A 55,141-nucleotide genomic window follows, 5' to 3' on the forward strand; every position below is an offset into this window, starting at 1 on the left:
CGATCCACGACCGCCAGTTGGCGAGGTTCAGCGTGTAGCCGATGCCGAACGGCTTCTCGACGAGCATCCCCTTGCCGGGCTGCCAGTACGACGAGAGGAGCCGCCCGAGGCTCGGCCGCTCGAAGTTGTACGGAATGCCGAGAATCTCTCCCGACGACTGTTTGTCTGCCATACGACGCACTCTGTCGGCCGGCACCATAAATCGTGGCGCAACCGGTCTCTGGTCGCGCCGCGCGGCCGCCCGACGCCTCTCCGCACCGCTGCCCGGCCGCACCGCCGCCGTCAGCGGTACCGCCCGCGGTCGGCGACGTCTCGGAGCCGGTCGATGACCTCGGGGTCGCCGACGGAGTCGTACCCGGCCTCGAACGCCGCGATCAGCGGGTCGGGGTCGGTCGCGGTCGCCCGGATCGACCCCTCGAACACGTGGAGGTCCATCGCGTGGTCCTCGACGTGGCCCGTGTGGTAGCCGAGCCCGAAGTCGATGAGGTACGTCTCCGGCGTCTCCCCCGCGCCCCCGTTCGATCTCCCGTCGCCCCGACCGCCCGGCGACACCCGGACGTTCCGGGTGGTCGGGTCGCCGTGGACCATCCCCGCGCGGTGGAGCCGCGCGAGGCGGCGGCCGACGCGCTCCGTCCAGCGCTCGTCGAGGGCGGCCGCGAGGTCCCGCTCGCCGACGTACTGGAGGGTCAGCGTCGCGGTCGCGAGGTCGACGTCGTACACGAGCGGCGTCGGGACCCCCGCGCGCCGCGCCTCGCTTGTCAGCCGGGCCTCCGCGACGGTCCGCTCGCGCCTGAGCGTCCGGTCCAGTTCCGGGTGTCGGTACGACTTCGCCACCCGCCGCTTGGTCACGCGGCGGTCGTCGCCCGCCCCGCTGACCGCGACGGTCGCCTCCGCGCCGCGGCGGTCGGCCGCCTCCGCGCTTGTCTTCCCTGCGCCCGTTGCCTCTCCGCCGCCGGGGACCCGCGCGACGGACTCGCCCGCCCGCCACGTCACCGGCACCTGATCGGGCCGGAAGTTCGGGTCGACCGCGGACTCGGCGACTGGGAGGGTGTCGCCCGCGGCGGCCATCTTCGCGCCCAGCACGGCGATCATCCCCGCGTTATCCCGGAGGAAGCGCGGCTCCGGGGCGAAGAAGTCCGCGCCGCGGGCCTCGCACATCACGGCCAGCATCTCCCGCAGGCGGTCGTTCTGCGCGACCCCGCCGCCCAACACCAGCTCGTCCGCGCCAGTCAGCGACAGCGCGCGCTCGGACACCTCCGCGAGCATCGCGAACACGTGCTCTTGGAGCGAAAAGCAGATCCGCTCCACGTCGACGCCCTCGTCCGCGGCGTCGTTGGTAGCCGAGCTGATCCCGGAAAACGAGAAGTCCATCCCCTTGACGACGTAGGGCAGATCGAGCAGTTCGGCCGCCGCTTCGGACCCTCCGCCCCCGGCCTCGCTCGCGTCCGCGGCGAACTCCTTCGCGGCCGCCTCGACCTTCGGCCCGCCGGGGTGGCTCCAGCCGACGTGGCGGGTGAACTTGTCTATCGCGTTGCCCACGCCGGCGTCCATCGTCTCGCCGAGCACGCGGTAGCGCCCGTCGTGGTAGCCGAGCAGGTGGGCGTTCGCGCCCGAGGCGTTCAGGCAGACCGGGTTCTCGAACCCCGACCGGTGGCGACCGATCTCCAGGTGCGCCACCATGTGGTTGACGCCGACGAGCGGCACGTCGAGCGTGCCGGCCAGCGACCGCGCCGCGGTCCCGACGATCCGGAGGCAGGGACCGAGCCCCGGTCCGCGCGAGAACGCGACCGCGTCGACCGCGTTCGGACCGTACTCCGCCTCGGCCGCGGTCAACACCCGGTCGACGACCTCGGGGATCGCCTCTGACATGTGTTCGGCGGCCTCCCGCGGGTGAATGCCGCCGCTGTCCGGCTCGTAGGGGTCGGATTCGATGAGAACTGAGTCGGCCTCGGCGTCGTACAGCGCGGCGCTCGCGCACCACGCGGTACCCTCGATGCCGAGAACGCGCATCCGGCGGGCGTTAGGCTTCCTCGGCGTCCGCCTCTTCGTCGCCGATCTTGTTGCGTTCGAGCATGTGCTCCTGTTCGACGTCTAAGGCGTCCGCGGCCGAGTCGTACACCTTCGCGTAGCCGATCGTCTTGCGCATGCCGAACTTCGTGTCGAGCTCGTGGACGACGACCTCCTCGGAGTCTTTGTCCAGCTTGGCCGCGAGCGAGTCGCGGACCGACAGCCGCGAGGGGGTCGCCTCCTCGTGCGTCGTCTCGAAACGGATGTCCGTGCGGTGCAGCATCGGGTTCTCCTCCTCGGAGATGATATCGACGTCCATGGTTCAGTTAAGCGTATATCCCCTCGAAAGCTGTAAAAGGATTTCGAAGCGGGGGTGTCCCCGCCGAACTGCTCGCCGGTCGTCGACCGACCGTCCCGTTCGGCGTCAGGGTTTCACCCTTCCGGACCGTGCCTTCTCCTGTCACACGGATGCCCGACGACGACACGCGGTTCGACCCGGCCGACCGATCGCGATACGAACTCAAGCGGGCGGCGAACATCGTCGTCCCGTTCTCGCCGATCCGGAAGGCCCGGGCCTGCGGCGTCATCGCCCTGCTCGGCGCGCTCGCCGCGCCGCTCGTCGCGACGCTCCCGGCGTCCGTCCGCGAATCGGCCTTCACCGGCCCGCCGGCCTCGGCCCCGCTCGGCGTCGCGGCCGTCGCCCTGGCGGGCACGGTCGCGGCCGGCGGCGCGGGCCTCGGCCTCGTCGCGCTCCAGCGCCGCCTGGCCCGCGGTCCGGAACCGACCGACGACGAGGTCTGGACGCTCCTCGCCGTCGAAGACGCGCTCACGGGGATCGGCTTCGTCACCGGCGGCCTCGGCGTCGTCGTCGGTCTCTCGCTGCTGGCGAGCGGTCACTGGGGGCTCGAAGCGCTCGACGGCCTCCGGCGCAACGGGATCGAGCCGTACCTCTCGCTCCCGGGGATCCCCCTGACGCCGTGGCTGGTGAGCGCTGTCGGCCTCGTCGCCGGTCTCGCCGTCCTCGCGGCGACCGTCGTCGCCGTCGACCCCGAGTGACGCCGCCCGGCCGCCCCGAACTCAGTCCGCGTCGGTCCCGCCGACCTCGTCCGGGTCGACGCCGAGGATCTCGTAGGCGACCGCTGCGTCCCCGTCCAGCCCCTCGAACAGCTCCCTCGCCCGCCGTCGGGCCTCGGGCGTGACCGCGACGCGGACCATCCCCTCGCTCGGCTGTCCGTAGACGACGGTCGACCCGAGCGGTGCCGCGAGCATCGCCGGTAGCGCCGCGAGGTCCTCCTCGCCGGCCACCTCGATCGTCACCGGGTCGGCGGCCGCGAGCGCCTCGGCGAGCGCGTCGAGCAGCGCGGTCGACAGCGCCGCCGCCGGGTTCTCGACGGTCGTCCGTCGCCCCTCTGTCTCGGCGAGCGCGGACGCTATCTCCTCGCGGACCGCCTCGCGCTCCGTCTTCCCGTCGACGAACGCCACGTCCGGCGCGCGACCGGCCTCCCGGAGGTGGTAGGTGACCACGTCGCCGACCGCGATCAGTTGCGGGCGACCCGTCGCCGCGGAGCCGTGCCGCTCGCGGGTCTCGTCGGCGGCCTTCAGGAGGGCGCTGGCGTCGGTCGTCACCGGTCCCAGCGGCTCTTTGAACGCGTCGCGAAGCGATTCGGGCAGCGTGAGAAGGGGGTCGGGCGAGTCGGTCATCGGATTCCGTCGGCGGCCGCGGGAACGGTTATCGGACCTTGAGCGCGTACGCGCCCGCCTCGGAGACGTTCATCTCCTCGGCGATCTGGCTGTCCGTGGGCTTGGTGATGATGACGTAGCCCGCCCAGTCCTCCGTCAGCGACGACGACCCGCACAGCGCGCAGGTCTGGGCGTCGGGGTCGTTGACGTGGTGACACTCCCGACACGCCAGGCGGTCCTCGACCATCAGTCGGCCTCCTCACCGGTCTGTTCGCGGTGTTTCCGCTGGCCTTCGAGCCAGTCGTGTTTCCCGAGGCCGGGCTGTTTCGCCGTGAGTCCGATCTTCGAGTCGCGGGGGTTGCGCTCGTCGATGCTCTTCGTGACGACGCGGACGCGCACGGCGTCGTCGACCCCGAGCGTCTTGTCGGAGTCCGACGAGGCGAGCTGCTGGTTCGCGCCGTCGAACGTGAGGTACTCGTCGGTGATCTGCGAGACGTGGAGCAGCCCGTCCACCGGACCGATCCCGACGAAGGCACCGAACTCCACCGTCTCGACGACGGTGCCGTCGGCGACCTCCTGCATGTCGGGGTCGTAGGTGAGCGCGTCGAACTCCGCCTCGTAGTAGACGCCGGGCCGGTTGTGTAACACCGCCCCTTCGCCGATGTCGTGAACCTCGATGACGCTCACGACGCTGCCGACGTCCTCGTCCATCCGTCCTTCCAGCTTGTCTTGGAGCAGAGCTTTCACCCGCTCGTCGGTGACGTCCGCCAGGTGCTTCGGCGGGACCTCGACCGTGTCCTTGAGTCGAACTCGTTTGTACATGTTGTTGGTTGTCCGCGGCCGCTATGGTTCCGTTATCGCCAGTGTGTTCCGACCCCTTAAACCGATTACTGGTGCGCCCGCGTCCAGCACCCGGGTCGCGAGGGGCCCGTCGACCGTGACGACGGCGTCGACCCGGCCGGCCGCGGCCAGGGCGACGAGCGCGTCGTCGGCGTACGATTCGTCCGTCTCGACCGGATCCGCCCGCCCAGCGAGGTCCGCCCCGACGCTCGCGGCGGTCGCCTCCGCGCCGTTTCCGCGCTGGAGGCCGTCGAGCTCCGCGGTCACCGTCTCCGGCACCACGGCCTCGTAGCCGCCGAGGACCCGGTCCAACTCCTCGAACAGCCGGAGGTCGGCTTCGACCGGGGCCATCAGGGCGCTCGCGTCGAGCGCGACGACGGGCACGCCGCCGTCCCCGTCCCCAGCGAGCCCCTCGGCGTGGGCGTCGCCCGCGACGGTCGGCGTCCGACCGTCCGAACGGGCGTCGTCGGTCACGCTACGCGAGGGTCCCGACGCCGATGAGCCGCCAGCGCGCGCCGACGCGCCGGTTGATCGCGATCTGTGCGCCCTCCTCGGCGCAGACGGGGCGCTTGAGGCTCACCTCGCACTCGCCGTCGCGCGCGCTCGTCACGGCACCGACCGTCGTCGCCGTGCCGACCGTGAGCATCAGCGGCTCGCCGGTGCTGATCTCCTCGATGTCGCTCTCGCCGCTCTCGTCGTCCTCCTTGCCGACGACGCGGTCGAGGAGGTCGACCTTCATCTCGAACTCCTCGCGGGTCGGCGGGAGCGTCCCCGGTTCGCCCGCGACCTGTCCGGCGAGGGCGTCGCCCTTCGTCAGGCTCGGGTCGAGCCCGGTGCCGACGCCGAGGAGGCCGCCGGGGTGGGCGGTCTCGACGTCGTGGTCGCCCGCCTGAAGCGACCGGACGGTCGTTTCGAGGGGTCGCCACTCCGTCTGGCCCTCCTCGTCGACCTCGCGGCCCGGGCGGATCTCCAGCCCGTCGCCGACCGACAGCTCGCCGCTGACCAGCGAGCCGCCGACGACGCCGCCCTTGAGGTCCTCCGCGGTCGCGCCCGGTCGGTTGATGTCGAACGAGCGGGCCGCGTACATCCGGGCGTGCTCGCTCGGGTCGCGGTCCGGCGTCGGGATCTCGGACTCGATGGCGTCGATGAGGAGGTCGAGGTTGACCTCCTGTTGGGCCGAGACGGGGACGATCGGCGCGTCCTCGGCGACGGTCCCCTCGACGAACTCCTGAATCTGCTCGTAGTTGTCGACGGCGCGGTCGCGGTCGACCAGGTCCACCTTGTTCTGCGCGATGACGATGTTCTCGATCCCGATGAGATCGAGCGCCATCAGGTGCTCTTCCGTCTGGGCCTGCGGGACGTCCTCGGTCGCGCTCACGACGAGGACCGCCCCGTCCATGATCGAGGCACCCGACAGCATCGTCGCCATCAGCGTCTCGTGGCCCGGGGCGTCGACGAACGACACCGTTCGGACCGGCTCGCTCGCGGAGCCGTCCTCGCACTCCTCGTCGACGGTGTAACACTCCGGCTCGTCGACGCCGGGACAGCGGCGGAACGTCGCGTCCGCGTACCCCAGCCGGATCGAGATACCGCGTTTCATCTCCTCGCTGTGCTGGTCGGTCCACGAGCCGGACAACGCCTGTACCAGCGTCGTCTTCCCGTGGTCGACGTGACCGACGAGACCGATGTTCACCTCCGGTTGTGTGTTGGCTTCAGTCACTGTTGGACCTCCTAACGGAGTAGTCTTACCGGAAATTCGCCCCGTGCGAGTGATAAAGTTGCTGTTATCGATACAGGACGGCGACGATTCGATTTATAAACCGAAACGCGGTGGCGCGTGCCGGAGAGCGCCGCCCCGCGGCGCGAACCGCACGCGCGAGGGAGTCGCGAGCGGACGGGCGACCAAAGGGAGCTCGGAGCGAGCGACGAGGCTGGGGAGGCGTGAGGTGCTGTGCGGAGCGGGGCGGGACTTGAAGGGGCAGCCGCGAGGGCGAAGCACGCCGTAGCAAGCACCGCAGCGAGCGGCGCGAGCGAGGAGCGCAGCAAGGCGCGCGAGCCCTCGCGGCTGGGGCTTCGGCGGCCGTGTCGCCGGTAACGACTGTCTCGTATCGAGCGGCTGCGGCTTCGGTGGTCCAGTCTGTAGTTGTTCTAGACCCGACAACACCGTTCCGATCGTTCGACGCGTTTCCCACGTCTGAGGCCGACGCGGCTTTACGGCTCACCGACGAACCCACGCCCGACATGGGATACGCGTGCCCCGTCTGTGACACCCCGCAGCGCGACGGCGAACACCTCGCGCACCACCTCGCGTTCACCGCGATGCTCCACGGCGGCGACCACGAGGACTGGCTCGACGAGCGCGTCCCCGACTGGGGCGACCGGGAGCCGGCGGGGCTCGCGGCCGAGGTGACGCTTCACGCCGACGACGCCGAGTACGAGGAGGTGTTCGAGGACACCGTCGCCCGCGGCCGCCCGGACGTGGGGATGGGGTCGGGCGCGACCGACGCCGGCCACGACCACAGTCACGACCACGCCGGCCACGACCACGCCGACCAGAGCGGGTCCCGCGGGGTCAGCGTTCCCGACCCCGACGCGCTCGACGACCCCGCCGTCGCGGAGGCGATCCGCGAGGCGCGCGAACTGACCCGAGAAGGAACCGAGGACGCGGACGCCGCGGACGACACCGACCCCCAGGAAGGCGACGCCGACCCCGACGACTCCGCCGACCCCGACGACCCCGACGACTCCGACGCGTAGCGGAACGCCCTTGCCCGCGCCCGGTCAACACCGCGTATGGAGACCAGAGGCACGTTCGCTCCCGAGACGCGAGCCGAGGCGCTCGAACGCTACGAGGAGGTCGGTCCCGTCGCGCAGGTCGTCGTGCGCGAGGCGACCAAGGCGATGTCGTTCGACGCCGACGAGTACGACGAGCGCGTCACGCCCGAGGTGATCCGCACCGCGCGCGACGCGACGTTCGCCGAACTGCTCGCGGTCCACGTCGGCGAGGGCGACGAGTTCGACGCGTGGCTCGCCGACAGCGAGTTCGACGACGAGGACGTGGTCCGGATCGGCTCCGACAACGTCGACAACGTCGTCTGGCACCCGATCCCCTTCGCCGACGCGGTGATCGCCGCGACGTATCAGGACGAGCCGGACGCGGCGGCCAGCACCCTCCGACGCAACGCCTTCGGGCGCGTGTACCGCGAGGAGTTCTACGAGTCCGGCCGGTAGGTCGGCCTCCCGCGGTCCGCGGCGCTGCCGCTCTCCGAAACGAACGAATCCGCAGAACGGACCGCGAGCGTCGCGTCCGCGACGCGTCAGCCGGGTCGCCGCCTCAGAGGCGACCGACGTTCTCGACGTTGACCGACTCGACGCCGTCGACCTCGGAGAACGCCTCCTCGACGGCCTCCGTGCCGCCCGCGCCGTCGGGAACGATGACGGTCGGGAGGAGCGCGACCAGCCCGAACGCGACGTCGTCGCGCTCGAAGCCGCGGATCTTCGCGCCCTCGGGCAGGACCTCCTCTAAGCGGTCCTGGAGGTCGTCGAGGTCGACATCGGGGCTGTTCGGCATGACCTTGATCTTCGCGGCGACGTCCCCCATCTTACGGCCCCCGGAAGCCGCAGTCGTGGCACTCGTAGAGGTTGCTCTGCTTCCGGCACTTCGCGCACCGGTAGATGGTCGCGCCGCAGTCCGGACAGGAGAACTGGGCGGCGTTCATGCCGGACACCTGGATCCCACAGGAGACGCACTGCGGGGTACCCTTCGAGTCGCTCTGGCTCATACACGTACTCACCGGCGCGCGACTTTTAACCGTTGTTCTTTGCCCCGGAACGCCCGTGCGGCCCGATACCGCACCGCTCGACCGCCCGAACCGCGCCCGCCGACGGCTCTCCGGAGCGCTTCCTAACGCCCCCGTGGCGGTCTCAGCCGACGATCAGCGGCCCGATCAGCACGCCCATCAGGTGGACGCGCCGGGCCCCAAGCCGGGGCGGGACGAGTCCCAGCGCGCCGGCGACGAGGAGGACGCCGACGCCGAACGCCCCGGCGAACGCGTACGAGAGGAGCGCGAGCAGTCCGAGCACGCCGAGCGACAGCCGGGTGTAGTCGGCGTCGCCGACGATCCGGAGGTACGGGTCGCCGAGCAGCACGACGAGGGCGAACCCGAAGCACGCGGCGGTCGCGGCGGCGACGAGCAGTATCGGCAGCGCGAACGGGACGCCGGCCCGGTCGATCGCGACGGTCACGCCCGTCCGCGGCGTTCCGAGCGCGACCAGCGCGAACAGCGCGAACACCGTGTTCGCCGTGCTCGCGCCGCTCGTCGCCACGACGAACCCGCGGTCGGCCGACTCGCGCGGCACCGCGGGCATCGCGGCCGCGGCGGCGATCGCGGCCGACACCCCCGGCACGTAGCCGACCACCGCGCCCGCGAGCGAGCCGGCCCCGGCGCTCGTCCCGAGGGCGCGCGCGTCCATCGCGATCCGCGGGTCCGCCTGCGGCGGGACGCCCTCGCCGCCCACGGCGTCGACGAGGACGGGGACGCCGAACAGCCCGGCGAAGAGCGGCGCGAGGACGCCGCCGGTCGACAAGGGAGCCGCGGGGTCGGCGTCGAGCGTCGCCAGCCCGAGTGCGGCGCTCGCGAGGAACGCGACCGCTCCCCCCACCGCGGCCCGCCGCGACGACTCCGTGAGCACGAGCAGCGCGACGACGGCCCCGAGCAGGAGCGGCAGGTGCGCCCGCAGCGTCGGGTACGCCCGCACCATGACCCACGTGACCGGAACCGCCAGCGGGACCGCGAGCGCGACCGCCAGCCCGGAGCCGACCGCGGAGAGCCGGACCGCCTCCCGTCCCCGTCCCGCGATCACCAGCCGGTGACCGGGGAGCGCGGCGACCGCGGTCGCGGCGTCGGGAACGCCGAGCGCGAGCGCGGGGACGATGTCGAGGAAGGAGTGGACGACTCCCGCGCCGAGCATCGCGACGCCGACGAACAGCGGGTCGGCCGGCACCGACGGGGCGAAGCCGGCCAGAACCAGCGCGAAGTTGTTGGCGTGGAGCCCCGGAACCAGCCCGCTCGCCGTCCCGAGGGCGACGCCGCCGAGCAGGAACGCCAGCGCGCCCGCTGCGAACGTCGGGTCGACCACCGGTCGCACGAGCGCGTCCATCGGCGGCGGTGGCCGCGGCTTCCGGGATAAACGTCGGGTGAGGGAAACTACGCGCGGAAGAAGCGCCGGGTGGGAGAAGCACCGGGCGGAAGAAACACCGGACGGAAAAAACCGGACGCCCGTCGCCGGCGACGACTGCGGCGGTCGCTGGACGTTGTCGAAACGAACCGGTAGAGAACCCGCTTACGCGTGCTGTGCCGCCTGCGACTTCTTCTGCGTGACGTAGCCCGCGATGCGGTTGCGGACGCCCTTGGACTCGACGGTGGTCAGCGCCGTGACGCTCTCCTTGTTCGTCTCGAAGTCCGTGTTGAACGAGTCGGGATACCGCTCCAGCAGGGCGTTCCCTAGCTGCTTGATGTACTTGGGCTTGATGGCCATACCGAGCGATACCGGTGGCCCGAACTAAAAGGGTTCGTTCCGCCGCGAGCGGCCGCGAGGCGCGGTCCCCACCTCGAATCCGACCCGGCGCGTCGATCCCGCGTCCTCACGAGCGGTCGCGGCCCTGCCCTCACGACCGGTCGCGTTCCTCCCCTCGTGACCGGTCGCGCTCCCGCCACCCGGTCGCCTCGTCGATCCGGTCGAACGCCTCGCGCTCCGCCGGCCCGCCGCACCGCTCGACCACGTCCGCGAAGTACCGGAGACGGTCGAGCAGCTCGTCGGTGTCGAACGACGGCACGTCCAGCCGCGAGGCGGCCACCGTGGCGTCGACGACCGCCCCGAACCCGCGGTTCACGGTCGGGACGCGCTCGGCGACGACCCGCGACTCCACCGGCTCCAGCTCCCACGTCCGGATCGTCGTGTCGCCCTCCGTCTCGGTCCCGACGCGCTCGACGCGGACCTCGACCCACGCGTCGGCGCTCGGCAGGACCGGCTCGTCGACCTCGCGGACCGTGAGCGCCGCGTCGACGAACGTCCGCGGGTCGACGGTGAACTGGACCACGCCGCCGCCGCGTTCGGCGAAGTTCCGCCACGTGCGGGTGCGCCCGTAGGTGCGCGCGGTGACCGGATCCCCGGGGTCGTCCGGCGCGTGAAGCCCGAGCGCCGCGGCGTTCCACCGGTCGTTCGGGCCGCGCGTCGTCACGACCGACTCGGTGACGCCCCGGAGCGACACCGGCCAGCCCTCGGGCGCGACGCCCGTCGGATCGGTCCGTTCTGTCGCTCCGCCGGTCGGATCCCCCGTCCCGTCGTCCGCCGGATCCGGCGTCACGGCGTCACCTCCGCGCCGCGTCGGAGCGCGACGAACAGCGCAGCGCAGGTGAGGTCGGCGGTCGTGCCCGGGTTGATCCCCTCGGCGACGAACGCCTCGGCCAGCGACTCGGCGGCGTCGCGGTCGGCGCGGTGAACGGTCTCGGCGTCGACCGCGTCGACGCCCCCGATCGGCCCCGGCTCCGCCGCATCCCGCTCGTTCGGCTCGCCCTCGTCCGTCTCACCCTCGGGCTCCAAGATCGCTCGCGCTCGCGCGCTCGCCTCGCGGGCCGCCTCGACGCCGCGGGCCGACGCGACGAGCGTGTCCGGCTCCGCGGCGAGCAGTCCGAGGAACGCCCGCGCGGCCCGGTCGGCCAGCGGCCCCTCGTCGGTCAGGATCCACTCGGCCGCGCGGAACGTCCGCGGGAACCCCTCGACCCACTCCGCGGCGTTCCGGTCGGGGACGCGGTCCGGATCGTCGGGATCCGCCGACAGCGCCAGCACGTCCCGCAGCGTCGCCTCGCGCTCCCGGAGCGCGGGTTCGGCGTCGCCCCCCCGGCGCACGTCGAGGTCGTCAGCGCCCGGCGGCGGGTCGTCGACCGCGACGTCGACGGCCTCGAACGCCCGGTAGAAGGCGAGCGCGTCGTCGACCGTCGTCGCGCGGCAGACCGCGTCGACGCCGGCGGGCGAGAGCTCCCGGTCGGGGTCCGCCGCCGCCCGGACCAGCGGCGTGAGGAGCAGCAGGCAGCCGAACTGGGTGTTCGTGCCGGCGCGCAATGCCATCCCCTCGACGGCGCGCTCGAAGGCGTCGCCGACCGCGGGAACCCCGTCCGCAGAGCCTCCGTCCGCCGTCTCCGACGCCAGTTCGAGCCCCGCGCGGGCACCGACCGCGCCGCCGAGGAACGACTCGAACCGCAGGTCGTCGAGGTCGCGGTGACGGTCGACGTTCCCCGGCTTCGGCGTCCCGGCGACCTCCACGAGGAGCGCGAGCGTCGCGTCGTCGACCGGATCGGTCGGGTCCGCCGCGCGGCCTTCCCGGCGCTCGCGTCGGGTCACGGTCGCGCCCCCGGTTCCGGCTCTTGCTCCGGCTCAGAGCCCGCGTCGCCGACGTCTTCGCGCTCGCGCAGCGCTCCCGTCCGCCAGTCGGCGACCGCGTCGGCGACTCGCGCGAGGACGGGCGGCTCCTCAGTCGGGCGACCGACGCTCACGGCGTCAGCGCCGTAGGCCGCGTACTCGGCGACCGTCTCCCGGCCGCGGACCCCGTTGTTGGCGACGAGCGTCGCGTCCGTGGGTGCGTCGCCGAGCGCGCTCGCGACCTCGCCGACCGCGGCCTCGGAGTCCATCGCGTCGACGTGAATCCAGTCCGCCCCGGCCTCCGCGGCGACCGCCGCGGTCGCTGCGAGGTCGACGCCGGTGAGTCCCGCGCGGACCTTCACGCTCGTCGTCGCGCCCGCGTCGGTCGCGGCGGCGACGTACCGCGCGAGGCGGTCGGGGTCGCGCAGCAGCGACTCGCCGCAGCCGACCGCGCGCAGTTCCGGCTGCCGGCAGTGGGCGTTGACCTCGCAGACCGCGTCGCGGTCGGCGCAGATCGCGGCGGCCTCGCGGACCGGGCCGAGGGTCGCGCTCCGGACGTTGATACCGGGGCGGACCGGCGCGTCGGCGTCCGCGACCGCGTCGAGCTGGTCGGCGACGAACGCGAGCGGGTCGGCCGGGAGGAACTCGTCGCGCCCGCGGGCGACGAGGTCCCGGGCGGCGGCGCGGCCGGCCGCGTCGAGCGCGACGCCGCCGAGCAGCGCGACGTCGACGTGGTCGGCCGCTCGCCGGGCCCACTCGGCGTCCGCGGCACCGCTGAGGCTCGCGGCGACGAGGAAGGGATCTCCGGTCACTCCGCGCCCTCCCGCGGCGCTGCGTCCGCCGCGTCGCCGCCGACCGACGCCAGCGCGCGCTCGCAGGCGCGAGCGACCCGCTCGGCGTCGTCCGCGTCGTCGATCCGCGTGTCGGTGCGCTCGACGTGCCGGTCGAGGTCGGTCGGGTCCGCCTCGTCGAGGACGAACGCGTCCGCGAAGGGGTACGCGGCCGCGACGCCCGCGGTAGAGGGTTCTCGGCCGACGCCCGCCATCAGGTCCGCGGCCGGCCCGGAGAACACCTCGTCGCCGACGAACGGGGAGACGGCGACCACGGGCGTCTCGCGGAGCGCGCGCTCGAAGCCGGGCAGCGCCAGCATCGGCCCGAGGCTCGTCACGGGGTTCGACGGCCCGATCACCACCGAGCCGGTGAGCGCCGAACGCACCGCGTCGGTCGGCTCGGCGTCCTCGGCCCCCCGGAACTCCACGTCGGCGACCGGCGGCTCGCCGCGGCGCGCGACCCAGTACTCCTGGAAGTGGAACGTCTCGCCGCCCTCGGTGTGGATCAGCGTCGCCACCGGGTCGTCGGACATCGGGAGGAGGTCCACGTCAAGGTCGAACGCGTCCGCGAGGACGCGGATCGCCTCGGTCAATGTGCGCCCCTCGTCGAGCAGGCTCGTGCGCGTGAGGTGGACCGCGCGGTCGCGGTCGCCGATCTCAATGAACTCGCCGACCGCCGAGAAGCGCCGCCAGCGCGCGATCTCGCGGCCCGCGGTCTGGGCCGCGTCGTCGAGGTATCGGGGGCCGGTTTCGAGTCCGGCCGCGTCGGCGAGCCGGCCCAGCTCCTCGTGGGTCGCGGTCGTGTCCCCGTCGATCCCCCACCACGTCTCTCGGTCGAGGACGCCGCCGCCAGCGAACAGCACGGTGTCGACGTCCGGGCAGACGAGGTGGCCGCCCAGCTCGACGTCGTCGCCCGTGTTGGCGACGACCGCGGTCTCGGCCGGATCCCACACCCGGGCCGCGCCGTCGAGGAGCTTCGGCGTGCCCGTCCCCCCGGCGAGGAAGGTTACCATACCGGCGCAAGGCGACCCCCGGATTTGTATCCTCGCCTCCGCGGGCGACGTGGAACTCCGACGTTCGAGTCGTGAACGCTCACAGCCGATTCCAGAGACGAACGACGACGCTCGGCCGGCTTTCCCAATAGGCGCGTGCCTGCGAGGCCGCTCTGCGGCCGAGCAGCGCCGCGCGAGGGAGTCGCTGGCCCCGGAGCGAAGCGGAGGGTGCCAGCGACGAGGCTGGGGAGGTGTGAGGCTGTGCGGTCGCGGTGCGGGGCGGGACTCGAAGGGGTAGTCGTGAGGCGGGCGCAGGCGACGCAAGCACTGGAAGGAGCGAACGGAGTGAGCGACTGAAGCGCGCAGCGAGCGTGCGCCCGCCTCGCGGCTGGGGCTTCGGTGGTGTCCGTGTCGTTCAACGATTTATAATTGGTTGTACTTTCGTCCAGCCGAGCGGCTGGGGCTTCGGTGGTGTCCGTGTCGTTCGGCCGTGTATAAACAGATGGCTCCGTTGAAATCTCTCCCTTCCCTAAAACAGCTGACAAATGAGATTTACAAATTGAAAGGGAAACAACATACGTGGCAGCGTAGAATTAACGCGCCATGAGAGAGGCAGACAACGAAACCGAAGAACGGAGCTCTCGGTTTTGCCTCGATAATCTCGGTCGGAAACTCGGGAAATCGGCCGCTATATCGACTGTTCTGTTTTTCCTCTCGCTACTCGGATCGGTACTGTACGCATCGACTTTCCAAGATAACTCGTGGGATAGTGTATTGCCCCTGATTCTGATCGGTGGTCCGTGGGCCGGTCTGTGGATTTCGTTGTTCGGGTACGGCGCTTGGTCACTTTGGAAACTCCGAGGGCAGTCCCCGGATCACGTTACCGATGACATCCGATTTAAGCGAGCCCTCCTCGGGTTCGCACTCGGGATCTTTGCCTTTCTCATGCCTTTTGCTATCGTATATGGTTCTCCTCGTGGTAGTTAGTATGCCGTAGGAGCGTCTCTACAGCGGTAATAAGGACGCATTCATTCGTTTGAATTGTGTGGATCTTGTCTCGCCGAAATCCACCGTTCTCCTCAGACTTTCAGGATATGCCGGAACGTATATTGAACAGGAGTATGTGAAATAAAGTATGAAAAACCTGTATCGAAACCCTATTTTTCGGTGGGGAATGGGTGTGTTCGACGCAATTTTATTTGTCTCAGTCGCGCTTTTTGTCGTTGAAGACAGAACGCTCCAATTGTTACTGTTCGCCGCTGCTGCGGTCGGTCTCGTACTCACGCCGATGGTACTAAAAGGGGCAGCGACAGGAGCGCAGTAATACGCCGGTACGCGATCAGCCGGTTATCCACCTACCTATCGGCGACGCTCGTCTGCATCCCCTCGGTGTTGAACGCGCTCCCGGCCGCGTCGTCCCCGAGGACGATGACCCCCGCGCCCGACCCGGTGATCTCCTCGAACTCGTCGATCGCTCGGTCGGCCGCTGCCTGCGCGCCGAGCCCCTCTTCGAGATGCCTCACCGCCCGCCGCGAGAGCGTCACGCGGGCGATGTCCTCGCCGGCCCCCGTCGCGCTCGCGCCGCCCCCCTCGGTACAGAAGAAGCCCGACCCGACCTGCGGCACGTCGCCGACGCGCCCGGCGAGCGCGAACGACCGCCCGCCGGTGGAGGTGACCGCCGCGAACGTCTCGCCGTCGGTCGCCACCGCGCCGACCGTGTCGTGGTCGGGGGCGGCGTCCTTCTCGCCGTCGCGCCCCTCCTCGCCCCCCTCGTCCGACCCCCCGCCCGCCTGATCGTCGCCCGAGCCGAACCGCGAGGCCAGCCAGTCGAGGTGCTCGCGCGGGCTGCCTCGCGGCGGATCCTCCTTCTCGTAGCGCTCCCGTTTCTCGTCGGTGAGCAGGTCGACACCGGTCTCGATCCCGAACTCGTCGGCGAGGTCGACCGCATGCTCACCGGAGACGAAGACGTGCGGCGTCTCGGAGCGCACGACGCGGGCGACGCTCGCCGCGTGCTCGACCCCGGGCATCGAGCAGGCCGCCCCGATCTCGCGGTCCGAGGTCATCACGCCCGCGTCGGTGCGGACGACGCCGTCGGACTGGACCGCGCCGCCGACGCCCGCGTTGAACCGGGGGTCCGATTCGAGGACGCCGACCGCGGCCTCCACCGCGTCGAGCGGCGTCGCGCGCTCGGCACCGGTCGCGGCCGCCTCGTCGAGGACCGCCTGTCTGGGCTCCGGGTCGTCCGGGACGCCGCCGGCACCGCCGTGAACGATGACTCGCATACCGGAGGCTTCCGCGGCGGCCACATAAGCGCCCGGAAGCCGGCGGCGAGCGCGGGGTGCCGGTCGGTTCCCGCGCCCGCGACGCCGCAAGACATATTCCCGCCGCCGGGCGATTCGGGGGCATCGTGACGACAGCCGATCCCGCCGGCGACGACGCCGAGCGCTCTCCGCTCGGCTCCCGCTTCTCCGGCCCCCGCTTCCCGGGCTCCCGCTTCCGCGGCGCGCTCCGCCGCCGCCTCGGGGTCGACCCGCGCGCGTTCGCCGCGTTCCGGGTCGCGCTCGGCGTCGTCCTCCTCGTCGACCTCGCGCTCCGCGCGCGGAACCTGACGGCCTTCTACACCGACGCCGGCGTCCTCCCCCGCGCGACGCTGGCCGAGGTGTACCCCGTCGCGGCCCGGCTGTCGCTCCACGCCGTCACCGGCGAGCCGCGGGCCGTCGCGCTGCTGTTCCTCGCCGCCGCGGTCGCCGCCGTCGCGCTCGCGCTCGGCTACCGGACCCGCGTCGCGACCGCGGTCTCGCTGGTCCTGCTCGCGTCGCTTCAGGCGCGGAACCCGTTCGTCCTCAACGCCGGCGACGTCCTCCTCGTCCGGCTTCTGGGTGCCGGCCTGCTGTGTCCGCTCGGCGCGCGCTGGTCGCTCGACGCGGTCCGACGCGGGGACGGCGCGACTCCCGCAGCCGGCCGCGTCGCCGCCGCGACCGACCGCGTCGCCGGTCCCGCCGCGGCGCTCCCGCTGGTCCTCGTCGTCGTGGTGTACGTCTCCAACGCGGTCGAGAAGCTCCGCGGAACCGCGTGGCCCGCGGGCGAGGCGGTCGAGCGCGTCTTCCGGCTCACCTACCTCCACGGCCCGCTCGGCGGACTCGTCCCCGAGTGGTCACCCCTGCTCACCGCCGCCACCTACGGCTGGCTCGCGCTGCTCGTCGCCTCCCCGCTGCTGATCGCGGCTGCCGGCCGGCTCCGCGCCACGCTCGCGGGGACGCTTCTCGCGGCGCACCTTTCGATGGCGTTGGCGCTCCAGATCGGCGTCTTCTCCGTGATCTCCGCGGCCGCGCTGCTGCCCTTCTTCCCGCCGTTCGTCTGGGACCGAGTCGAGCGGGGGGTCGCTCCCGTCGCCGACCGGATTCGCTCCGTCGCGGGCCGTGGATTTGCCGCCGAACCTACCACGCCCGATCCGACCGACAGCGAACCACTCCGGACCGTCCGCGACCGCGCCGCGGCCGTCGTTCCGGTCCTCGCCGCGGTCCTGCTCGTCGCGCTCGTCGCGTGGAACGGAATGGCGCTCGGGTTGGTCGAGACGCCCGACCCGGTCGCGTCGGTGGCGGACCCGACCGAGAGCGGCTGGGACATGTTCGCGCCGAACCCGCCGACGACCGACGCGCTCGTCGCGGCGAGCGCGACGACCGCCGACGGCGACCGGATCGACGCGCTGTACGGGGACCGCGTCGCCCGGGATCGTCCCCCCGCCGACGCCCGCGCGTACCCCACCGCACGCTGGCGGAAGCTCCTCGCTCTGCTCGCGGACGACCCCGAGCCGGCTCGCGTCGACGCGGTCCTCGGACACCTCTGCGACCGAGCAGATGCGTTCGCCGGCGGCGGACGCGTCGCGTCGGTGTCGCTCTCGTTCGTCGACGTCGACGTCGAGACGGGGGAGACGCGGACCGAGACGCTCGGCTCCCGGGAGTGTACCCCCGTCTGAGCGACGGCGAGCGCGCCCGATCGTCTCGCCGGCCGATCCCCTCGACGCTCGACCGTTTATGTTCTCGGCGGGCGAACGCTCCGACGTGACCGCTTCGGAACCGGACTCGGCGGCGGCGCGTTCAGCGCACTCGGCGGCGACGCGTTCAGCGCCGATATCCGTCCTGCTCCCGACCGTCCGCTGGACCGACGCCTGCGACGAGGTGGCGGACCAACTCCGCGGTCCCGAGGCGTTCGACGGGGACGCCGGCAGCGACGGCGATCCTGTTGACGGAAATGTCGACGCCGCCGACGAACTGCTCGTGGTCTGCGACTCCCCGGACGACCCCGTCGCGGACCGCCGCGGCGACCTGCCGCCCCGGGTGCGGATCGTGATCGCCGGCGAACCGGCGGGGTGTTCGGGGAAGGCGAACGCGATAGCCGCGGGGACGGAGGCCGCGGCGAACGACCGGTTCCTCTGGACCGACGACGACTTCCACCACCCGCCGGACTGGCTGGCGACGCTCGACGCCGACTGCGAGCGCCGCGGGCCGACCACCGAGGCCCCGGTGTTCGTCGGGCGCGACCCCCTCGCCCGGCTGTTCGAGCCGGCGTACGTGATCGGTGGGACGCTCGCCGTGGCGGCGTCGGGGGCCGTCCCGGGCGCGCCGGCGATCGCGTGGGGCGGCGCGGTGGTGTTCGACCGCGGCGACCTCCGCGACGGGGAGGTCGCGCTCCTACGCGACCTCCGGCGGACGGTCAGCGACGACGGGACGCTCTCCGACCACCTCGACGTGCGCGCGGTCGACCGGACGCGCCGGGTCCCGGCCGGCGGGTCGCTCCGCGGGTCGCTGGAGCGGTTCGTCCGCTTCCTGACGATCACCCGGTACCACGCCCCCGCGGCGACCGCGTTCAACGTCCTCCTCGGCGTCGCGCTGGCGACGCTCTGTCTGCTCGCGCCGGTCGGGGGCGTCGCGCTCGTCACGGCGTTCGCGGGCCTCGCGTACGCCCGGTTCGGGGTCCGGCGCGCGACGTTCCTGCTCGCGGCCCCCGGCGCGCTGATCGCGCCGCCGCTCATGGCGTACGCGCTCGCCCGCCGGACATTCGTCTGGGGCGGTCGCCGCTACCGCTGGCGGTCGATGTTCGACGTCGCGGTCGAGCCGGTCTGAGTCGTCCCGGTCGAACCGGTCCGACGCGCTGCGATCGAACCGGTCTGAGGCCGGGTCGGCGCGGCGACGAAACCGGCAAACGCTGCGAGCGCGACGCTCACGCCGAAAACGGCAGGCACTTTAGGGGGCCACAAAAATCTTCGAACGTTCATGAGCTACGATAAGGTCGACGTCCCCGACGACGGCGAGGCGATCACGCTCGCCGACGAGGAGACAGGCGAGCTGAACGTTCCGTCCAACCCGATCATCCCGATCATCCACGGCGACGGGATCGGCACCGACGTCGGGCCGGCCGCACAGCAGGTGCTCGACGCCGCCGCCGAGGCGACGGGCCGCTCCATCGCGTGGATGCGCGTCTACGCCGGCTCCAGCGCCCGCGAGATGTACGACGAGAACCTGCCCGAGGACACCGTCTCGGCCATCCGCGACCACCGCGTCGCGATCAAGGGCCCGCTGACGACGCCCGTCGGGGCCGGCTTCCGCTCGCTGAACGTCGCGCTCCGCAAGACGCTCGACCTCTACGCGAACGTCCGCCCGACCTACTACATCGACGGCGTCCCGTCGCCCGTCAAGAACCCGGAGGAGATGGACATGGTCACCTTCCGGGAGAACACCGAGGACGTCTACGCCGGCATCGAGTGGGAGGCCGGCACCGACGGGTCCGAGCAGGTACGCGACTTCCTCGAACAGGACATGGAGGTCGCCGACGTGATTCACGACGGCCCCGTCGGAATCGGCGTCAAGCCCATCTCCGAGTTCGGCTCGAAGCGCCTCATCCGCGAGGCGGTCGACTACGCGCTCGCGAACGACCGCGACTCTGTCACGCTCGTCCACAAGGGGAACATCATGAAGTTTACCGAGGGCGCGTTCCGCGACTGGGGCTACGAGGTCGCCGAGGAGGAGTACGGCGACGACGTGATCACCGAGGACCAGCTCTGGGAGGAACACGACGGCGAGCGGCCCGAGGGCACGCTCGTCGTCAAGGACCGCATCGCGGACAACATGCTCCAGCAGCTGCTGACCCGCACCGACGAGTACTCCGTCATCGCGACGATGAACCTCAACGGCGACTACATGTCCGACGCCGCCGGCGCGCAGATCGGCGGTCTCGGCATCGCGCCGGGAATCAACCGCGGCCACGGCCGCTGTCTCGCCGAGCCGGTCCACGGCTCCGCGCCCAAGTACGCCGGCGAGGACAAGGTGAACCCCACCGCGATGATCCTCTCGGGCCGCGAGATGCTCGATTACCTCGGCTGGGACGACGCCGCCGACCTCGTGCGCGAGGCCGTCGAGGAGACCATCTCCTCGGGGAAGGTCACCTACGACCTCCACCGGCAGATCGAGGGCGGCGAGAAGCTCGCCACCTCGGAGTTCGCCGACGCCGTCGTCGAGCAGATCGACGAGCTGGCGTAAGCGAAGCGGTTCTATCGGGCGGTTCTTTCTCTGCGGCTCAGCCCTTTCTCCGGGGTCTCGACCCCGACGCGCTCGACGGCTCAGCCGCTCGGCCGTACGCCGCGGACCTCGTCACGACCGAGACCGCCGAAGCCCCGGCCGGGAGGCTGTCCCTTCGAGTCCCGCCCCGAACCGCCCAGCACAGCACCTCACGCCTCCCCAGCCTCGTCAGTCGCCGTCGCTTCGCTCCGGCGACTGACTCCAGCGAGAATCGAAGATTCTCTGGCAGCGAGGGACACGGTCCCTCGGGCAACCGGGCTTCGCCCGGTGACAGCCGGCGCTACGCGCCGGCGACAGCGTGGCGCGACGCGCCACGGGCAGTCGGGCGAAGCCCGACGACCTCGCGCGTGCTCCTCGCGGCCGCCTTCGGCGGCACGCTCGCAGGCACGCGCCACCGCAGATTCATTTATAACCGGTCGACGCCGACTACCCCAGCCGTTCGTCGAGGATGAGCCGCGTCTTCGTCGACTTGACCTCGTCCATCTCCCGCGCCTGCGAGATCAGTTCGTTGACCGCGCGCGTGTCGACCGCGTCGACGACGAGGACGATGTCCTCCTCGCCGGAGACCTGCCAGACGAAGTCGACCTCCTCCCAGTCGACCATCCGCTGACCGACCGCGTCGGTGTTGACGTTCATCTCCACCGAGATCTCGATCATCGCCTTCACGTTGCCGGTGCGGGTCGTCACCGTGAACCGCTCGATCACGCCCTCGTCGGTCATCCGGTCGACGCGGTTGCGCACGGTCCCCTCGGAGGTCCCCACTCGGTCTGCGATCTCCGTGTACGGGGTCCGCGCGTCCCGTCGCAGGATCGAGAGGATCCGTCGGTCGAGGTCGTCCATACCGGTCAGTCTCTCCCCCGCGGCCTTACCCGTTACGAATATCGTAACGAACCTTCGAACGACGCATTTATTACCCTTTGCGCGTACGTTTCTCGTAATGTCGGACGCCTACATCGCGCTGGCCGACGGTCGCGTGCTCGAAGCGCGCGCCCGTGCGCCGGGGCGTACTCGCGGCGAACTGGTGTTCACGACCGCGTACACCGGCTACGAGGAGTCGCTCACCGACCCCTCCTACGCCGAACAGATACTCACCTTCTCGTACCCCCTCATCGGGAACTACGGCGTCCGAAGCGAACGGTTCGAGTCCGACTCGGTCCAGCCCCGCGCGGCGGTCGCCCGCGAGCTGACCGACGACGTCGCCGACTGGCTCGCCGGGGAGGGCGTGCCCGCCGTCGACCACGTCGACACCCGCGAGATCGTCACTACCGTCCGCGAAGAGGGGGCGATGGCCTGCGGGATCGCCGCCGGCCCGGACGCGACCCCCGAGGACGCGGTCGAGGAGATGGAGTCGTGTAAGCCGATGAGCGACCACGTCGACATCGGCGCGCAGGTCTCCGTCGCGGAGCCGACCGTCCACGAGGGCGGCGGCGACGTCGACGTGGCCATGCTCGACTGCGGCGCGAAGGGCTCGATCGTCTCCTCGCTCACCGACCGCGGCGCGGACGTCCACGTCCTCCCGTACGACGCGACCCCCGAGGACGTGGCCGCCGTCGACCCCGACGTGCTGTTCGTCTCCAACGGCCCGGGCGACCCCGAGAACTTCGTCGCCGCTCAGGAGGTCGTCGACGAGTTCGCGGGCGAGCTCCCCCTCGCGGGGATCTGCCTCGGCCAGCAGGTGATCACCAGCGCGCTCGGCGGCTCGACCGAGAAGATGGCGTTCGGCCACCGCGGCGTCAACCAGCCGGTCAAGGACCTCCGCACCGACAAGGTCGTGATGACCACCCAGAACCACGGCTACACGGTCGACGACACCGGTCCGCTGGAGGTGACGCAGGTGAACGTCAACGACGACACCGTCGAGGGGCTCGACAGCGACGAACTCGACGTGATCACCCGCCAGTACCACCCCGAGGCGAACCCCGGCCCGCACGACTCGCTCGGCTTCTTCGACGAGGTGCTCGACCTGGCGACGTCGGACCGCCGAATCGCCGCCGACTGACTCTCCCACGAATCGGTCCCCGATTCTCGCGCTCCCAGCACCCTCCGACTGACCACCCGGAGTACCACTCGGTCGGCGTCCGCAGCCGCTTTCCCCGCTCGGTTCTCGCAGCCGCCTTCCTCCGTCCGATTCCCGCGGCCGCTTTCCCCGCTCGGTTCTCGCAGCCGCCTTCCTGCTCGCCGCGGACCGGCGACGTTTTCTCTCGTCCCCTCGGACGGTGACGCATGCCAACCGAGATCCTGCTCACCAACGACGACGGGATCGACGCCGTCGGGATCCGGGCGCTCGCGGACGCGCTCTCGGCCGATTACGACGTGACGGTCGTCGCGCCCGCGACGAACCAGTCCGGCGTCGGCGGCGCGCGCTCGTGGTGGGAGACGACCGTCGAGTACACCGAGACGGACCGCGGCTACGCGGTCGAGGGGACCCCCGCCGACTGCGTCGCGGTCGCGGACGTGGCGCTCGGACTCGACCCCGACGTCGTCGTCTCCGGCTGTAACCACGGGCCGAACATCGGCGCGCACATCCTCGGGCAGTCGGGGACCGTCGGGGCCGCGATGGAGGCCTCCTTCCTCGGCACGCCCGCGATCGCGGTGTCGCTGTACGACCGCGGCAACCTCCCCGTCCCGCCGACGCTGGACAACGACGACTTCGCGGTCGCCGGCGAGGTCGTCGCCGACCTGCTCGCCCGGATCGACGACGGCGTCCTCCCGTTCGGCGCGGACGTGCTGAACGTCAACGTGCCCGCCGCTGACGACGAGGCGGCGGCCAACCCCACCTACCGACTGACCGAGCCGGCGCGCGGCTTCGACGTGATCGAGTTCCGCCCGGGCGAGGAGGGGTCGGACGAGGAGCGACCGGACGACGAGAACGTACCCGAGGGGTGGGAGTTCGGCGAGCGGCGCGGCGAGATGGGGATGGAGCTCCGCGACCGCTTCTGGCGGGAGTTCCTGCGCGGCGACGTCGCGGACGACCCCGGCTCCGACCGCCGGGCGGCCGTCGAGGGCGAGGTGAGCGTCTCGCCGCTGTCGAGCTCCCGCGCGGTCGCGGGCGACCGGGCCGGGGACCTCGTCGAGCCCGCTCGCGGCGCGAAGACGGGCGCGGACTGAGCGCGGCCGGGCGGCTCCGTTGACGTCGTATTCCTCGGACGGGTTCTCGCCGTCCGACGAGAGCTACGAGTGTATCGGCTCAGGCGACCAGCTAGACTGTTTTCAGAAATTCGGCGAGTCCGTATACGATAGCGATAGTCCCGAAAGTGATGCCTATCGTACTCAGAAACTGGTTTCGTGGGACAACGGTCGTTTGAGCAACTACCAACAAGGCCATCAGGACGACCAATACAGCGAGGAGTCGCTCGGTACGGTCGGACACACAACCACATTACCTGTGCTTGACGTGAATAGTTCGGTGCTTCTTCCGTACTAAGCGACTGGGAGAGCAAAACCGCCGACCGCCACGTGATTCAACGAGGCCCTCCGGGCCGAACCGCGTCCAGAAACGGGTCAGCGCCGTCGACGAGGCCGCCGTTGCCCGCCGCTGAACTCCGCGGCCAACCGCCCGAGGTACCACACGACGACCAGCCCGAGGAGGAAGCCGCCGCCGAGCGCGGCAAGCAACTGGACCGGCGACGGGTCCAACTGGAGGGCGATCAGCGGCGGCGAGACGGTGACGATCGCGAGCAGCACGAGCTTTATTTTCCGGTTTCCGGCGTCCCGCTCCGCCTCGGAGATCGGTCCTACCACGCCGATCCCCCCCGGGCTCCGACGACCGCCGACGCTGCGTCCATGGGCCCACCACGCCCCCGGCGACCATCAAGGCCACGAACCGAACGCGTTCGCTCGCGATCGCCGCCGCCGCCTCGAACCGCTCTTTCCGACCGCCGCTGCCGGTCGCGTCCCGACTCGACCGCGCTCGGTCCGCGCTCGATCCCCTCGCCGCCGGCGCTTCCCGTCCCGCCGAAACCCCACCAGTTCCGCGTCGGGAGACAAAAACGTCTCGACCGTTCACGCCGGTAATCGGTCGGTACCGCCGTGAACGGTCTCGGTGGTTTAAGCCGGTCCGACGGCTCGTGTCGAGTGCCCCTACCCGCCTCCCGGACCGCCGCGCCGCTGCGCCGACCGCCGCGTCGGAGCCGACCGCGCGGCGCGCGACCCGGGATCCGCCCCTCCCCGCCTTTCGCGGCGTTTTTGACCCGACCCCGCCAAGCGAGCCGTATGGACGACGAACTCCGCGAGCGCGTCGCGGCGGCCGGCGAGGCCGCGGCGCTTTTCAACGCGCTCAAGCACGGCAACGACCCGGAGGTGGGCGCGATCATGGGGCCGATCATGGGCGAGAACCCCGAGTTCCGGCCGCACGGCGACGAGATCCCGGGCGTCCTCGCGCCGATCGTGAACGAGGTCGCCGAGCTGGACGACGCCGAGCGCCGGGAGCGGCTTGGCGAGCTCGCGCCCGACAGGCTCGCGGAGCTGGAGGCGGAGGCTGAGGAGGACGACCGCGTCCTCCCCGACCTCCCGAACGCCGAGGCGGGCGAGGTCGTGATGCGCGCCGCGCCGAACCCGAACGGCCCGTGGCACGTCGGGCACGCCCGGATGCCCGCCGTCATCGGGACGTACAAGGAGCGCTACGACGGGGAGTTCATCTGCCGGTTCGACGACACGGACCCGGAGACGAAGCGACCGGATCTGGACGCGTACGACGCCATCTTGGAGGACATCGAGTACCTCGGCTTCGAGCCGGACCGCGTGATCCGGGCCTCGGACCGGCTGGAGACCTACTACGACCACGCCCGCGAGCTGATCGACCTCGGCGGCGTGTACACCTGCTCGTGTTCCGGCGACGCGTTCTCGGAGCTGAAGAACGCGGGCGAGGCGTGTCCGCACCGCGAGAAGGACGTCGAGACCGTCCGCGAGGAGTTCGAGGCGATGGTCGACGGCGAGTACTCGGCCGGCGAGATGGTTCTGCGGGTGAAGACCGACATCGAGCACAAGAACCCCGCGCTCCGCGACTGGGTCGCGTTCCGGATGATCGACACCCCGCACCCGCGCGAGGCGGCGGCGGAGTACCGCTGCTGGCCCATGCTCGACTTCCAGTCCGGCGTCGACGACCACCTCACGGGCGTCACGCACATCATCCGCGGGATCGACCTCCAGGACTCCGCGAAGCGCCAGCGGTTCGTCTACGACTACTTCGACTGGGAGTACCCCGAGGTGCTCCACTGGGGTCACGTCCAGGTCGACGAGTACGACGTGAAACTCTCCACCTCGACGATCAAGCAGCTGATCGCGGACGGGGAGCTGACCGGCTGGGACGACCCGCGCGCGCCGACGATCCGGTCCATGCGCCGCCGGGGAATTCGGGGGCAGGCGCTCGTCGACTCGATGACGGAGCTCGGGATGTCCACCTCGGACGTGGACCTCGCGATGTCCTCGGTGTACGCGAACAACCGCGACCTCGTCGACGACGAGGCGGACCGGTACTTCTTCGTGCGCGACCGCGACGACGCGCCCGCCGTGGAACTGCCGATCGTCGACGGCGACGCGCCCGCGCCCGAGGCGGGCCATCCGCCGCTCCACCCCGAGTACCCGGACCGAGGCGAGCGCGACGTGCCCGCCGGCCGCGTCGTCGTCGAGTCGCCCGACCTCCCGGCCGAGGGCGAGCGCGTCTGGCTGAAGGGGTACGGCCCGGTCCGCTACGAGGGCGACGAACTCGTCTTCCTCGACGCCGACATCGATATCGTCCGCGAGGGCGACGTGGACGTGATCCACTGGGCCCCCGCCGACGAGGGGCTGGAGACGCTCCTCCGCACCGTCGACGGCGACGTGCGCGGGATCGCCGAGCCGGCGCTCGCCGACGTCGACCCCGACACGGTCGTCCAGTTCGTCCGCGTCGGCTTCGCGCGGATCGACGCGTTCGACCCCGAGGCGACCGACGAGACGGACGGGCCGAACGGCTCCGAGGACCTGCTGGCGTACTACGCGCACCCGTAATCGGGTCGGAGCCGGGTCCCGGTTTCTCACGCCGTTCGCCCGAATCCGTTCGTCGGGGAGTTTAAACCCGCGAGCGGCGAACCACGGGTAAGATGGCCATCGACCCGAACTTCGAAACGAACCGCGAGCGCGTCGGCGACGAGGACGGCGTCGCCGTGTGGGGACCCGTCGAGCCGCCGGAGAAACAGGGGATCAGAGGTACCCACGTCGCGGTCGACTTCGACATCTGTCTCGCCGACGGCGCGTGTCTGGAGGACTGCCCGGTCGACGTGTTCGAGTGGGTAGACACGCCCGGACACCCGGAGTCCGAGCGGAAGGCGAACCCCGCCGACGAGGACCAGTGTATCGACTGTATGCTCTGCGTCGACGTCTGCCCGGTCGACGCCATCGACGTCGACCCCGGTCGCGAGAACCGGATTTAAGCCCCGTACCTCGCGTTTTTGCGGTTTGGGACAGTCACCGAAATTTCGACTGACGGTCACGACCTAGGTAATTCTGCGACAGAGACCGCCGAAGCCCCAGCCGCGAGGCAGACAGACGCTCGTTGCGCTCCTCGCTCGTTCACTCCCTGCGGTGCTTACGTCGCCTCTGTCTGCCTCGCGGCTGCCCCTTCGAGTCCCGCCCCGCCCAGCACAGCACCTCACGCCTCCCCAGCCTCGTCGGTCGCCGTCGCTCCGCTCCGGCGACCGACTCCAGCGAGAATCGAAGATTCTCTGGCAGCCGGCGCTACGCGCCGGCGACCTCGCGCGTGCTGGCTCGCGGCCTGTCGGCCGCTCGCAGGCACGCGCCACCGTGGATATATTTATAAATAGTCGCCGTCGCCCCCCCCCTCAGTCGTCCGTAAACCGCTCCCGCTCCGCGAGCGCGAACTCCGTCCCGTACCGCTCGACGAGGGAGGTGGCGGCGTCGCCGAGCGCGCGCCGACACGCGCTCGTCGAGACGAAATCGAGGTCGTCGGCGACCGACTCCCACGGCCGGCCCTGAAGCACCTTCCGTACGAGCAGTTGCTCCGCGCGCTCGTCGAGGTCGAGCGCGTCGTCGCCCTCGATCAGCGCCGCGAGCGCGAGGTCCCGGAACGCGCCGGGCGCGCTGTCGTACATGCCGGGCCCGACCGACGCGCCGACGACGGAGCGCCACTCGGTCTCGGTGAGGTCGACCGGGACGGGCGCGGAACACGCCCGGAGCGCGCCGCGGACCACGTCCGGGTCGACGTCGCGGTGCGCGTCCGAGAGCCCGTCGCGCTCGCGGTCCCGGAAGGCGACGGCGTGGCGGTCGAGCAGGTCGCGACCGGCATCGGTCTCCGGCCGGAGCATGACCGCGGAGTGTTCCCCCGAGGCGTCGTTCCGGGTCGTCGAGAGGTGGACGGTCCGGTAGCCCGCCCGCCGCCAGAAGCGGAGGAGCCGCGGCGTCGCGCCGTAGCCGACCGAGAAGTAATCGACTGAGTCGGCCTCGCCCCCCGCGGGGTCGTCGCCGAACTCCGCGTGGACCTCGTCGAGCAGCCGCGAGCCGAACCCCGCGTCCCGGAGCGCGTGGTGGGTCGCGATCCGGACCGTCCGCAGGCCGCGCGGCGCGGCGGCGGCCTCGTCGCGCAGTTGGCTCGTGAGCACGTCCGGGACCATGTTCCCCCGGACGCGTTCGCCCTCGTACATCCCTCGCCGCGTCTCGGCGTCGAGCCCGCCCTCCCGCGCGAGCAGCCCGACCGCGACGACCCGACCGTCCGCGACGAGCGCCCGCGCGACGAGGTTCGGCGCGTCGAGCAGCCGCGCGAGGTCGTTCGGTTCGGTCCGGTAGTGCGCGGCGACGAGCAGCCCGAACGCCTCCCCGAGCAGCGTCTCGTCGGCGAGCAGGTCCGCCGGGTCGAGCGCGCGGTACGTCGCGTCGCCGACCGCGGCGTCCGCGACCGCCGCGTCGACCGCGGGCCGGGCGTCGAGCAGGAGCGCGCGCGACGCCCACGCCTCCACCGGGTCGTCCCGGGCGTACCGGATCGGCTCGTCGAGGCGCACGTCCCGCAGCGCGAACCGCGAGTCGAGCAGCCGCTCGCGGAAGCGGACCGCGAACCCGCGGCCCGCCCCCTCGTAGCCGTGGACCGTCGTGCAGAACGCGACCGACGGCGCGTCGAGGAACCCCTCCAGCAGCCGCACCGGCAGCGCCGCGGCCTCGTCGACGACCGCGGCGTCCGCCTCGCCGGGGGCCTCCGCCGCGGCCGCGGGAGGCAGAAACCGAACACGACCGCCCGCCGGCGTCCGGAGGTCGCGGTCGGCGGCGTCGCCGGCGCGGTCGTCGCGGTCGACCCCTCCGCGCTCCCCGCCGGCCTCGCCCTCGATCAGCTCCCGCGCTCGCGCGAACACCTCGGCGGCGTTCCGGAACCCGGGCGCGGTGACGAGCACGTCGTCGCCCCCGAGCGCGAGCGCGCCCGCCGCCAGCCCGGCCGCGCTCGACTTCCCGCGCCCCCGGTCCGACTCGACGACGACCGCCGACCCGGCGTCGGCGAGCGCCTCGAACGCCCGCAGCGCCCGCGACTGATCGCCCGTGCGGCAGGCGGCGTACGCGGCCGCGGGGAACCGCTGGTCCGGCGGCGCGCTCGGTCCGGCCGCGGCGTCGCGGTCCGCCTCTGCTTCCTCGGTCCCCGCCTCCGTCCCCGTGAGCCCGTCGCGTTCGAGGACGTCGCCGCCCGCGTCGTCGCCGAGCGCGACGAGCGCGACGCCGGGGTGGGTCCGGAGCGTCGAAACGAGTCGCTCGCGGAACCGCCCCGTCACGTCGCCGACGCCGTACGGCGGCACCGCGAGCGAGTCGTCGAAGCGGTCGCGGATCCCCGGCCAGTCGTCGAGCGCGGGCGTCAGGAGGATCAGGAGCCCGCCGCCGTCGACGGCCCCGACCGCCCTCCCGAGCGCGTTCGGGACGAATTGCTCGTGACAGTCGAGGATCACCGCCTCGCGGGTGCGACCGAGCAGTTCGTCGGCGCTCCGCGGGCGATGCTCCTCGAAGCGGAACCCCTCCCGCGTCGAGACGATGGACGCGTCCCCGCCGCCGATCCCGGCCGCCTCGACCGCGTCGTATGCGGCGTCGATCGCGCGGTCGCGGTCGCCGGCGAGCGCGAGGACGCGCCGCTCGTTCGCCCGCTCGGCCTCGGCCCGTAGCTCCCGCGTGACCCCCGCGATCATCTCCGCTCGTCGTTGCCGAGGCGCGGTGATGTGTCTTGCCCTCCGCGCCGCGGGGTTCGCGTGCCGGGCCGGACCCCGGCGGAGGCGGGAGGCTTACGGACTCGCGGCGCGTCGCTCCGGGCATGACCACGGTCACGCTCATCGGGACCCGGCTCGCGGACGTCGGCCGCGAGTTCGTCTACGAGGGGGAATCGACCGACTGCGAGGGGTGTCCCTACCGCGGGCAGTGTCTGAACCTCTCCGAGGGGACGCGGTACCGAGTGACCGGCATCCGGGAGAACGCGCAGACGCTCGACTGCGCAGTCCACGACGCCGGCGTCCGCGCGGTCGAGGTCGAGCCGGCGTCGGTCCCCGCGAACGTCCCCTCGAAGCGCGCCTACGCCGGCAGCAAGGCGTCGCTCGCCGGCCCCTGTCCGCACACCGAGTGCCCGAGCCACGGCTACTGCGTCCCGGACGGTGCCGACTTCGACGACGAGCGCGTCATCGATCAGGTGCTGGGCGAGCCGCCGCACGAGACGTGCGCGCTCGACCGCGACCTGACGCTCGTCGAGTTCCGCGCCGAGGAATAGTCGGAATCGGGCCCCTACAGCGACGCGACCGCGTTCAGCGTGATCCGGATCGCGCGCTCGACGTTGTCCTTCGCCTTCTCCGGCAGTTCGTCGTCGGAGTCCGCGCCCTTCTGCGAGCCGGCGACGAGGTTCCCGTCGACGGTACAGATGGCACCCGCGGCGAGCCCCTTGCGGCGCGCGAGCGAGAAGACGGTCGCGGCCTCCATCTCGATCGCGAGCAGGTTCGCGTCGTTCCAGTCGTCGACGTACTCGTCGCTCTCGTTGTAGAACGCGTCGTCGGAGACGATCGGCCCGACGTGGATCTCCTCGTCGTTGTCCTCGGCCGCCCCGACGAGGCCGGTGAGCACGTCGTAGTCCGGGACCGCGGGGTAGTTGGCGGACTCGTACCGCTTGCTCGTCCCCTCCTCCTTGGCCGCGCCCGTCGCGACCACCATGTCGCCGACCTCCATGTCGGGCTGGAGCGCCCCGCAGGTGCCACAGCGGACGAACGTCTCGACGCCGACCCGCGAGAGCTCCTCGACCGCGATGGCCGCCGAGGGGCAGCCGATCCCGGTCGAGCAGATCGTGAGCTCCGTCCCCTCGTAGCTCGCGTTGACGACCTTGTACTCGCGGTTCTGCGCGACGACCTCGCTGTCGTCACAGAGGTCCGCGATCCGGTCGACGCGCCCCGGGTCCCCGGGGATGATCGCGATATCGTGTACGTCGCCCTCCTCGACCAGCAGGTGCGGCTGTTTCGCCATATCGGCGGAGACAGCCGCCGCGCGCAAAAACGGACCGGTCGGCGGGCGGGGAACGCCCCCGAAAAGGAATTCAATATCGCGATATGTGATTTATTGATTCCCCTGAATCGCGCCCATCGCCGGTCCGATCAGGCCGATCACCGCGACCGACCGGCCGACTTATCGCCCGACAGCGTCAGGATCGGCTATGACAGACGCGGACGCCTCCGCCGACCTCGGCTCGACGATCGGTGCCCTCACGGTCGCGTTCCTGCTCGTCACGCTCGTCGCCGGGGCGCTCCTCGGCTTCAACTGGACGCAGGCGGTGCTGCTCGGCGGGTTCGCCGCCGTCACCGCCGTCGTCTCGGCGTGGGCGACGGCGCGGCGGGCGGACGGCGATTGACCCGTCCCCCGGTCCGACGCCCGCGAGCGATTCTCGCGACTGAGACGTCGGACGGAGGATTTTATACCCGCTCGGTGTCGACATCCGGCAATGCGCTTCAGTCGCGACCGTCGGGGCCAGTCGGTCGTGGTCGGGACGGTGATCCTGTTCGGATTCCTGATCTTGGCGCTGTCGCTGTATCAGGTACAGGTAGTCCCGCAAGAGAACAGCGATGTCGAGTACGAACACAGCCAGCAGGTCGAGGGAGAGTTCCTCGATATACGGAATGCGGTCGAGAGCGCGAGCGGCACGGGCGACGGCCGGTCGACGTCGTTGAAACTCGGAACTCGGTACCCGCAGCGGACGTTCGCGTTGAACCCGCCAGCGGCGTCGGGCCGACTGTCGACGACCGAACCGAGGGCCCTGCGCATCGAGAACGTGACCGTGAACGACGGCGGCAACGTCGGTGCGTACTGGTCGAACCGGACTAACGAAACCGCAACCGGGGATACCATCACCTTCGACACACGATCGCTGCGGTACTCTCCCGGGTACAACGAGTTCCGAGACGCCCCCGACCTCGTCTATGAACACTCCCTCGTCATTGCCGAATTCGAGTCCGGCGTCCTCGGTCGGAGCGGACAGATCGCGGTGGACAGCGACCGTAATCGGGTCCGGTTAACTGCCTTGGACGGGACGGTATCGGAGTCGGGCGTCCGACGGACGAGCCTGGATCCGGAGACGCTGTCGGAGATCGAGCGTTCGGTGAACTTGAATTCGGCCGACGACGATCCGATCGTCGTCGAACTGCCGACCGATGTGTCGATGGAGCGGGCGGACAGCCTCGAACAGCAGTGGCGCGACCGCTTGGGTGACGACGCAGAAAGCGTCGTCGTCGCGGGCGGAACAGTTCGGATCGAACTCGACGGCACCGAGGAGTACCGGCTCGAGCTCGGGAAGGTCGGCCTCGGGAACGACGCCACCGGGACGAACGAGTCGGACGGATACATCACGGAGGTCTCGGCGGCTGACGGCGTCGCTGTCGCGGAGGTCCGCGACCGGTACAACAACCCCGTCGAAGGTGCCGATGTCGAAATATCGGTCGACGGTACCGCCGTGGAGACGGCGCGAACAGACGCCGACGGCCGCATCAGCTACGAAGTCGGCGACGTTTCGGACGTTGAGATGGCGATCAACGACGGGTCCGACACGTGGGACTCCGTGCTGTTCGAGAACGTCGGTGCCGGCGTCCCGGGTGGGGGCGTCGAATCGCTCCTCGTCGCTCCGGAGGAGGCCGTCGCGTTCAACGGCCCCGGATCCGCCGAACGAGGCGGGTTCCAACTGGACATCGAGAACCAGCACGACACGCAGGTTCGGATCACCGACGTAACGGTTCTCCCGGAGGACCCGAGGCTCAACGGGCTGTCAGATAAGGCCGACGCCACCGGACCGGGCCGGTCCGAGCTGAACGTGGAGTCGGAGAACGGCGCTGTTGGCAACAAGGAAGTTCTCCTCCTCGATTCGGAGTACACGTTCGTCCCAAACAGCGGGCTCCGGTTGAACCTCCAGTCCGGCCCCGAAAAGCGGGCGTACGACACGGGATCCGTGGAGTACGTCGACGCAGAAACGGATTTTTCCGGGGTGGAGGTCCCGCTGAACTCCGGGGAAGGTGCCACGATCACGCTGGCGGAGTTCTACGAGGTCGGGCAGACCGGCGCGACCGTCGAAGACGTCGTCGGAGAGACGTTCAGCGTGACTGTCGGCTACAAAATCGACGGCGAGCGGCGAACGAAGCAGTTCGTCACGACGGTTGAGGTGCGACCAGCGGGAAACGTTGACGTTGAGGACAGCATCGCCCCGAACGCCGCCAATTTCGACGTGTTTACCGATCAGTTCCAGGGCCTGACGACGGGACAGGTCGTCGTCGAGAACGCGGCGACCGGCGAATCGGTTTCGTTCGAGTCGACCGACGGACAGACGACGGAGGTCGACTCGGCCGACGTCGGCGGCCTCTCCGACGGAGACGAGATCACCGCCACGCTGTACGAGAGCGACGCGCAGGAGACGGAACTGAGTCAAGATGTCACCGTCGTCGGCGGCGGTGCCTCCGCGATCAACTCGTTCGAGGTGACAGACCAGAGCGGGAATCAGGCACGGTTCGACGTCGACTGGGTAGTGACCAACGACGACGGCAATCTCGATTCGGTCGAAATCGAACTGATAAACGAGAACGGGAACATCGTCGACACGGTCTTCAACGACGTTAGCGGCGGGGGGGCTTCAGGGACCAATCAGCTCCGTCAGACTGGAAATCCGCCCGCACAGACGTACACGGTCCGGCTGACCGTGACCGACGTCTTCGGAAACGAAGTCGTCGAAACACGAGAGGTCGAGTACGCCGGCTGAGGCCGCTTGACTTCGAGGCGGCTTCGATGCCGTCGACCTCTCGCCACGCCGTCCCGATGAGTTGGTGACCACCGGTCAACGTAGTTGTTCCCGGGAAATACAACGATCGTCGTAATCACTAATCGACAAAGCCATAGGCCATCCTCGTGAACGACCGTGTATGACCGCAGTCGGGATCGACGGCATCGAGATCTGGACCGGGAAGCTCAAGCTCGACCTGCCGGGCACGTTCGCGCCCGAGCAGGGCGACGACCCCGAGAAGTACACGAAGGGGCTCGGACTCACCAACTCCTCGTTCCCCGACGTGTACGAGGACATCGTCACGATGGGCGCGAACGCCGCCAAGGGGCTGATGGACCGGAAGGGGCTCGAACCGGAGGACGTCGGCCGGATCGACGTCGCCACCGAGTCGGCGTTCGACCACTCGAAGCCGGTGTCGACGTACATCGCCGGCTGCCTCGAACAGGTGTACGACGGCGACTTCACCCACGCGAACAAGGGCGAGCGCAAGTTCGCCTGTCTCGCCGGCACGCAGGCGATCGACGACGCGTACAACTGGATCCGCGCCGGCCGGAACCGGGACCGCCCGGCCATCGTGATCACGACGGACACGGCGCTGTACGCCCGCGGCGACCCGGGCGAGGCGACGCAGGGCGCGGGAGCCGTCGCGATGTTAATCGACGAGGACCCCTCGATCGTCGAGCTGTCGACCGATCAGGGGTACGGGTCGAAAGACGAGACGGACTTCCTCAAGCCGAACCAGCAGTTCCCGAGCGTCGACGGGAAGCGGTCGGTCCAGGTGTACCTCTCCCGGATGCGCGAGGCCCTGGAGGACTACGAGTCGGTCACGGACGACATCGCTCTGGAGGACTTCGCGTACGCCCCGTTCCACACGCCGTTCCCCGGGATGGTCCGCAAGGCCGCGCTCTTGGCCTACCGGCACGTCATCCGCGACACCGAACACGAGGACGCGCTGGCCGACGAGATCGGTCGCCAGCCCCGCGAGGCGGAGTACGAGGACCGCGAGGCGTACGAGGAGGCGATCCGCGGGTACATGGACGAGCTGAAGACGACCGAGCAGTACCGGTCGTGGTACGACACGGCCGTCGAGCCGACGCTGGAACTCTCCCGCGAGGTCGGCAACTGGTACACCAGCTCCGTCCACATCGCCCGCGTGAGCGCCCTGCGAGACGCGCTGACCCGCGACCGCGGGTTCGTCGGTGACACCCTGCTCGTCGCCTCCTACGGCTCCGGCGCGCAGGCCGAGATCCACGCCGAGACGATCCGCGAGGGGTGGCGCGCGGAGATCGAGGCGCTCGACATCGACGACCAGCTCGACGCCCGCTACGACCTCACGTGGGACGAGTACGAGGACGTCCACGACGTCCACGAGTACGACATGGACCTCGACCGCGAGGTCGAGGAGTTCACTCAGCCCGACGGGGAGTTCGTCTTCACCGGCTGGGGCCGGATGAACGAACGGAAGTACGAGTACGTCGAGTAAGCCGGCGGTCGCCGTTCTCTGATCCCCGAGTCGCCCGCAGCGGCCCGCAACCCCGTGAAAACGGCTCACACGGGCCGTACGCGATACGATGGTTTTAAACGACGCTGGCGTGAATTGAGACCCAATGGTAACCATCTACGACGTGCCGGCCGACGACCTCATCGAGGCCGTCGCCGCGCGACTCGAGGACCGGATCGACGAGCCCGACTGGGTCGAGTTCACGAAGAGCGGGGCCGGCAAGGAGCTTCCCCCGGAACAGGAGGACTTCTGGTACGTCCGCTCGGCGAGCCTCCTCCGCAAGGTCGCCCAGAACGAGCCGGTCGGCATCGAGCGGCTCGCCACCGAGTACGGCTCGAAGAAGCGCGGCTCGAACCGCTACTCCGTCCGCCCCGGCGAGCACGAGGGCGGCTCCCGCAAGCTCATCCGCTCGGCGCTCCAGGCCCTCGAAGACGAGGGGCTCGTCACGATCGCGTCCGGCGAAGGCCGCCGCGTCTCCGACGAGGGCGAGGCGTTCCTCTCGGAGGTCGCCACCGAGGTCTTCGAGGACCTCGACCGTCCGGAACTCGAACGTTACGCGTAACGCCGCTTTCTGATTCGTTTTTGCCGTACCCGTCCAGCCGTAGCTCTCTTCTGCGGCCCGAGACGCCCGAAATCGACAGCTTCGCGCCAGTCTTCGGCAGTCGACGGTCTTCCCCTACTACTCCGTTGTAAATCGCATCTCGCTATATCAAAACCCGGTCGCGTCGCGAATCCCGATCGACGGTCGGGACTCGTCGAGGAGAGCGGACGCTATCGGGAGGTCGACGAGATTAACAGAGAGTCGAAAAGCGGAACGCGTCGCGGGCGTTTTCGCGGCGGTCCGACCGGGTTCGGATTCGCTATCCGGTGTTCTTCATCCCGGCGGCGATGCCGTTGACGGTGAGCCGCAGGGTGCGCTCCTCCTCGTCGGTGCGGTGGGTGCGCCCGAGCAGGTTCGCTTGGAGCAGGTTCAGGGGGTCGACGTAGGGGTTCCGGCGGTCGAGGCTCTCTTCGAGCCACTCGCGGCGGAGCAGTTGGTCGCGACCGCTGATCTCCAAGACCAGTTCGCGGCCGCGCTCGTACTCGGCGACGAGTTCCGGGAAGAAGCGCTCGCGGAGGTCGTCGTCCGCCAGGTCGGCGTACTCGGCGGCGATCTCCGGCTCGGTGCGCGCGAGCGCCAGCGAGGCGTTGTCGAGCGTCGTGCGGAAGAACGGCCACTCGTCGAACATCTCGCGGAGGACCTCCATTCCCTCCTCCTCGCCGACCTCGTCGAGGTAGGCGTCGATGCCGGAGGCGATCGCGTACCAGCCGGGGAGGATGAGCCGGGTCTGCGTCCACGAGAACACCCACGGGATGGCGCGTAAGTCCTCGACGCTGCGCTCGCCCGACCGGCTCGCGGGCCGAGAGCCGAGGTTGAGGTTCTCGACGACGCTGATCGGCGTCGCCTGCTCGAAGTAGGAGACGAACCCGTCCGTGTTCAGCAGGTCCCGGTACGTCTCGCGGGCGGCGGGGGCCATGGTCTCCATCGCCTCCACCCACCGGTCGGGCACGTCCTCGACCGGCTCCTCGTTCGCCTCCTTCCGGGCGCGGATCTGCGCGTCGAGCATCTGTTCGAGCTCGCGCTCGGCGATCCGCGGGTTGGCGTACTTCTCGGCGATGGCCTCGCCCTGCTCGGTGAACTTCACCTGGCCGGTGACGGTCTCGTTGGGGAGCGCGAGCAGCGCCTCGTTCATCGGGCCGCCGCCGCGCGAGATGGACCCGCCGCGGCCGTGGAACAGCCGGAGGGTGACCTCTTCCTCGCGGCAGAACCGGGCGATCCGGCGCTGGTTCTCGTAGAGGTCCCAGTTGGCGGCGAGGAACCCGTTCTCCTTGTTGGAGTCGGAGTAGCCGAGCATGACCTCCTGGACCTCGTCCCGGGCCTCCAGCGCGGTCGCGTACGCCTCGTTCTCGAAGAGCGTCCCGAGGATGCGCTCGGCACCGTTGAGCGCCGACTCGGTCTCCAAGAGCGGGACGACGTCGACCGCGCAGTGGTCCGGCAGGGAGACGACCCCGACCTGGTCGGCCAGGAACAGCACCTCCAGGACGTGGCTCGGCTCCTCGGTCATCGAGATGCAGTAGGTGTCTATCGCCTGCGGGCCGTACTCGTCCTGCCAGTCCGCGAACGACTCGAACCGCCGGAGGACGCGCTCGGTCGTCTCGGACACGTCGCCCGGCTCGTCGAGGTCGACGACGGGGTCCTCCTGTAGTATCGCCTCCGTGAGGAACTCCTGCCGCTCCTCCTCGTCCATCTCGCGGTAGTCGACCCCCTCGACGCCGACGGCCTCGGCGACGGCCTCGGTGTGGTTCTCACGGTGGTCCCGCAGGTCGAGCGACGCCAGCGTGAGCCCGAAGGTGTCGACCTGTCGGCGGAACGGCTCGACGAAGGACTCGAGGACCGACTCCTGCCCGTCCTCGCGCAGCGAGTCGGCGATGACGTCGAGGTCGTCGAGGAAGGCGTCGCCGTCGGGGTACTCGCCGGGCCGGACGTCGTTCACGCGGTCGAGTCGCTCGCGCATCAGCCGGAGCTTCTGCCGGTACGGCTCGTCGGGGTAGCGCTCGCGCGCCTCCTCGACGACGGTCGGGAACCGGTCGGCGTCGGCCGCGAGCGACCGCGCCAGCGCGTCCCCGGCGGCGTACCGGTCGCCGTCCTGACTCAGCACGGCGGAGAGGCGCTTACAGCGGTCGCGGTACTTCTCGACGGCGACCTCGCGCTGGCGTTCCAGCGTCTCGTCGGTCACCTCGGGGGTGACGAACGGGTTCCCGTCGCGGTCGGAGCCGGCCCACGAGCGGAACTCGAAGAGCTTCGGGCAGTCGACGTCGTCGTACTCCTTCGAGATGCTCTCCTCGAACTCCTCGTAGGCGTCGCCGACGACGTCGAACAGCGTGTTCTCGAGGTACCACTGGACGTTCCGCGCCTCGTCTTCCGGCTCGGGCGCTCGCTGACGGACCTGTCGAGTGCCCCACAGGCTGGTCACCTCGGCGGTGACGTCGCGCCAGACGGCGCGCCGCTCGCGGTCGGTGAGGTTGCGCTCGTCGAGCTCCTCCAGGTGGTTCGCGATGGAGCGGAGCTTGGACTTCACCGTCGAGCGCCGGGCTTCGGTGGGGTGGGCGGTGAACGTCGGCTCGATGAGCACGTCCGCGAGCAGCTCCTCTAACTCCTCGGCGTCGACGCCGGCCTCGGCGAACTCGGCGACCGTCGCGTCGAAGGAGTCGTGGAGGGCGGTGCCGTCGTCGGCGTTCCGCACCGCGCGGACCCGCTCGCGCTCCTCGGCGAGGTTGATCAGCTCGAAGTACGTCGTGAACGCCCGGGCGACGACCTCCTCCCGGGTGGTCGAGAGGTCGTCGACGGCCTCGTGGAGGGCGTCGCGGTCGGCGGCGTCGCCGCGCCGGTACGCGATGGCGGCGTTCCGGAGGGACTCGACCGTCTCGTACGCCTCGGTCGAGGCCTGCGCGGCGAGGACGTCCCCCACCAGCGCCCCGAGCTCCCGAACGTCCGTCCGCACGTCTCGATTGTATAGGTCCATACCACGGACACAGCCGTCGAAGTCGGTTAAAAACCGCGGTACGAACGAACGTTTGCCTCGGTTCTGAGTAAACACCTTCACGATCGTTTCTGTTTGATCGGCGCGGCCGGACGGTCCGGGTCGTCGATTCTCGCGGCGGGCGGAGGGTCTGTGTTCCGGTTCCCGCCGCCCGCGGTCGCGACACGGACGGTTCCCAGCGCGGTGGAGGGTTCGTCACCCTTTTTACCGATCCAACCGCAGAACCGTGTATGAGTGCGTCCGACAAGTATCCGTCAGAGTCCGGGCGGCGACGCTTCGTGAAGGGCGTCGTCGGCGGCGCGGCCCTCGCCGGGGTCGGCGCGATGGGGTCGGCGACCGTGAACACCCTGACGACCGCCGGCGGCGTCGGCGGCGGGTCGACGATCGCGAAGACGATCGCCCACACCGGCGGTCCCGCGCCGCGCGGCCTCCCGCAGATCCCGGTCCGCGTCACCGACGACGGGTACATCGAGGGCATCTGGCCCGAGACGACGACCGTCACGCAGGAGGGACAGGAGATCGAGGTCGCCCAACAGGAACTGGGCGACAGCGGCGTCACCTACTCCGGCGCGTGGTTCCAGTACTGCGGCGTCGAGTCGCAGGAGAACGTCCAGCCGAACTTCGAGTCGGACAACCTGTTCCGCGCCGCGAGCGGCCCGCCGTACGACTGGCAGTCGGAGGCGTACTCGGGCGGCGACCGGATCCACGTCGACGACTTCGACGACTACGAGGAGTGGGGCAACGGGATCGGCAGCGAGGGCGTCGGCAAGCCGGCGTCGGTGACGTGGCGCTCCGAGGACGCCGACACCAACCTCAACGCGGTCGTCATCCGCTCGCCGGAGATCGAGGAGGCCGCTCAGGACGACGCGTGGCTTCAGGCCTCCACCGATCAGGGGTTCATGGCGTACCTCAACGTCTGTACCCACTTCTGTTGTATCCCGGGCTACAAGGTGCTAGAGGAGTCCGCGCGCTACGACGCCGCCGACGGGACGTACTGCGTCTGCCACCAGTCGGTGTACGACCCGTTCGTCATCGAGGACGCGCTGTTCATCGCGCGGCCCCGTCCCGAGGAGTAACGCCGCGACCGTCCGACTTCGGTCTTTTCAGCTTCGAGTTTCCCCGCCCGCAGTCCGTCCCGCGAGGACCGCCGCCGCGCTTTTCACGCCGCTCGTCCGAGGGACGGTATGAGCGACGACACCTCCGCGGACGCCGACGCGTCGGCGGGCGACGACTTCGAGACGGAACTCGACCGCGCCCGCGACCTCCTCGACGGCGACGACATCGACGCGGTCCACGTCGGCGTCGTCCGCGACGGCGAGGTCGACACCACCTTCGCCCAGCGCACCGACGACGACCCCGACGGGCCCGGCCTCCGGGCGCTCGCGCTGCTCGCCGCGCACGTCAGGCTGGTCGCGGCCGAGGCGGGCGTCGAGCCGTCGACGGTCGCCGGCGACGCCGCGACGCTCGCGGGGCAGGTCGAGCAGATCCCGGCGAGCACCGACCAGATCCCCGACGAGTAGCTCCCCCGCCCGGTCTCACTCGGTCGGCTCGCCGCGGTCGCCCGCGCGTATCTGGCGGAGCTGATGAGTGACGCCCGCGAGCGCGACGAGCAGGACCGCGAGGTTGAACACCGCCAGCGCGACGGACTGGTACCCGGAGTCGAACCAGATCCGGATCGCGTTCGCGGACTGGCTGTAAAACCCCCAGCCGGCGACCACCGCGAGCAGCGACAGCGCCGCGAGTCCGACGCGGTCGAGCAGGCCGCGGAGGCCGTCGGGGGAGAGTCGGTCCGTCGCGGAGTCGTCCGATGCGGCGTCGTGGTCCGATGCGGCGTCGCGGTCCGACTCGGTGCGATCCGGGGCGGTCGTCGTGCGGTCGGTGTCGGTGGTGTCGGCGGTCATGGGCTGTGAATCGTGTGCTGGGTCGGTCGCGGAATCGTCGTCGCCGTGACCGGCGTCGTCGTTGGCGGGGCTTCCGGCGTCGTCGGTCGCGTCTCGGGCGTTCGGTTCGTCGGCCGCGTCGCGGCCGCGCTCCTCGTCGGTCATCGTCGCCTCCGCGCGGTCAGCGCCGCGACGACGAGCGCGACGAGCGCGACGAGCGGCCCGAAGCCGGGCGTCGAGTCGTCGCTGGCGTCCCGGTCCGGCGCGCCGGCGTCGTCGCCGCCCGCGGCACCGTCTTCCCCGCGCTCGAAGTCCTCGACGGAGAACTCCACGTCGCGGACCGTCTCGTCCGCGGTAATCGTCTCCTGGGGGTTCAGGTTCGCGACGCCCTGCGTCTCGTCGACGAGCACGTCGTCGTCGAACAGCGCGGCGTCGACGTAGTAGTTGTACCCCTCGGGCACCTCGACGGTGGCGGTCACGGTGTCGGTCCGGCCGGGGCGGACGGTCCCGACCGTCTCCGTCGCGTCCGCGGCGATCACGTTCGACTCCGCCTGCCGGAGGTACAGTCGGAGGTCGACGTCCTCGCTCGCCCCGTCGCCGCGGTTCGTCACCGAGACGGAGACCGACAGCGTCGCCCTCCCGTCGCCGGCGTCGGCGACGCTCACCGCGACGGTCGGCCAGACGGAGCCGTCGGTGAACCCGACCCGCGTGTCCGCGTAGTCGGGCGTGAGCGCCGCGACGCCGGAGACGCGAGTGGTCCGACTCGTGCGCCGTTCCCCGTCCGCGAACACCACCGTCTCGATCCGGTAGCCGCCCTCGCGCTCGACGGTGATCGTGCCGTTGACCGTGCGTTGCCCCTCGAAGTCGGCGTCGCCGACGTCGACGGTCGTCTCGTCGACGAGGAGGCCGGACTCCGCACCGATCGCCCGGTGGCGGACGGTGACGTTCTCGACGGTCCCGCCCCGGTGTTCGAGGTCGGTTCCGAGGCGGAGTTCCGCGGTCTCGCCGCGGATCTCGCCGGGCGCGACGGTCGCGCCGGCGACGTCGACGTGGCCGGGCGGTTCGTCGGTCTCGCGCGGGTCGGTGAGGGCGTCCGGCGCGGCGACCGCGCCGACCGCGCCCGCGACGAGGAGCGCGGCCGCGGCCGCCAGGAGGGCCGTGCGGGTGTCCATGGGCGACCCGTCACGATCGAAGGATAAGTGCTTTGTCCAAACGCGTCCCCGAACCGCACGGAACCGGACTCAGAGGACGCGATACCGGCCGTTCGACTCGGTGACCTCGCCGCGGCGCGCGAGGCGCGTCAGGATCTCGCGGGCCGTCTCGGCGGGCACGCCGTCGGCCGCGGCGCGCTCGGCTACCGTCTGCTCGGTCGGGTCGTCGACCGCCTCGACCGCGTCGCGGACGACCTCCGTGCGGCTCCGCGAGCCGCCCCCTCCGCTCTCCGCTCGGGAGGCGGCCTCGTCGACCGCGTCGGCGTCGATGCCGGCCGATTCGAGGTACTCCCGGTCGTCGATGCCGGCGTCCTCGACGGCGGCTTCCAGCTCCGAGACGTGGTCCACCTCGGCGAACGCGGCGCTGTCGCCCCGCTTCTTCGCGAGCAGCGCGGACCGCGCCTCCCGCGCGGCCGCGCGGTCCTCGGACTCGAAGAAGCGCTTCAGCTTGGCGGTCCGATGGGTCTTCCCGCACCGCGAGCACTTCGCCGTCTCGCTCGCCTTCGGGTCCGTCACCAGCCACATGTTGGCGCACTCGTTACAGCCGACGACCGCGTACATGCGCGTCGATTCGTCGGCCCCGAATTTGAACCCTCGGCTGTACGTCGTTGAACTCGCTGAGATAGTGACGCCCGAGGGTCCAGTCGCTCGGCGATGTGGCGGTCCGATCGACGCGACCGAGAACGCCACCGAAGCCCCAGCCGCGAGGCGGGCGCACGCTCGTTGCGGTCCTCGCTCGTTCGCTTCGCTCACTCGCTGCGGTCCTGCCGTCGCCTGCGCCCGCCTCGCGACTGCCCCTTCGAGTCCCGCCCGACTGCGACCGCCCGCACCTCACGCCTCCCCAGCCTCGGCGGACGGCCCGGCGCGGGCGGAGCCGCGCCGGACCGCCGCCTCCCTCGCGGGGCCCTCGCGGCCGCCGAGGGCGGCCGCTCGGTGGCGCGCCGTCCGCATCTCACAGAAATAGCGACGCTCAGTCCAGTTCCTCGATCGCTCGGGCGGCCGCCAGCACCTCGTCGTGGAGGTCGACGTTCGAGGCCACCAGCCCGGTCGAGTCGTGTCGCCACCGGTTACCCTCCAGATCCGTCACGCGCCCGCCGGCCTGCCGGATGACGAACACGCCCGCGACGGTGTCCCAGGGGTTCGCCCGCAGATTGGTGATCGTCCCCTCGAACCCGCCGGCGGCGACCGTGGGCAACACGACCTGCGCCGCGCCCAGTCGGCGCATGTCCGAGAAGCGCGAGACGATCGCCTCGCACGCGCGGGCGTACTCGTCGCGCGCGTCGTGCTCCCACCAGATCGTCGGGTCGACGACGGCCCGCCGGGGGTCGCTCACGTCGCTGACCGAGATCGGGTCGCCGTTTCGGAACGCGCCCTCGGGCGTCGCGGTGTAGACGTCGCCGAGCGCGGGCGCGACGATCGCGGCCGCGACCGGCTCGCCGTCGACGACGGCCGCGACCGCGGTGGCCCACACCGGGATGTCGCGGACGTAGTTGTGCGTGCCGTCGATGGGGTCGATCACCCACGCCGCGCCCGCGTCGGGGACGGTCTTGCGCTCGTCCTCCTCCTCGCCGACGACCGCGTCGTCCGGGAACGTCTCGCGGATCGTCTCGATGACGACCCGCTGGGCCGCGCGGTCCGCCTCGGTGACCACGTCGTCGGTCTCGCCTTTCGTCTCTACGTCGATGTCGCTCCGGAAATGCTCGTTCGCGAGGGCCGCGCCCGCCCGCGCCGCCTCCGCCGCGGCCGCGGCGCGCTCGTCGACATCGGGGGCGCGATCGGCGGGAGCGGGGACCTCGGCGGCGGCGTCAGCGCCGGACTCGTCTGCGTCGGTCATGGCTCCACTCGCCGCGCCGGAGGCGTATAAACGTCGGTTCGGCGCGGCCGAAGGTGAGCAATTAACTCAGTTCCGAATCCGAGTAGCTTTAAGTGGATCCGAGCCGGTGGATCGCGTATGGAACCCGAGGAAGCGGTCCGTCAGCTCGAATACACCATCGACGCCTCGCTCGACGACGTCGGACAGCGCGCCGCCGCGAGCTACCGGCCGACCTTCGAGCGCGTGGCCGAGCGCGCGGACGGCGGTGCCGTGTACGAGCTCGCCCGCCAGCTCTCCGCGACGGTCGCCGACGGCGAGCGGCCGAGCCCCGCGGCCGCGAACCGGCGGGCCGAGCGCGTGCTCGACGACTGGGCGTACACCGACGGCGGGGAGTAAGGCTTCGCTGCGCCAATGTCTCGTCGCTGCGTCACACTACGATCTGTTCTCCAATCTCCGGCGCGCTCGCCGCAAACCCGTCCGCTCGCAGCTCTTCTGCGAACGCCGCACAGCGATCCCCGTGGTTCACCAGCACCCGCGCGTCCGGGTACGCGTCGAGGAACGACCGCAGGCCCTCGCGGTCCGCGTGCGCGGAGAAGTCGTACCCCTCGACCCGCGCGGCGACGGTCATCACGCGCCCGTCGATCTCGGCGCTGCCCGTCTCCAGCAGGTTCCGGCCCGGCGTCCCCTCGACTTGATACCCGGTCAGCGTCACCTTGTTCGTCGGGTTCGACCGGACCGCGGGGACGTACGTCATCGCCGGCCCGCCCGAGAGCATCCCGCTCGTGGTGACGATCGCCGCGTTCTGGTCCGCGATCCGCTTGCGTTGCCCGTCGCGGCCGGTGACGAACCGGGCGTGCGAGGTCGCGCGCCGGAGCGCGTCGGCGTCGCGGACGAACTCAGGATGCCGCCGCAGCATCCGGGTCACTTCCTTGCCCATCCCGTCGACGTAACAGGGGATGTCGTGCGCCTCGCAGACTAACAGTAGCTCCTGCGTGCGCCCGATGGCGAACGCCGGGACGACCACGGTGCCGCCCTCCCACAGCGTCGTCTCGACGCTCTCCGCGAACCCGTCCTCGACGGCGGCCCGGGGCTCGTGGTCGACGTCCGAGTAGGTGGACTCACAGACCACGACGTCGGCGTCGGGGCGCGCGGTCGTCCCCGCCACCAGCCGCTGGTCGTCGGTGTGGAAGTCGCCGGTGTACAGCAGTCGCGTCTCCCCGTCGTCGACGAGGACGTGCGCGGAGCCGGGGATGTGCCCCGCCGGAAACAGCGTCACCTCGTAGCCGCCGGCGGCGACGCCGCCCGCGACCAGGAAGGGGTCGCCGTAGCCGTGCCGTCGCTCCGCCTCGCCCAGCCGCGCGACGTGCTCCGCCGAAAACGGGCACAGCGGGCTGTTCCCGTGGAGCTTCAGCGTGTCCTCCGCGAGCGTCCGCGCGAGCTCCCCGGTCGGCGGAGTCCAGTGGACCGGCGGCCGGCGGTCGCCCTTCAGCAGCGCCGGGACGGCACCGACGTGGTCGAGGTGGCCGTGCGAGACGACGACCGCCTCCGGCTCGGGATCCCGCACCGGATACCGCGGCGGCTCGCCGGCCAAGAGCCCGTAGTCGATGAGGAGCGTGTCGTCGACGAGGAGGGCGCTCCGGCCGACCTCGCGGGCACCGCCGAGGAACTCCAACTCCATCGACCGCCCGTAGCCGCCCGCGGGGTTAGTGTCCGTCGGTCGATCAGTCGACCCGCTCGGCGGCGTCGCGCTGGACGAGCGGGTCGGCGTTCTCGAGCGGGAGCGAGACCACGTCCTCGCTCGCGAGCTCGTACTCGCGCTCGTCGACGCCGAAGATGGCCCCGACGTCGCGGGTGATCCGGACGGTCGCTCGGTCCGTCGACTCCGCCGGGTCGGTCTCAGCGTCCGATCCCCCCGGACCGGTCTCGGCGTCCGATCCCCCCGGACCGGTCTCGGCGTCCGGCTCGCCGCCCGCGCGCGCGTCGGGAACCGCGCCGCCGTCTGTCGTCGCTCCCGGACCCGTCTCGCCGGCCGTGTCTTCGGTGGGGTCGGCGTCCGCGAGACCCTCCGTTCTGTCCGCCCTCTCGGTACCGTCGGCCTCACCGTCGACCCCGACGGCTCCCGGCGGGGCCGGATCGGGCGGAACGGGCGTCGTCCCGTCGCCGTCGCCGTCAGACCCGGCGGGCGGGGCCGCGTCGTGTGCGGTCGGTTCCGGTGACCCGTCGGTGGCCGGGTCCGCGTCGTCGCCGCCCATCGCGCCGGCGAGCGCGCCCGCGTCGGCGTCGGGGGACGGCGAGCCGGGTCGCTCCGCGTCGACCGGTTCCGCACCGGCGGGCTCCGGGTCGCCGGTCGACGGGGTCCCGTTCGTCTCGGGCGCTCGCTCCGTTCCGGCCGGCTCGCCGGCGACCGGGGACTCGTCCGGTGCGGGCGACCCGTCTCCCGCCGGCGAATCGTCCGGCGTCGTCGGCTCGTCGCCGACCGGAGACTCGCCGGCGAGGACGTCGAGCACCTCCGACTTGTTCGCGGTGATGCGCTCGACGAGGTCGTCGAACAGCCGGCGCTCCTCGGTCGTCATCCCCTCCTCGTCGACCGACATGTCCGCCGCGGCGAAGGAGGCGAGTTTGACGACCTTGCCGACCCGCCGCTCGTAGAGGGCCTCGGCGACCTCCTCGGCGGTCTCGACCTCGTCGGAGAGCCGCCGCACGTCGTCGTCCTCGAAGGGGTTCTCGACCTGCTCCGCGCGGCGGTCGCGCGCGGCGCGGAGGTCCGCGACGTACGCGCCCACGTCGTCGTAAAACGAGTCCCGCAGGTGCTGGAGGCTGTCCTTCCGGCGCTCCTTCGCCTGCGCGGACCGGAGTTCGTCGAGGTTCATTTGTCGTCCGTCATCGTTCGGGGGCTTTCCGTGCTTCGCCGCGGGCCATCAGGAACACGCCCGCGTACTCGGGCACGGTGACTGTGCCGGATTCAACTCTGACGCGCTCGCCGTTTAATTCTACCGTCCGATCCGCGTCGGCCTCGATCCGGATCTCGCGGCCGACGAACCGCTCCGGGACCGCGTCCCGGAGCGGCTCGAAGTCGGCGAGTTCGTCGCGGTCGAGCGGCGTGACGACCAGCCCGGATCCGCCGTGGAGCGTGCCCGGCAGCCGGATGAGCCGGCGGGTGTCGGTCGTCACCGGCTCGTCGATCGGCGCGGCATCCTCCGCGGCGACGCGCGCGGCGAGCGCGGAGACGAGCCGCCTGACGCCCGGGCCGCCGGCCTCGACGTTGCCCTCGCGGACCGCGGTCGGGTTCCGGTCGAACGCGCCGAGGATCGTCTCCGCGCCCTTCTCACCGATCCCGTCGAACTTCGTCAACTGCTCGCGGGCGGCCTCGTCGTCCTTCTCGCGGAGGTCGTCGGCGTACTCGATCAGGGCCTCGTGGACGCGCGCGCCCCACCCGCCCTCGGTGCGGAGGACGCGCTTCGTCGTGCCGCGCTCGGAGACGGTGTGGATCAGGCCGTCGGTGTCGAGGTCGATGGCGCGCACGTAGTCGACGACCTCGCGGCGCGCGTCGCTGTCCAACTCCCGAACGCTCTCGTCCCGGACGTGGACGTGATACCCCCGCCCGCCCGAGAAGACGACGGTCACGTCATCGAACGCGAAGTCGTCGTCGATGAAATCGAGCAGTCGCAGGAGGGCGTCCTTACACTCGGCCAGCATCTCGGGATAGCTCGTCGTCTCCGGGTCGACGCCGGGGAGGTGGTCGGCGTCCAGGTCGAAGACGAGGTCGGCGTTCCGCCACCCCTTCTGGCCCATCGTCGCCGCGCCGGGGTCGTCGTAGCGCGCGGCCGAGAAGTAGGCGTGCCGCGGCGCGTTGTCCGCGAAGAACGTGTCGACGTCGCCCAGATCGAAGAGCGACTGGTGGCGGACCATCGTCGTCCCCGACCCCGGGGTCCACGGGATGTGGCCCCACTCGCGGAGGTTCGCGTCGGGCGGGAGCGACAGCGAGACCGACCGGTAGTAGTCGCCGAAGCGACCCCGGAGATACTCGCGGGTCCGGTCGTCCATCTCTCCGCTCCTACCCGCGGTCGACGTATCAACGTTACCGTTCGTCGGCACGGGCGGGAACCCCGAACCGCACTCAGGGAGTGGATGGTAGTAGTGATCACGCGTGCGGTGGCGCGTGCCGACGAGCGCCCGACAGGGCGCGAGTCGCACGCGCGAGGGAGTCGACCGGTCGGAGCGAAGCGGAGACCGGTGGACGAGGCTGGGGAGGTGTGAGGCGCGGTGCTGTGCGGGGCGGGACTCGAAGGGGCAGCCGCGAGGACGAAGCACGGCGAAGTAAGCACTGGAAGGAGCGAGCAGCGCGAGCAACTGAAGCGCGCAGCAAGTCGCGCGAGGCCTCGCGGCTGGGGCTTCGGAGTGTTCGTGTCGATCAGCGATCCGTAAGGAACCACACCACCGTACGGGTGAGCGGCTGAGGTCCCGGACCGTTCCCGCCGGTAACGGCGCGTCTCGGATCAGCCTACCCCGACCACCGGCACGCTTTTTTCGGTGGGAACTGTCGACGCCCACGTTCTCACCCTCCATGCTCGACGAGATACTCGACGTGATCGTCGGCGAGATCGCCAAGGTCGTCCCCGACGTCGTGTGGGGAGCCGTCTTCCTAATTTTCGGCGTCCTGACGACGGCGGTCGGCGTGGCGACGGTGCTCGGCGTGGCGACGCTCGACGCCTCGGCGCTGCTCGGCGGCGTCCTGACCGTCGTCGGCGTGTCGCTCGTCGTCGGCGTGCTGGTCGCGTGGTATCGGTAGACCGACTCCGTCGGGACGACGCCCGTCGGGACGACGCTCGGCGTCCGCGGCGCTTCCGGCCACAACACTATCCGCCCGGCGGCCTTCCCACCGTCTATGCGCTCCGAAGAGGAGATCCGAGAGCAGTACGAGTTCCTCCGCGAACAGCTGGACGACGAGGAGATGAACCACCGCGGCGTCGAGGAGCTGTTCACCCACTACAAGCGCGCGCTCGGCTGGGTGTTAGAAGAGGAACACATGTGAGCGACGTACGACACGTTTATCAATCTCTACGGTGTACGTTCAGGTGACGCTTCGTCTGGAGGGCCGAAGCGTCAGCGGGGACCAATCGGCAGGTCCGACGCGGCTTTTTTCCGCGTCGGGCGTGCCTTCTTCCGACAACTCGACCGGCTAGCGCCGACTTCGTCTCGCTCCTGCCAGACCCGAGGAGTCGCGACGCCGCTCGGGACCGTCTCGGTTCGTGTGCGGTCGCCGTCGGTTCGCACCACGTATCAGACCGGGAAAACGACGTTCGACCGCGAATCCGCCGTCCGCCGCCGCCGACGGTTGCGGATCTGACACGACGAACGTGTCCGTTACGGGGAGGTAAGGCCGGGCGTCCGGTCGTACGAAGACTGATATAACGGTATATTTATTTATTTTCGACAGGTATACATTGGCAGTTGTATGTACGACCTCACAGGTTTTCAGCGCGACCTGCTCTACGTGATCGCGGGGCTCGACGAGCCGCACGGGCTGGCGATCAAAGAGGAGCTCGAAGAGTACTACGAGAAGGAGATCCATCACGGCCGCCTCTACCCGAACCTCGACACGCTCGTCGAGAAGGGACTCGTCGAGAAGGGCCAGCGCGACCGCCGCACCAACTACTACACGCTGACGCGCCGCGGCCGCCGCGAGATCGAGGCGCGCACCGACTGGGAAGCCGAGTACATCGAGCACTGACCCGACCGCCCGCGACTCCCGCGGTCGACCGATAACCGTCGGCTCCGTCGAGCCGTTCTCTCTCTTTTCGTCTCCGTCGAGCCGTTCCCGATCACCGGATCGCTTCCGACCGCCCACCGGTCCGCTCGCTCGGTCCCGAGCCGCGGCGCTCCGAACCGCCCGGCGCGCGCCGCGAACGGTTGGATTCAAGTCCGCCCCGGCGGAACCCGGTCGTATGCAACCGGGAGATCGCGTCCGCGTCGAGCGCGGGGGCGTCACCAACGAGGGCGTACTGCTCCCCTCCACGACGCGCGACCACCTCGTCGTCAAGCTCGACGGGGGCTACAACGTCGGGATCGACCGCGACGCGGCCGACGTCGAGGTGTTGGAGTCCGCCGTCCGCGAGGTCGACCCCGCGGCCGAGACCGACGACGGCGACGCCACCTCGGCGATCACCTTCGACGACGACCTGCCCACCGTCTCGCTCATCTCCACCGGGGGGACGATCGCCTCCACCGTGGACTACCGGACGGGGGCGGTCACCGCGCAGTTCGACGCCGAGGACGTCCTCCGGGCCGTCCCGGAGCTCGCCGGGCGCGCGAACTACCGCGGTCGGGTCGTCGCGAACATCCTCTCGGAGAACATGGAACCGTCCATCTGGCGGGAGCTGGCCGCGGCCGTCCGCGAGGAGATCGAGGCGGGGGCCGACGGCGTCGTCGTGATGCACGGCACGGACACGATGCAGTACTCCGCGTCCGCGCTCTCCTTCATGCTCGACTCGCCGGTCCCGGTCGTGTTCACCGGGAGCCAGCGCTCCGCGGACCGCCCCTCCTCCGACAACGTGATGAACGCGGTGTGCGCCGTCGAGGCCGCGAAGGCCGACCACGCCGAGACGCTGGTGTGTATGCACGCGTCCCCCTCCGACGACGCCTGCGCGCTCCACCGCGGCACGCGCGTCCGCAAGAACCACACCTCGCGCCGGGACGCCTTCGAGACGGTCGGTGCCGCCCCGCTCGGGCTGATCGACTACGAGGCCGCCGCGGCGGCGGGGAGCGAGGGCGACGCGGCCGACGCCGCGATCGAGTGGCACCGCGAGCCCCTCCCGCGCGGCGAGACCGGGACCGGTCCCGCCGGCGGTGATTCCGACGCGGCCGCAGCCTCCGGGGGCGACGGCGTCGCGGTCGCCCCCGACCTCGACGGCGACGTGGAGCTCGTTAAGTTCACGCCTGGGATGGACCCGGCGGCGTGGGACTACCTCGACGAGAAGGACGGCGTCGTGATCGAGGGGACCGGACTCGGCCACGTCCACACCGACCTCATCCCGCGGATCGAGGAGCTGGTCGAGGGCGGGACCGTCGTCGCGATGACGAGCCAGTGTCTCTCGGGCCGCGTCTGCGACCGCGTGTACGACACCGGCCGCGACCTGCTCGACGCGGGCGTCGTTGAGGCCGGCGACACCCTCCCCGGCACCGCGAAGGTGAAGCTGATGTGGGCGCTCGCGAACGTCTCGGACCCCGCCGAGGCGATGGGGCGGGACCTCGCGGGCGAGTTGACCGAGGAGTCTCAGCCCTGGCGATGACGGGATCGGAGGACGGGTCGGCGTCCGGCTCCGATCCGGGTCCCGACCTCGTCGTCCGCGAGGCGCGCCCGGCCGACGCCGACGCGGTCGCGGCGTTCACCCGGGACACGTGGGGCGAGCGCCACGAGGACTACATCCCGCGGGTGTTCCCCGACTGGGCCGCGTCGGACGACCCGGACCGCGGGACGTTCGTCGCGACGCTGCCGCCCGCGGCCGCCGAGGCCGGCGACCTCGACGGGCGGGAAACGGGCGACACGCACGTCGAGGGCGACGGGACGGGGGCCGCCGACGCGGGCGACCCGGAGGCCGTCGTCGGCTGTATTCAGGCCGTCTCGCTCTCCGAGTGGGAGGCGTGGGGGCAGGGGATCCGCGTCGACCCCGCCGCGCGCGGCCACGGCGTCGGCACCGCGCTCTCCGAGACCGCGCTCGACTGGTCGCGCGACCGCGGCGCGACCGTCTGCCGCAACATGGTCTTCTCGTGGAACATCATGGGGCTCGGGCAGTCGCGGGCGGTCGGCTTCGAGCCGGAGACCGAGTTCCGGTTCGCGGAGCCGGACCCCGATCCGGACGCGGTCGGTGACGGCGCGGTCGCCGCCGACGCGGCCGGACTCGGCATCCTCGCCGACCCCGACCCGAACGCGGCGTGGGCGTTCTGGAGCGACAGCGACGCCCGCGACCGCCTGCGCGGGCTGGCGCTCGACCCCGACGAGTCGTGGGCCTACTCGGCGCTCACGCGCGAGCGGCTGGCGACCGCGGCCGCCGAGGACCGACTGCTCGGCGTCGTCGACGCGGACGGGTTCGCCGGCTTCGCGGTCCGGACGCGCGTGACGGAGCGCGAGGTCGACGGCGAGACCGTTCGGACCGCGACGTACGGCGCGGCCGCGTGGCGCGACGCCGACGCGGCGGGGGCGCTGTACGACGCGATTTCCGCCGACGCCGGAGCGGCCGAGGCCGACAACGCCCGCGTGCTGATCCCCGAGACGGTCGAACACGTGAGCGACACCGGGGCGAACCGCGTCCCGGTCGCGGCCGAACCGGACTTCGTGATGTGCGCCGACCTCACCGGCGGGGAGCCATGACCCTCTTCGGGGTCTCCCTCCCGTGGTCGCTCCCGCTCACGCTCGTGATCTACGGGGTCGTCGTCGCCGCCGCGGTGTGGATCTACCGCGACGCGAGGGCGCGCGGCAGCCGCTACGCGGTCGTCTGGGGGCTCTCGACGCTCGTGTTCACGATCGTTCCGGTGCTCGCGTACCTGTACCTCCACCACGACGCCGGCCCGGCGCGCTGACGGGCGCGACGGTTCCGGTCCGGGGCCCGCACGGCCATCCGTCGCCGCCGATCAGCCGAACGCGTACGCGGCCAGTCCGAGACCGACGATCCCGACGCCGACCCCGCCGACGCCGGCGAGCGCGAGGTACGCGCCGAGCCACGCGCTCCCGACGTACTGGACCGCGACCGCGGCGACGGCGAGGGCGATCACGACGGCCCCGAGGAGGACGGCGGGGACCGCGGCCCGCGCGAGGAGGGACTCACCCGCCATGTCCGCGCGTCGCCCCGGGAGCGACGAGTGTTTTTCGCCCGTCGGGAGAGTCCCTCACCGTCGCCGCTCCCGAGGCGCTTATGTCCCGCGACCCGGAACGACCGATGGATGCCCTCCCTCGGTCCGTTCGCCCGGCTTCGAGTCCTCGCCCGCGGCCGTCGCCCCCGAGCGCTCTCGGTCGGGGTCGCGAACCTGTTCCCGCTCGTCGGCGTCGTCACGCTCGGCTGGAACGCGGCCGCGTTGATGACCCTCTACTGGTTCGAACTCGGGATCGCCTCCGGCTGGGCCGTCGTCCGCGCGCTGTTCGCCGGCCGGCCGTCCGAGATCGAACGCGAGGTGCTGATCTCCGGGCCGCTCGCGCAGCGCCGGGTCGGGCTGTCGATCCCGTGGACCGGCGTTGAAGTCCGACTCTCCTCGCTGCTCGTCCTCCCGATCGCGGTGCCGCTACTCGCGGCCGTCTGGCTGGTCGTCGGGACGGTCACCGTCGGGGTGACGGCGGACGGCGGGCTGGGACAGGAGGCGCTCGACACGGTGACGCTCGCGATCCTCGCCGTCTTCGTCGGCGAGGGGGTGACGACCTTCGTCGAGTACTTCGGTCGCGGCGAGCACCGCGATCACAGCGCCCAGACTGCGATCCGAGGGGTATTCGCCCGCGGCGCAGCGATATTCTTCGGTGCGCTGTTTACCGTCACCGTCGTCGCCGTGACGACGCTGGAGAGCGACACGCCGATCTCGGCGCTCGACCCCTCCGCGGTCGGACTCCCCCTCCTGCTTGGGATCGTCGCGGTGAAAGCCGCGTTCGACCTCGGGGGGCTGTACGCCGACCGACTGGCGGCCTTCGACGAGTCGCAGGCGCTCGATCTGGGGTTCTCGTACGACCCGCCTCCGCGGGAGCCGGTCGACGGGTCGCTCGCGGGACCGATCGAGACGGTCCGCCAGCCCCGTCGCGCCCGGGTCGCCGGAGTGCTGACGACGCCCCTCAGTCATCCGGGGCTGTGGTACGTCGGCGGGATTTCCGCGCTCGTCGCCTTCCTGCTCGCCCTCGCCGGCAACCCGGCGGCCGCCGCGGCCCTCGCCGCGGCGGCCGTCGCGCTCCCCCTCTCCCTCGCCGCGCTCGACCACGAGTTCCGGCACGGACTCGTCGAGTACCGCGCCGGCGACGGCGCGCTGGTCGCGCGCGACCGGCTGTTCGGCGTGCCGCTGTGGCGCGTTGAGGCGTGGGAGGAGACCGGCCTTCGGGTGGAACGCCGGTGGTTCTCTCGGCGGCTCGACACGGAGACCGTCGTGATCGAACTCCGTGACGACGAGTACCGGATCCCGGGCCTCGCGGAGCCCGAGCCGGTCCTCGACGTCTTCGACAGGCGGCCGGACCGGCCGGACGAGTGACCCGGGCTACCCCGCCCCGCCCCCGGCGTCGTCGCGCCCGTACAGCGGGTGCGCGTCCCCGACGAGCCGCTTGAACACGAGGATGACGGCGGCGTGGAAGGCGACGAGGACCGTCACGCTCGCGACGATGATCGCCACCTCGGACGGGGTCGAGAGGAGGCCGAGCGAGACGATGAGCGTCGTCGCGCACGCCGGCGGGTGGACGGTCCCGGTCGCGATCATCGCCCAGCTGGTCGCCACGAGCGAGACGACCGCGCTCGCGGTCAGTCGGAACCCCTCGGGGGAGAACGCGGGCGGCGTGGCGGTGAGCGCCGCGCCGTCCGCGACGACCGTCCACGCGGCCAGCCCGGCGAGCCCGCCGATCAGGTGACTGCCGACCACGCGGACGGCGCGCTCCCGCTCGCTCCGCCGGTCGAACGCGAGGACGAACGCGGACGGCCCGAGGCTCGGGAAGACGAACGGCTGGCCGGTCGCCCACGCGACGAGGCCGAGGACGGTGAACAGCAGGCCGGCGTACAGGCTCGTCCCGAGGCGGCGGCGCATTGCGACCCGGTCGGCGGTCGACCCACAAAGCCCCGGCGGATCCGGGAGCGGTGCGCCGGAGATCGCGGAGCGGTATCGATCGCGATAGCCGAACCCGAACGCCTAATTGGGCCGGTGTCCCCCGTGGGGACATGTTCGCGACGCTGCCGGACCTCCTCCGACTGCTCGTCGTCCCCGCCTTCGCGTGGGCGGCGATCCGGGACGTCCGGACCCGACGCCTCCCGAACCGACTGTGGCCGCCGCTGTACCTGTTCGGCGCGCTCCTCCTGATCTGGGAGGCCGCCGCCCTGTGGCCGTTCGCGGGGTTCGACGGACGGATATTCCTCGTTCGGGCCGCGGTCAGCCTGCTGTTCGTCGCGCCGCTCGGCTACGCCTTCTGGTACCTCGGCGCGTTCGGCGGTGCCGACGCCAAGGCGATGATCGCGCTCGCGGTGATCTTCCCGACCTTCCCGGCCTACGAGGTTGGGAACCTCCTCTTCCCGCTCGTCGACACCGACCTCGGCGTGTTCTCGCTGACGATCCTCACGAACACGGTGTTGATCGGGCTCGCCTACCCGGTCGGTCTCGCCGCGCTCAACCTTGTCCGCGGCGAGGTCTCGAAGAACATGTTCTTCGCGCGCCCGGTCGCGACCGAGTCGCTGCCCGACAGACACGGACGGCTGTTCGAGGACCCGGACGGCCCGACGCGGGGCGGACTCGACCTCGACGCCCTCCGGATGTACCTCCGCTGGCGCGGCCTCACGCTGGCGGACCTGCGGGCCGACCCGGACGGGCTCCGCGACCCCGACTCGGTCGGCGAGACGTTCGACCC

The 55,141-nt window shown here is 71.1% G+C and carries 57 protein-coding genes (2 of these 57 running past the window's edge); 26 read left to right on the forward strand and 31 right to left on the reverse strand.

Annotation, left to right across the window (positions count from 1 at the left end; all coding sequences use genetic code 11):
- The 3 genes from NAF06_RS07470 to NAF06_RS07480 all read right to left on the reverse strand — a co-directional run.
- On the reverse strand, positions 1–172 hold the 5' portion of the coding sequence (locus NAF06_RS07470) for a DUF5808 domain-containing protein (RefSeq protein WP_008584787.1). Its footprint begins 122 nt before the window's first position; only the first 172 of its 294 coding nucleotides appear in the window; its start codon is at positions 170–172; its stop codon lies beyond the left edge, outside the window.
- A 110-nt stretch (positions 173–282) separates the two neighbouring features.
- Positions 283–2,010: a bifunctional N(6)-L-threonylcarbamoyladenine synthase/serine/threonine protein kinase gene (locus tag NAF06_RS07475; RefSeq protein WP_008584785.1), complete on the reverse strand. Its 1,728-nt coding sequence runs from the start codon at positions 2,008–2,010 to the stop codon at positions 283–285.
- A 10-nt stretch (positions 2,011–2,020) separates the two neighbouring features.
- Entirely contained in the window at positions 2,021–2,326 is a 306-nt protein-coding gene (locus tag NAF06_RS07480) for a 30S ribosomal protein S24e (RefSeq protein ID WP_006630233.1), read from the reverse strand.
- 149 nt (positions 2,327–2,475) lie between these two features.
- On the opposite strand from NAF06_RS07480, the gene NAF06_RS07485 reads away from it, so the two are divergent.
- The gene (locus NAF06_RS07485; RefSeq protein WP_008584782.1) at positions 2,476–3,063 is read left to right on the forward strand and encodes a hypothetical protein; all 588 of its coding nucleotides are present in this window, start codon (positions 2,476–2,478) and stop codon (positions 3,061–3,063) included.
- Positions 3,064–3,084: 21 nt separating this feature from the next.
- On the opposite strand, the gene NAF06_RS07490 is transcribed toward NAF06_RS07485, so the two are convergent.
- From NAF06_RS07490 to NAF06_RS07510, 5 genes are read right to left on the reverse strand one after another with little or no spacing between them, the layout of a single operon-like run.
- Positions 3,085–3,708 carry a GTP-dependent dephospho-CoA kinase family protein gene (locus NAF06_RS07490; protein ID WP_008584780.1) on the reverse strand — a complete coding sequence of 208 codons (624 nt, stop codon included), beginning with the start codon at positions 3,706–3,708 and terminating at the stop codon, positions 3,085–3,087.
- A gap of 28 nt (positions 3,709–3,736) precedes the next feature.
- Positions 3,737–3,934: a transcription elongation factor subunit Spt4 gene (gene spt4, locus NAF06_RS07495; RefSeq protein ID WP_008584777.1), complete on the reverse strand. Its 198-nt coding sequence runs from the start codon at positions 3,932–3,934 to the stop codon at positions 3,737–3,739.
- On the reverse strand, positions 3,934–4,509 hold the full coding sequence (locus tag NAF06_RS07500; protein ID WP_006114408.1) for a DNA-directed RNA polymerase: 576 nt from the start codon (positions 4,507–4,509) through the stop codon (positions 3,934–3,936). Before NAF06_RS07500 ends, spt4 begins: the two co-directional genes overlap by 1 nt.
- Before the next feature lie 21 nt (positions 4,510–4,530).
- Positions 4,531–5,001 carry a DUF188 domain-containing protein gene (locus NAF06_RS07505; RefSeq protein WP_008584774.1) on the reverse strand — a complete coding sequence of 157 codons (471 nt, stop codon included), beginning with the start codon at positions 4,999–5,001 and terminating at the stop codon, positions 4,531–4,533.
- A 1-nt stretch (position 5,002) separates the two neighbouring features.
- On the reverse strand, positions 5,003–6,247 hold the full coding sequence (locus NAF06_RS07510) for a translation initiation factor IF-2 subunit gamma (protein ID WP_008584773.1): 1,245 nt from the start codon (positions 6,245–6,247) through the stop codon (positions 5,003–5,005).
- A 521-nt stretch (positions 6,248–6,768) separates the two neighbouring features.
- Here NAF06_RS07510 and NAF06_RS07515 point away from each other — a divergent pair.
- A complete protein-coding gene (locus NAF06_RS07515; RefSeq protein ID WP_008584770.1) occupies positions 6,769–7,284 on the forward strand; it encodes a DUF5810 domain-containing protein in 516 nt (171 codons plus the stop codon).
- A gap of 36 nt (positions 7,285–7,320) precedes the next feature.
- A complete protein-coding gene (locus tag NAF06_RS07520) occupies positions 7,321–7,758 on the forward strand; it encodes a DUF5809 family protein (protein WP_008584768.1) in 438 nt (145 codons plus the stop codon).
- A 103-nt stretch (positions 7,759–7,861) separates the two neighbouring features.
- On the opposite strand, the gene NAF06_RS07525 is transcribed toward NAF06_RS07520, so the two are convergent.
- The 9 genes from NAF06_RS07525 to NAF06_RS07565 all read right to left on the reverse strand — a co-directional run bounded on the left by NAF06_RS07525 (position 7,862) and on the right by NAF06_RS07565 (position 16,050).
- Positions 7,862–8,128 carry an elongation factor 1-beta gene (locus tag NAF06_RS07525; protein WP_006630241.1) on the reverse strand — a complete coding sequence of 89 codons (267 nt, stop codon included), beginning with the start codon at positions 8,126–8,128 and terminating at the stop codon, positions 7,862–7,864.
- 1 nt (position 8,129) lies between these two features.
- Positions 8,130–8,309: an HVO_2753 family zinc finger protein gene (locus NAF06_RS07530; RefSeq protein ID WP_006630242.1), complete on the reverse strand. Its 180-nt coding sequence runs from the start codon at positions 8,307–8,309 to the stop codon at positions 8,130–8,132.
- A 142-nt stretch (positions 8,310–8,451) separates the two neighbouring features.
- Positions 8,452–9,687, reverse strand: a complete 1,236-nt coding sequence (locus tag NAF06_RS07535) for a tripartite tricarboxylate transporter permease (protein ID WP_008584763.1) — start codon at positions 9,685–9,687, stop codon at positions 8,452–8,454.
- A gap of 183 nt (positions 9,688–9,870) precedes the next feature.
- Positions 9,871–10,065: a 30S ribosomal protein S17e gene (locus NAF06_RS07540; protein WP_006630244.1), complete on the reverse strand. Its 195-nt coding sequence runs from the start codon at positions 10,063–10,065 to the stop codon at positions 9,871–9,873.
- A 130-nt stretch (positions 10,066–10,195) separates the two neighbouring features.
- Positions 10,196–10,894, reverse strand: a complete 699-nt coding sequence (locus NAF06_RS07545) for a DUF447 domain-containing protein (protein ID WP_008584760.1) — start codon at positions 10,892–10,894, stop codon at positions 10,196–10,198.
- Positions 10,891–11,928: a triphosphoribosyl-dephospho-CoA synthase gene (locus NAF06_RS07550; protein ID WP_008584757.1), complete on the reverse strand. Its 1,038-nt coding sequence runs from the start codon at positions 11,926–11,928 to the stop codon at positions 10,891–10,893. Before NAF06_RS07550 ends, NAF06_RS07545 begins: the two co-directional genes overlap by 4 nt.
- The gene (locus NAF06_RS07555; RefSeq protein ID WP_008584756.1) at positions 11,925–12,758 is read right to left on the reverse strand and encodes a tRNA-dihydrouridine synthase; all 834 of its coding nucleotides are present in this window, start codon (positions 12,756–12,758) and stop codon (positions 11,925–11,927) included. The genes NAF06_RS07550 and NAF06_RS07555 overlap by 4 nt, the downstream gene beginning before the upstream one ends.
- Positions 12,755–13,789 carry a 2-phospho-L-lactate transferase gene (cofD, locus tag NAF06_RS07560; RefSeq protein ID WP_008584754.1) on the reverse strand — a complete coding sequence of 345 codons (1,035 nt, stop codon included), beginning with the start codon at positions 13,787–13,789 and terminating at the stop codon, positions 12,755–12,757. The genes NAF06_RS07555 and cofD overlap by 4 nt, the downstream gene beginning before the upstream one ends.
- A gap of 1,334 nt (positions 13,790–15,123) precedes the next feature.
- Complete coding sequence (locus tag NAF06_RS07565; protein ID WP_008584752.1) at positions 15,124–16,050, reverse strand: isoaspartyl peptidase/L-asparaginase; 927 nt, start codon at positions 16,048–16,050, stop codon at positions 15,124–15,126.
- A gap of 125 nt (positions 16,051–16,175) precedes the next feature.
- Here NAF06_RS07565 and NAF06_RS07570 point away from each other — a divergent pair, with 125 nt between their 5' ends.
- The 3 genes from NAF06_RS07570 to icd all read left to right on the forward strand — a co-directional run bounded on the left by NAF06_RS07570 (position 16,176) and on the right by icd (position 20,304).
- Complete coding sequence (locus tag NAF06_RS07570; RefSeq protein ID WP_008584750.1) at positions 16,176–17,744, forward strand: HTTM domain-containing protein; 1,569 nt, start codon at positions 16,176–16,178, stop codon at positions 17,742–17,744.
- An 85-nt stretch (positions 17,745–17,829) separates the two neighbouring features.
- Complete coding sequence (locus tag NAF06_RS07575; protein WP_394294984.1) at positions 17,830–18,891, forward strand: glycosyltransferase; 1,062 nt, start codon at positions 17,830–17,832, stop codon at positions 18,889–18,891.
- A 150-nt stretch (positions 18,892–19,041) separates the two neighbouring features.
- Complete coding sequence (gene icd, locus NAF06_RS07580) at positions 19,042–20,304, forward strand: isocitrate dehydrogenase (NADP(+)) (protein WP_008584746.1); 1,263 nt, start codon at positions 19,042–19,044, stop codon at positions 20,302–20,304.
- 465 nt (positions 20,305–20,769) lie between these two features.
- On the opposite strand, the gene NAF06_RS07585 is transcribed toward icd, so the two are convergent.
- Entirely contained in the window at positions 20,770–21,183 is a 414-nt protein-coding gene (locus NAF06_RS07585) for an Lrp/AsnC family transcriptional regulator (protein WP_008584744.1), read from the reverse strand.
- A 97-nt stretch (positions 21,184–21,280) separates the two neighbouring features.
- On the opposite strand from NAF06_RS07585, the gene carA reads away from it, so the two are divergent.
- On the forward strand, positions 21,281–22,342 hold the full coding sequence (carA, locus tag NAF06_RS07590; RefSeq protein ID WP_008584742.1) for a glutamine-hydrolyzing carbamoyl-phosphate synthase small subunit: 1,062 nt from the start codon (positions 21,281–21,283) through the stop codon (positions 22,340–22,342).
- Positions 22,343–22,566: 224 nt separating this feature from the next.
- On the forward strand, positions 22,567–23,451 hold the full coding sequence (surE, locus tag NAF06_RS07595) for a 5'/3'-nucleotidase SurE (RefSeq protein WP_008584740.1): 885 nt from the start codon (positions 22,567–22,569) through the stop codon (positions 23,449–23,451).
- A gap of 393 nt (positions 23,452–23,844) precedes the next feature.
- Here the strand turns inward: surE and NAF06_RS07600 are convergent, their stop codons facing one another.
- Positions 23,845–24,084: a hypothetical protein gene (locus NAF06_RS07600; protein WP_008584738.1), complete on the reverse strand. Its 240-nt coding sequence runs from the start codon at positions 24,082–24,084 to the stop codon at positions 23,845–23,847.
- Between the two features lie 471 nt (positions 24,085–24,555).
- On the opposite strand from NAF06_RS07600, the gene NAF06_RS07605 reads away from it, so the two are divergent.
- Positions 24,556–26,328 (forward strand): glutamate--tRNA ligase, encoded by a 1,773-nt coding sequence (locus NAF06_RS07605; protein WP_008584736.1) that lies wholly within the window; start codon positions 24,556–24,558, stop codon positions 26,326–26,328.
- A gap of 92 nt (positions 26,329–26,420) precedes the next feature.
- A complete protein-coding gene (locus NAF06_RS07610; protein ID WP_008584734.1) occupies positions 26,421–26,750 on the forward strand; it encodes a 4Fe-4S dicluster domain-containing protein in 330 nt (109 codons plus the stop codon).
- Between the two features lie 408 nt (positions 26,751–27,158).
- On the opposite strand, the gene tmcA is transcribed toward NAF06_RS07610, so the two are convergent.
- The gene (gene tmcA / locus NAF06_RS07615) at positions 27,159–29,489 is read right to left on the reverse strand and encodes a tRNA(Met) cytidine acetyltransferase TmcA (RefSeq protein ID WP_008584732.1); all 2,331 of its coding nucleotides are present in this window, start codon (positions 29,487–29,489) and stop codon (positions 27,159–27,161) included.
- 122 nt (positions 29,490–29,611) lie between these two features.
- Between tmcA and NAF06_RS07620 the strand changes: the two genes are divergently transcribed.
- Positions 29,612–30,058, forward strand: a complete 447-nt coding sequence (locus NAF06_RS07620; RefSeq protein ID WP_008584730.1) for a UPF0179 family protein — start codon at positions 29,612–29,614, stop codon at positions 30,056–30,058.
- A gap of 14 nt (positions 30,059–30,072) precedes the next feature.
- Here the strand turns inward: NAF06_RS07620 and NAF06_RS07625 are convergent, their stop codons facing one another.
- Positions 30,073–30,798, reverse strand: coding sequence for a guanosine phosphorylase (locus NAF06_RS07625; protein WP_008584727.1), 726 nt, complete (start codon positions 30,796–30,798; stop codon positions 30,073–30,075).
- A 187-nt stretch (positions 30,799–30,985) separates the two neighbouring features.
- On the opposite strand from NAF06_RS07625, the gene NAF06_RS07630 reads away from it, so the two are divergent.
- From NAF06_RS07630 to NAF06_RS07645, 4 genes are all read left to right on the forward strand, one after another.
- Positions 30,986–31,180, forward strand: coding sequence for a hypothetical protein (locus NAF06_RS07630; protein ID WP_008584725.1), 195 nt, complete (start codon positions 30,986–30,988; stop codon positions 31,178–31,180).
- A 90-nt stretch (positions 31,181–31,270) separates the two neighbouring features.
- Positions 31,271–33,565 (forward strand): Ig-like domain-containing protein, encoded by a 2,295-nt coding sequence (locus tag NAF06_RS07635; protein ID WP_008584723.1) that lies wholly within the window; start codon positions 31,271–31,273, stop codon positions 33,563–33,565.
- Positions 33,566–33,725: 160 nt separating this feature from the next.
- Positions 33,726–35,069 (forward strand): hydroxymethylglutaryl-CoA synthase, encoded by a 1,344-nt coding sequence (gene hmgB / locus NAF06_RS07640; RefSeq protein ID WP_008584721.1) that lies wholly within the window; start codon positions 33,726–33,728, stop codon positions 35,067–35,069.
- Between the two features lie 124 nt (positions 35,070–35,193).
- Positions 35,194–35,649, forward strand: coding sequence for a 30S ribosomal protein S19e (locus tag NAF06_RS07645; protein ID WP_006630267.1), 456 nt, complete (start codon positions 35,194–35,196; stop codon positions 35,647–35,649).
- A 298-nt stretch (positions 35,650–35,947) separates the two neighbouring features.
- On the opposite strand, the gene ppc is transcribed toward NAF06_RS07645, so the two are convergent.
- On the reverse strand, positions 35,948–38,650 hold the full coding sequence (ppc, locus tag NAF06_RS07650; protein ID WP_008584718.1) for a phosphoenolpyruvate carboxylase: 2,703 nt from the start codon (positions 38,648–38,650) through the stop codon (positions 35,948–35,950).
- A gap of 248 nt (positions 38,651–38,898) precedes the next feature.
- Here ppc and NAF06_RS07655 point away from each other — a divergent pair, with 248 nt between their 5' ends.
- A complete protein-coding gene (locus tag NAF06_RS07655; RefSeq protein ID WP_008584716.1) occupies positions 38,899–39,744 on the forward strand; it encodes a Rieske (2Fe-2S) protein in 846 nt (281 codons plus the stop codon).
- Between the two features lie 108 nt (positions 39,745–39,852).
- Positions 39,853–40,188 (forward strand): DUF8113 family protein, encoded by a 336-nt coding sequence (locus NAF06_RS07660; RefSeq protein WP_008584713.1) that lies wholly within the window; start codon positions 39,853–39,855, stop codon positions 40,186–40,188.
- A 15-nt stretch (positions 40,189–40,203) separates the two neighbouring features.
- Here the strand turns inward: NAF06_RS07660 and NAF06_RS07665 are convergent, their stop codons facing one another.
- The 4 genes from NAF06_RS07665 to NAF06_RS07680 form a co-directional block, all read right to left on the reverse strand.
- On the reverse strand, positions 40,204–40,713 hold the full coding sequence (locus tag NAF06_RS07665) for a DUF8060 family membrane protein (protein ID WP_008584711.1): 510 nt from the start codon (positions 40,711–40,713) through the stop codon (positions 40,204–40,206).
- Complete coding sequence (locus NAF06_RS07670; RefSeq protein ID WP_008584708.1) at positions 40,710–41,720, reverse strand: DUF7490 domain-containing protein; 1,011 nt, start codon at positions 41,718–41,720, stop codon at positions 40,710–40,712. Before NAF06_RS07670 ends, NAF06_RS07665 begins: the two co-directional genes overlap by 4 nt.
- Positions 41,721–41,789: 69 nt before the next feature.
- Positions 41,790–42,320: a DUF5817 domain-containing protein gene (locus NAF06_RS07675; RefSeq protein ID WP_008584706.1), complete on the reverse strand. Its 531-nt coding sequence runs from the start codon at positions 42,318–42,320 to the stop codon at positions 41,790–41,792.
- 409 nt (positions 42,321–42,729) lie between these two features.
- Entirely contained in the window at positions 42,730–43,593 is an 864-nt protein-coding gene (locus NAF06_RS07680) for an inositol monophosphatase family protein (protein ID WP_008584703.1), read from the reverse strand.
- 117 nt (positions 43,594–43,710) lie between these two features.
- Here NAF06_RS07680 and NAF06_RS07685 point away from each other — a divergent pair, with 117 nt between their 5' ends.
- Positions 43,711–43,968: a hypothetical protein gene (locus NAF06_RS07685; RefSeq protein ID WP_008584701.1), complete on the forward strand. Its 258-nt coding sequence runs from the start codon at positions 43,711–43,713 to the stop codon at positions 43,966–43,968.
- Positions 43,969–43,999: 31 nt separating this feature from the next.
- Here the strand turns inward: NAF06_RS07685 and NAF06_RS07690 are convergent, their stop codons facing one another.
- From NAF06_RS07690 to priS, 3 genes are read right to left on the reverse strand one after another with little or no spacing between them, the layout of a single operon-like run.
- The gene (locus tag NAF06_RS07690; RefSeq protein WP_008584699.1) at positions 44,000–45,250 is read right to left on the reverse strand and encodes an MBL fold metallo-hydrolase; all 1,251 of its coding nucleotides are present in this window, start codon (positions 45,248–45,250) and stop codon (positions 44,000–44,002) included.
- Positions 45,251–45,293: 43 nt separating this feature from the next.
- Complete coding sequence (locus tag NAF06_RS07695) at positions 45,294–46,442, reverse strand: DNA replication complex subunit Gins51 (protein ID WP_008584697.1); 1,149 nt, start codon at positions 46,440–46,442, stop codon at positions 45,294–45,296.
- Between the two features lie 10 nt (positions 46,443–46,452).
- Positions 46,453–47,616 carry a DNA primase small subunit PriS gene (gene priS, locus NAF06_RS07700; RefSeq protein WP_008584695.1) on the reverse strand — a complete coding sequence of 388 codons (1,164 nt, stop codon included), beginning with the start codon at positions 47,614–47,616 and terminating at the stop codon, positions 46,453–46,455.
- Positions 47,617–48,136: 520 nt separating this feature from the next.
- Here priS and NAF06_RS07705 point away from each other — a divergent pair.
- The 6 genes from NAF06_RS07705 (at position 48,137) to NAF06_RS07730 (ending at position 52,149) form a co-directional block, all read left to right on the forward strand.
- Positions 48,137–48,361 carry a hypothetical protein gene (locus NAF06_RS07705; RefSeq protein WP_008584693.1) on the forward strand — a complete coding sequence of 75 codons (225 nt, stop codon included), beginning with the start codon at positions 48,137–48,139 and terminating at the stop codon, positions 48,359–48,361.
- Between the two features lie 96 nt (positions 48,362–48,457).
- Positions 48,458–48,604: a hypothetical protein gene (locus NAF06_RS07710; protein WP_006630283.1), complete on the forward strand. Its 147-nt coding sequence runs from the start codon at positions 48,458–48,460 to the stop codon at positions 48,602–48,604.
- 423 nt (positions 48,605–49,027) lie between these two features.
- The gene (locus NAF06_RS07715) at positions 49,028–49,303 is read left to right on the forward strand and encodes a PadR family transcriptional regulator (RefSeq protein ID WP_004597247.1); all 276 of its coding nucleotides are present in this window, start codon (positions 49,028–49,030) and stop codon (positions 49,301–49,303) included.
- Between the two features lie 214 nt (positions 49,304–49,517).
- A complete protein-coding gene (gene gatD / locus NAF06_RS07720; RefSeq protein WP_008584689.1) occupies positions 49,518–50,861 on the forward strand; it encodes a Glu-tRNA(Gln) amidotransferase subunit GatD in 1,344 nt (447 codons plus the stop codon).
- Entirely contained in the window at positions 50,858–51,940 is a 1,083-nt protein-coding gene (locus tag NAF06_RS07725) for a GNAT family N-acetyltransferase (RefSeq protein WP_008584687.1), read from the forward strand. The genes gatD and NAF06_RS07725 overlap by 4 nt, the downstream gene beginning before the upstream one ends.
- Complete coding sequence (locus NAF06_RS07730; RefSeq protein ID WP_008584685.1) at positions 51,937–52,149, forward strand: hypothetical protein; 213 nt, start codon at positions 51,937–51,939, stop codon at positions 52,147–52,149. Before NAF06_RS07725 ends, NAF06_RS07730 begins: the two co-directional genes overlap by 4 nt.
- 51 nt (positions 52,150–52,200) lie before the next feature.
- Here NAF06_RS07730 and NAF06_RS07735 read toward each other — a convergent pair whose 3' ends face one another.
- Positions 52,201–52,401, reverse strand: coding sequence for a hypothetical protein (locus NAF06_RS07735; protein WP_008584683.1), 201 nt, complete (start codon positions 52,399–52,401; stop codon positions 52,201–52,203).
- A gap of 108 nt (positions 52,402–52,509) precedes the next feature.
- On the opposite strand from NAF06_RS07735, the gene NAF06_RS07740 reads away from it, so the two are divergent.
- Complete coding sequence (locus NAF06_RS07740) at positions 52,510–53,787, forward strand: DUF6498-containing protein (RefSeq protein WP_008584681.1); 1,278 nt, start codon at positions 52,510–52,512, stop codon at positions 53,785–53,787.
- Between the two features lie 6 nt (positions 53,788–53,793).
- Here the strand turns inward: NAF06_RS07740 and NAF06_RS07745 are convergent, their stop codons facing one another.
- Entirely contained in the window at positions 53,794–54,330 is a 537-nt protein-coding gene (locus tag NAF06_RS07745) for an HPP family protein (protein WP_008584679.1), read from the reverse strand.
- Positions 54,331–54,461: 131 nt separating this feature from the next.
- Between NAF06_RS07745 and NAF06_RS07750 the strand changes: the two genes are divergently transcribed.
- Positions 54,462–55,141, forward strand: partial view of a prepilin peptidase gene (locus tag NAF06_RS07750; RefSeq protein WP_008584677.1) — the 5' portion only. Its footprint extends 292 nt past the window's final position; 680 of the gene's 972 nt are visible here — the first part of the coding sequence; it begins with the start codon at positions 54,462–54,464; its stop codon lies off the right edge, out of view.

The sequence above is a fragment of the Halorubrum hochsteinianum genome (genome assembly GCF_023702125.1).
GTDB classification, from domain to species: Archaea; Halobacteriota; Halobacteria; order Halobacteriales; family Haloferacaceae; genus Halorubrum; species Halorubrum hochsteinianum.

Bases quoted from the DNA above. Each gene is read 5' to 3' on its own strand.
- NAF06_RS07715 (WP_004597247.1), top strand. From the start codon at position 49,028: ATGTACGACCTCACAGGTTTTCAGCGCGACCTGCTCTACGTGATCGCG.
- NAF06_RS07695 (WP_008584697.1), bottom strand. From the start codon at position 46,442: ATGAACCTCGACGAACTCCGGTCCGCGCAGGCGAAGGAGCGCCGGAAG.
- NAF06_RS07525 (WP_006630241.1), bottom strand. From the start codon at position 8,128: ATGGGGGACGTCGCCGCGAAGATCAAGGTCATGCCGAACAGCCCCGAT.
- NAF06_RS07710 (WP_006630283.1), top strand. From the start codon at position 48,458: ATGCGCTCCGAAGAGGAGATCCGAGAGCAGTACGAGTTCCTCCGCGAA.
- NAF06_RS07630 (WP_008584725.1), top strand. From the start codon at position 30,986: ATGACAGACGCGGACGCCTCCGCCGACCTCGGCTCGACGATCGGTGCC.
- gatD (WP_008584689.1), top strand. From the start codon at position 49,518: ATGCAACCGGGAGATCGCGTCCGCGTCGAGCGCGGGGGCGTCACCAAC.
- NAF06_RS07540 (WP_006630244.1), bottom strand. From the start codon at position 10,065: ATGGCCATCAAGCCCAAGTACATCAAGCAGCTAGGGAACGCCCTGCTG.
- NAF06_RS07535 (WP_008584763.1), bottom strand. From the start codon at position 9,687: ATGGACGCGCTCGTGCGACCGGTGGTCGACCCGACGTTCGCAGCGGGC.
- NAF06_RS07735 (WP_008584683.1), bottom strand. From the start codon at position 52,401: ATGGCGGGTGAGTCCCTCCTCGCGCGGGCCGCGGTCCCCGCCGTCCTC.
- NAF06_RS07490 (WP_008584780.1), bottom strand. From the start codon at position 3,708: ATGACCGACTCGCCCGACCCCCTTCTCACGCTGCCCGAATCGCTTCGC.
- NAF06_RS07620 (WP_008584730.1), top strand. From the start codon at position 29,612: ATGACCACGGTCACGCTCATCGGGACCCGGCTCGCGGACGTCGGCCGC.
- carA (WP_008584742.1), top strand. From the start codon at position 21,281: ATGTCGGACGCCTACATCGCGCTGGCCGACGGTCGCGTGCTCGAAGCG.
- NAF06_RS07725 (WP_008584687.1), top strand. From the start codon at position 50,858: ATGACGGGATCGGAGGACGGGTCGGCGTCCGGCTCCGATCCGGGTCCC.
- NAF06_RS07670 (WP_008584708.1), bottom strand. From the start codon at position 41,720: ATGGACACCCGCACGGCCCTCCTGGCGGCCGCGGCCGCGCTCCTCGTC.
- priS (WP_008584695.1), bottom strand. From the start codon at position 47,616: ATGGACGACCGGACCCGCGAGTATCTCCGGGGTCGCTTCGGCGACTAC.
- icd (WP_008584746.1), top strand. From the start codon at position 19,042: ATGAGCTACGATAAGGTCGACGTCCCCGACGACGGCGAGGCGATCACG.
- NAF06_RS07690 (WP_008584699.1), bottom strand. From the start codon at position 45,250: ATGGAGTTGGAGTTCCTCGGCGGTGCCCGCGAGGTCGGCCGGAGCGCC.
- NAF06_RS07635 (WP_008584723.1), top strand. From the start codon at position 31,271: ATGCGCTTCAGTCGCGACCGTCGGGGCCAGTCGGTCGTGGTCGGGACG.
- NAF06_RS07655 (WP_008584716.1), top strand. From the start codon at position 38,899: ATGAGTGCGTCCGACAAGTATCCGTCAGAGTCCGGGCGGCGACGCTTC.
- NAF06_RS07475 (WP_008584785.1), bottom strand. From the start codon at position 2,010: ATGCGCGTTCTCGGCATCGAGGGTACCGCGTGGTGCGCGAGCGCCGCG.
- NAF06_RS07680 (WP_008584703.1), bottom strand. From the start codon at position 43,593: ATGACCGACGCAGACGAGTCCGGCGCTGACGCCGCCGCCGAGGTCCCC.
- spt4 (WP_008584777.1), bottom strand. From the start codon at position 3,934: ATGGTCGAGGACCGCCTGGCGTGTCGGGAGTGTCACCACGTCAACGAC.
- NAF06_RS07515 (WP_008584770.1), top strand. From the start codon at position 6,769: ATGGGATACGCGTGCCCCGTCTGTGACACCCCGCAGCGCGACGGCGAA.
- NAF06_RS07485 (WP_008584782.1), top strand. From the start codon at position 2,476: ATGCCCGACGACGACACGCGGTTCGACCCGGCCGACCGATCGCGATAC.
- NAF06_RS07605 (WP_008584736.1), top strand. From the start codon at position 24,556: ATGGACGACGAACTCCGCGAGCGCGTCGCGGCGGCCGGCGAGGCCGCG.
- NAF06_RS07740 (WP_008584681.1), top strand. From the start codon at position 52,510: ATGCCCTCCCTCGGTCCGTTCGCCCGGCTTCGAGTCCTCGCCCGCGGC.
- NAF06_RS07565 (WP_008584752.1), bottom strand. From the start codon at position 16,050: ATGCGAGTCATCGTTCACGGCGGTGCCGGCGGCGTCCCGGACGACCCG.
- NAF06_RS07660 (WP_008584713.1), top strand. From the start codon at position 39,853: ATGAGCGACGACACCTCCGCGGACGCCGACGCGTCGGCGGGCGACGAC.
- NAF06_RS07705 (WP_008584693.1), top strand. From the start codon at position 48,137: ATGCTCGACGAGATACTCGACGTGATCGTCGGCGAGATCGCCAAGGTC.
- NAF06_RS07730 (WP_008584685.1), top strand. From the start codon at position 51,937: ATGACCCTCTTCGGGGTCTCCCTCCCGTGGTCGCTCCCGCTCACGCTC.
- ppc (WP_008584718.1), bottom strand. From the start codon at position 38,650: ATGGACCTATACAATCGAGACGTGCGGACGGACGTTCGGGAGCTCGGG.
- NAF06_RS07480 (WP_006630233.1), bottom strand. From the start codon at position 2,326: ATGGACGTCGATATCATCTCCGAGGAGGAGAACCCGATGCTGCACCGC.
- hmgB (WP_008584721.1), top strand. From the start codon at position 33,726: ATGACCGCAGTCGGGATCGACGGCATCGAGATCTGGACCGGGAAGCTC.
- NAF06_RS07500 (WP_006114408.1), bottom strand. From the start codon at position 4,509: ATGTACAAACGAGTTCGACTCAAGGACACGGTCGAGGTCCCGCCGAAG.
- NAF06_RS07520 (WP_008584768.1), top strand. From the start codon at position 7,321: ATGGAGACCAGAGGCACGTTCGCTCCCGAGACGCGAGCCGAGGCGCTC.
- NAF06_RS07675 (WP_008584706.1), bottom strand. From the start codon at position 42,320: ATGTACGCGGTCGTCGGCTGTAACGAGTGCGCCAACATGTGGCTGGTG.
- NAF06_RS07685 (WP_008584701.1), top strand. From the start codon at position 43,711: ATGGAACCCGAGGAAGCGGTCCGTCAGCTCGAATACACCATCGACGCC.
- NAF06_RS07645 (WP_006630267.1), top strand. From the start codon at position 35,194: ATGGTAACCATCTACGACGTGCCGGCCGACGACCTCATCGAGGCCGTC.
- NAF06_RS07745 (WP_008584679.1), bottom strand. From the start codon at position 54,330: ATGCGCCGCCGCCTCGGGACGAGCCTGTACGCCGGCCTGCTGTTCACC.
- NAF06_RS07585 (WP_008584744.1), bottom strand. From the start codon at position 21,183: ATGGACGACCTCGACCGACGGATCCTCTCGATCCTGCGACGGGACGCG.
- NAF06_RS07610 (WP_008584734.1), top strand. From the start codon at position 26,421: ATGGCCATCGACCCGAACTTCGAAACGAACCGCGAGCGCGTCGGCGAC.
- NAF06_RS07530 (WP_006630242.1), bottom strand. From the start codon at position 8,309: ATGAGCCAGAGCGACTCGAAGGGTACCCCGCAGTGCGTCTCCTGTGGG.
- NAF06_RS07665 (WP_008584711.1), bottom strand. From the start codon at position 40,713: ATGACCGACGAGGAGCGCGGCCGCGACGCGGCCGACGAACCGAACGCC.
- tmcA (WP_008584732.1), bottom strand. From the start codon at position 29,489: ATGATCGCGGGGGTCACGCGGGAGCTACGGGCCGAGGCCGAGCGGGCG.
- NAF06_RS07625 (WP_008584727.1), bottom strand. From the start codon at position 30,798: ATGGCGAAACAGCCGCACCTGCTGGTCGAGGAGGGCGACGTACACGAT.
- surE (WP_008584740.1), top strand. From the start codon at position 22,567: ATGCCAACCGAGATCCTGCTCACCAACGACGACGGGATCGACGCCGTC.
- cofD (WP_008584754.1), bottom strand. From the start codon at position 13,789: ATGGTAACCTTCCTCGCCGGGGGGACGGGCACGCCGAAGCTCCTCGAC.